This window comes from Mesobacillus selenatarsenatis SF-1, assembly GCF_000813125.1.
GTDB classification, from domain to species: Bacteria; Bacillota; Bacilli; order Bacillales; family Cytobacillaceae; genus Mesobacillus; species Mesobacillus selenatarsenatis.
In genome coordinates, this window is sequence record NZ_BASE01000029.1 from 1 (window position 1) to 57,312 (window position 57,312).

A 57,312-nucleotide genomic window follows, 5' to 3' on the forward strand; every position below is an offset into this window, starting at 1 on the left:
CCGTATGTCACTGGAAGAAATCCTTGCTAAAATGGGTTCTGGTCCTGATGCGTCCGAGCTGACTGACAAAGATCCATACGATGTTCTTGTTGTCGGCGGCGGCCCTGCAGGTTCAAGTGCAGCCATCTACGCGGCACGTAAAGGCATCCGTACAGGGATTGTTGCTGATCGTTTCGGCGGGCAGGTAATGGATACTTTGGGCATTGAGAACTTCATCAGTGTGAAGCACACAGAAGGTCCAAAGCTTGTTGCCAGTCTTGAAGAGCATGTTAAAGAGTATGGTGTTGATATCATGAACCTTCAGCGTGCAAAGCGTTTGGAAAAGAAGGACATGATTGAGCTTGAATTGGAAAATGGTGCAGTTCTTAAAAGTAAGACTGTCATCATCTCAACTGGTGCTCGCTGGCGCAATGTCAACGTACCAGGAGAAGCCGAGTTCAAGAACAAAGGCGTTGCCTATTGCCCTCACTGTGACGGACCATTGTTTGAAGGAAAAGACGTTGCTGTTATCGGCGGAGGAAACTCAGGTGTTGAAGCAGCAATCGACCTTGCAGGTATCGTAAAGCATGTAACAGTGATTGAGTTCAACCCAGAGCTCAAAGCTGACCAAGTTTTACAAGACCGTCTGCACAGCCTTCCGAACGTCACAGTTGTGACTAACGCTCAAACAAGTGAAATTACCGGAACTGACAAAGTGAACGGTATCACCTACATTGACCGTGCAACAGGAGAAGAACACCATGTTGAATTACAAGGTGTATTCGTCCAGATCGGCCTTGTACCGAACACAGAATGGCTTGGCGACACGCTTGAACGCACTCGCTTCGGTGAGATCGTCGTAGACAAGCACGGCGCTACAGACCTTCCAGGTGTCTTCGCTGCAGGCGACTGCACAGACAGTGCATACAAACAAATCATCATTTCAATGGGATCAGGTGCAACAGCAGCATTAGGTGCGTTTGATTATTTGATCCGAAATTAATTAAAAAGAAAAGTCACTGCGCTCCTAACGGTAGCAAAGTGACTTTTCTTTTTAATTTATACAGACACTAGAACGTCAAAACAACTCTTCTAACCCATCTTGCCACACCATTCCCTAAAGTCCTGTCCATAGGTTCTTCTTCTGAATCTACAACTTAATTATTTTTCCGATATACTTTTTATAACGAATCCAATCATTTGGATTAATAGAGGAATATGAGAGATAAACTAAGTGGTAGCTATGCGGAAAGGGATGTGACTTTAGTGGATTTTTTTGAAGGACAGGAAACGTTAACTAGCATCCAGTGGGCTCTTAGAGCTATTGTTGGTTTTTCATTCCTGCTAATAGTCACCAGAGCGTTAGGTCAACGTGCCATCTCCCAATTAAGGCCACTGGATTTTGCTATTGCTTTGGTAATTGGGAACATTATAGCCCATCCCCTATCAGATGAAAACCTTGGGCTAAAGGGATCGATAATTACGACTACGGTATTATTAGCCTTGTATCTCACCGGAATTTTTTTGATTCTCAAGTTCCCATGGTTTAGAAGGCTGCTTAATCACGCACCGATTACCATTGTACAAAATGGTGAGATACTTAATAAAGGTTTGAAGAAAGCTAAAATATCCATTGATGTTTTATTGGAAGAGCTGCGTGAAAAAAAAGTAGAAGATGTGAAAAAAGTAGCCTTAGCGATTTGGGAGGCAGACGGAAAATTGTCCGTTTTTTTAGAACCAAAATATGATCCGCTAACACCCTCCTCCATCCAAATAGCATCAGAACCATTCGATTTCCCCAGGACAATCATTAAAGAAGGTAAGATAAATTTTGAGGTATTAAATCAAGTACAGAAGGATGAAACCTGGGTTGCTTCAACTTTAGAAACATTGTATCAGACAGACGTAAAAAACGTTCTGCTTGCCACCTTGGATAAGAAAGAGAACTTTAAAGTATTTCTGTATAAATGATTTACCTGCTCCATTTGGATCAAAGCTTCCGAAAATTTAAAATAACCTTCAATCCATTTTGGGATTGAAGGTATTTTTAGTTAAGGTCATACAGAATTAACTATAGACCCTTTCTTTTTCGCTAAGACCAAGCATCTTCGCTGTAGAAGTATGGATTTCATGGAACAGTTCCGGGTTATCCACTAGTGATACACCATAAGAAGGAACCATTTCTTTTATTTTATCCTTCCAATTGAACATTTGCTCAGGGAAGCATTTTTCTAACACTTCCAGCATGACGTTAACGGCAGTGGACGCACCAGGGGATGCACCTAGCAATGCCGCTACTGAGCCATCAGAGGCGCTTACAACCTCTGTACCGAACTGTAGTGTCCCTTTGCCAGTGTCGGTATCCTTGATGACCTGGACACGCTGTCCTGCCACCACGATTCCCCAGTCCTCGCTCTTGGCATTAGGAATAAACTCACGGAGTTCTTCCATCCGTTTTTCATGAGAGAGCATCACTTGCTCGATCAGGTACTTAGTCAATGCCATTTCTTTCATGCCTGCTGCCAACATAGTAATCACATTATTCGGTTTTACTGATCCAATCAAATCCATATTCGATCCTGTTTTCAGGAACTTTGGCGAGAAACCGGCGTACGGTCCAAACAGCAAGCTCTTCTTATTATCGATAAATCTTGTATCAAGATGCGGAACTGACATCGGAGGAGCGCCTACCTTGGCTTTTCCGTACACCTTTGCATGGTGCTTTTCTACTACTTCTGGATTGTTGCAAACCATGAACAGTCCACTAACAGGGAATCCGCCAATACGTTTTGATTCAGGAATACCTGTCTTTTGCAGTAATGGCAGACTTCCACCCCCGCCCCCGATAAAAATGAATTTCGCAGTATGATATTCAGTATTACCGCTTTCAAGGTTTTGCACTTTCAGTTCCCACAATCCATCACTTGTACGATTGATATCTTTTACACTATGGTTATAGTTAATCTCGACATTTTTACTCTCCAAATGATCAAACAACATACGAGTTAACGCACCAAAATTCACATCCGTTCCTGAATCAATTTTGGTTGCTGCAATTGAATCATTCGATGTACGTCCTTCCATGACTAATGGAATCCATTCTTTAAGTTTCTCAGGGTCTTCTGAGTATTCCATTCCCTGAAACATAGGGATATCTGAAAGCGCTTTAAATCGTTTTTTCAAAAACTCAACATTTTTTTCGCCTTCTACTAAACTCATATGAGGCAGCGCCCTGATAAAGTCCTGAGGATTACGGATCAAGTTGCTTTTAACAAGATAAGACCAAAATTGTCTTGAAATTTGAAACTGCTCATTTACGTTAATTGCCTTGCTAATATCTATCGATCCGTCGGGTTTTTCAGGTGTATAATTCAACTCACACAGAGCAGCGTGCCCAGTACCCGCATTATTCCACTCATTGGAGCTCTCTTCACCTGCAGAAGCTAGTTTTTCAAACACTTTAATGTCCCATTCTGGTGCTAACTCTTTCAGTAAGGATCCCAACGTCGCACTCATGACTCCGGCACCAATTAAGATAACGTCTGTTGCTTTCTGTACGTTGCTCATTATACCCTTCCTTATCCCTTATATTTGAGTAGGTGCGCCTGCTTCGATCTCACCTAGGAGCACACCTTTTCCGTCCATGTTCAAACCATAACATAATCTATTATAATGACTTACATATTAAAATATCTACTATTTACTGATAATTATAAACTATTTTTCCATAGTAAAAAAGTGAGAAGTCTCTCCATATGGTTTAGGAGCAAACAAAAGTAAAAACAGTAACCTAAAACAATTAACTATGATATTGGTTTTTGCCCCCTATGCAGCCAAAATTGAAAACCCTAATCTTGCACTCGCCAGAAGTACTGAAGTGAACGCTTTCCCGAAAAAAAGATACCGTTATTAAACAGTATCTCTTCTAAAACTATTCCATGAATTGTCTGCTGCTCAAAGATACGTGAAGTCGCAGCCTTAATTCGACTGCGTAAATAACAAGAACCTTGATGTTTCTAAAAGCAAGCGTCAGACCCAAACTGAAATTCACTTTAATCTCATTTCTCTATGAAAAACATTGAAATGGCTCCCGGACCTACATGGGTTCCAACGGAAACTCCCATCTGCATGATATGGATAGCACCTGAAAATCCTGCTTCTTCCCGGATTTTTTCTTTTAGCGTTTCAGCAACGGTCTTATCCGATGTATAGCCAATGAGAATAAACTCTGTCATCTCCTTGTCGTTTCGTTTAATAAACTCTTGAACATAATGCTTCAGTACTTTATTACGGCCTCTTTCCTTTGCAATGATTGCTCCTTTTCCTTGCTTCATCGTCATGATTGGTTTAAGCATCAGAATCTTGCCTATAAATGCACTTGCATTCGTGAGTCTGCCACTCTTGATTAAATGATTTAAATCATCAACAGAAAGGAAGTGTTTTACTTTTGTTTTGTAAGTTTCATTAAAATCAACGATTTCTTCAAATGATGCCCCCTGCTCTCGCATCATCGCACTCTTCATGATTAACCAGCCGCTGCCATGACTCATGGATTTAGAATCGACTATATGAATTTTAACAGCCGAATCAGGCGATTCCTCATAGAAATAATCTTTTGCTATCACAGCTGATTGATAGGCACCGCTTGTTCCGCTTGACATGCATTCACATAGTATTTCATTGCATCCATCATTCACAGCTTTCTTTATGATCTTAAGGTATTCTTCAGGACTTGGCATCCCTGTTGTTGGATGCTCAGATAACCCTTCCAACATTCCATAAAAATCATTCGGTTCTATATCCACTCTATCTTTATAAAGTTTACCCTCTATATTTATTGTCAACGGAGCTAAGCTAATATCATATAACTCAAGTACTTCCTTCGATAAATCACAAGTTGAATCAGCCATAATTTTTATCATTTATATCCTCCAATTAAATAACTACCCTTATCTTAACCCAACCTTTACTTGTGTTAATACATATTTTATTAGGTCTTTCAGTAAACTGTTGCTTTACCTTTAAAATCGGCAATAAAAAGAGGATTTTGTTAGTAAAGATTTATAAAAATGAACTTAATTTGGTAGCACCGTAACTAAAACATGCTTTTTTTAGCATGATTTTTTATTAATACTTTCCCCCTTTTTCATACCCTTTGATTATTGCATTAGGTATTTTTACTTATCTACCCTATTCTTCCTTTTTTTGTACATATATTTTTTAACAATGAAAATAATAGTTAGGTATAAATTCTTTGAAGGGACAAAAACATCATGGACAATGTTCTTATTGCACGCTCGTTATTTGGCACTACTATGGCCTTCCATATCATATTTGCAACGATTGGTGTCGGCTTGCCTTTAATGATTCTTACAGCAGAATTAATCTACCAGAAAACTAAGAACTATGAGTATGTTGTAATGGCCAAACGTTGGACGAAAGCATTTGCTGTTCTGCTTGGTGTAGGTATACCGACAGGTACTATAGCTGGTGTTCAGCTGTCGCTATTGTGGCCAGGTTTCATGGAAGTCATTGGGCGAGTAATGCCACTGCCTTTTCAAATAGAAATATATGCTTTCTTCATTGAAGCACTTTTTATGTCTATTTATGTTTATGCAGCTGAAAGGATTTCTCCTTGGTTGAGGGTTTTAAGCCTTATCTTAGTTGCTTTAGGAGCATTGGCTTCTGCCGTATTAATCACGAATGTGCATGCCTTTCAAGGAACCCCAGCTGGTTTCCGTTATGAAAACGGGCAAATTGTAGACATTGATCCCTGGGCAGCCTTTTTCAACCCAGGCTTTGCGGTTACAGCCTTGCATGTGGCAGTTTCTGCTTATGTTGTAGGAGCATTTATCGTTGCATCTGTTTCAGCTTTTAAAATGTTACGAAACGAATATGGATCACGACTCTATCGTTTCCACCAAAAAGCGCTGATGATCAGCCTTGTAATGGGAGGAATCTTTTCTTTCCTGACTGCAATTAATGGGCATGCAGCCGCTCAATATTTACATGAATACCAGCCGGAAAAACTAGCAGCTGCAGAAGGATTATTCGAGACTCAATCGCACGCTCCCTTAGCTATAGGCGGATTCACCGATAGAGAAACGCAAGAGGTGAAGTGGGGGATAGAGATTCCCTGGGCATTAAGCTTCTTGGCAGGAAACAGCTTTGATACAGTCGTTGTGGGCTTAAATGACTTTCCTGAAGAGCTTTGGCCACCTTTATTCATTCATACCCTTTTCAATGTAATGGTGTTCATTGGCACATTTCTCATCTTAATAGCTTTACTTGGAATCGCATGGAAATGGATTTTAAAGAAGGAACAATGGCCAAAATTTTTCCTTTGGATACTGGTTCTTTCAGGTCCTTTAGCAATCGTTGCCATTGAATGTGGCTGGATATTTGCGTGTACAGGCCGTCAGCCCTGGGTTATTTATCGCATTTTAAAAACAGCTGATGCTGCTACTTCCGCAACAAATTTAGGAGCCATTTCCATCTTGTTTTTTAGTGTCTATATTATTTTAGGAATTGCCGTTGTTTCCGTGCTTCTGTACTACTTTAGAAAAAATACGGTATTAGATGACTTTGAAAGAGCGGAGAATAAGGGGATCCCTCTATACGGTTCGAATTCTTAGGAGGAAACAAAATGACAGATGCACTTTTAGCGATCACGGTACTTTGGGGATTTGTATTTATTTATGCAGTAATGGCAACGATGGATTTTGGTGCCGGTTTTTGGTCAATGGTCTACATTAATAGAGACAAAACAACAGCTACCAATGTAGCGAATCGTTATTTATCACCAACATGGGAAGTGACGAATACCTTTATCGTTGCTTTAGTAGTTGCTTTGTATAGCCTTTTCCCTAAAGCAACCTATACTTTAGGGACAATCCTCATCATTCCGGGGAGTGCAATTTTACTGCTATTGGCTCTACGAAGTGCTTTCTTGGTTTTTTCCAATATTGCAACTGAATATAGAAAGCCTCTTACGTATATATCAGGCATTACCGGCATTATCATTCCGGGAATTTTAATAAGCGTATTACCAATTACACATGGTCAAGCTATTGACCATGTAGATGGAGTTGCCAATCTAGACCTTGCCAGCCTTTTCACAAGTCCCAATACCTATGCATTCATCGGGTTTGCCATTAGCAGTACACTCTTTTTATCTTCCTTACTATTAGCTGACTACTCCAAGGTATCTAGAGAGATGCATGCATACAAAGTTTATCTTAAGGATGGACAGATTTTTGGCCCTCTTTCCTTAGCTATGGCATTTTTGATTATGCTCACATTAAGAAATGAGGCTCCCTGGCTATATGATCGAATGATAGCAGATTTACCTCTGCTTTGGTTATCTATCGGATTCTTTTTGATTGCTGGATTGGGTTTGTTTCTGCCATCTTTCGCTGATAAGGGCGTTCGTGGAATGCCTCGGCTTGCTGTTGTAGCTACTATCCTTCAGTATTTAGTTGCTAGTTATGTGTATGGGAAAGCACACTTGCCATATATCATTTACCCTGAAATAACCATTCAGGAAGCTTTTACCGATCCAAATTCGTTTAGGGCCGTCTTTACTACTTACATTGTAGGATTTTTGATTCTGTTTCCTGGCTTCTTCTACTTTTGGCGATTATTTATGAACGATAAACAATATTTACGGCAAGTGGGAGAGGAAAAAGAATAATACATTTAAGGATAGTTTCTTACGAATGCAGGTGAAATTTATATGACGATGATCGATATAGATGTAACGAATCTATATTTTACAACTAAGGGCGAGGGTTTTCCCAAATTGTTTATCCACCCTCTCCCCTAACTTCTGTTAATGTTAGAGTACCAGTTTGAGGACTTGTCTCAATATTTAAAGTCATTACTTTTGATATGAGAGGTCACAGAAAAAGCTTGTATTTCAGTAACTCCATAACATTTCAACTTATAGGTGAAGACATCGATCCTTTACTTAATCATCCTGGAATTAATGAGCATTTATTTGCGCTCTTACCAGCTACTTTACTCTCCTAGCTGCTTGCTGAACAGGATCCCATACACCATTATACGGGGGAGCATACGCCAAATCTAAATCAAGCAGCTCATCGGTCGTCATGGAATGAAAAATTGCCGTCGCTAGTACATCAATCCGTTTATCGACCCCATTTCCCCCAATGATTTGCCCGCCAAGAACCTTAAGTGTCTCTTTATGATAGACAAGCTTTAATTTCATTTTTTCATCATCCGGATAATAACCAGCGATATCAGTTGCTGTAATGGTTACAGAGCCACAGGGGATGTTCAGCATATTTGCCTCTTTTTCTGATAGCCCTGTTCTCCCCAGGGTTAAATCGAAAAACTTAATAATTGAAGTGCCGACAATTCCTTTAAACGTTTTATGTACATCAACCATGTTCAATCCTGCAATTTGTCCTTGCTTATTGGCATGTGTCCCCAATGGGACATGATCATCTTTTTCTTTTACTCGGTGATATTGTGTGGCACAATCTCCTGCCGCGTAGATATCCTCAATACTGGTTTGCATATAGGCATTTATTTGGATCGCTCCATTTACACTGGTTTTAATACCTGTTCGTTCTAAAAAGGAAGTATTGGGTTTCACACCTACAGCGACTAACACCAAATCTGTTTCATACTCTCCTTTATCGGTTTTCACAGATTCCACATGGTCACTTCCACCGAATGCTTCGACGGATTCACCCATTTTTAGCACAATGTTTTGCTTTACTGCTTCTTCATGAATCAGTTCTGCCATGTCTGTATCGAATATTTTAGCTAATTGCTCATTTCTTTCAATGATGGTTACCTTCTTGCCGAGCTCCGCAAAACTTTCAGCCATTTCAAGTCCAATGTATCCGCCGCCAATCACGGTCACATTATTTATATCTTTTTCCAAATAATCCATGATTGCTTTTGCATCAGGGATGGTCTTTAATGAAAAAATACCTGGAAGTGTCACACCCTCCCACTCTGGAATGACCGAGCTTACACCAGTTGCAATCAGAAGGCGGTCATATGGAAGGCTGAACGTGTCACCATTGCTATGGTTTATTCCGCTTACCATTTTATTTTCTATGTCTACGTTTTGAGCTTCATGAAATACACGTGCATCAATGCCATATTTCTTTTTAAAAGTAGACGGAGTGCGAGCTATTAACCGATCTGTGGACTCAATCTTCCCGCTGATAACATAAGGCAGGCCACATTGTCCATACGAATACACGCCTCCCTTTTCTAATACAGTGATTTCATGCCCAGAGCTGTTTCGTACAATTTGCATCGCAGCACTCATACCTGCTGCATCTCCACCAATAATAAGTATTTTCATCTTCATCCCTCCATTCCTTGTGTTTCCATTTATTACTGATTTATAAACATTGTTTAAATCCCTATGTATAAACTACTTCAGAACTTCTAGCATTACTTATGATAAGGTTCGCCGCGATTTATCCTGTAAGCACGGTAAATTTGCTCAACGAGGATTAATCGCATTAATTGATGAGGGAATGTCATTTTGGAGAAGGATAATTGTTCATCGGACCTTCTCAGTACTTCTTCACTCAAACCGAGTGATCCACCGATGACAAAAGCGATTTTACTTTTTCCGTACGTCGCTAGTTTATCGAGAGTGTCTGCAAGCTCTTCTGATGATTTGAGTTTCCCATTAATGGCTAAAGCGATGACATATGTATCTGGGCCGATTTTTGCGAGGATTCGTTCTCCTTCTTTTTGCTTGACCTGGATCATTTCAGTTTCGCTCAATTCCTCCGGTGCTTTTTCATCTGGTACTTCGATTACTTCCACTTTTGCATAGCTTCCGAGTCGTTTTAGGTACTCCTCAATCCCCTGTTTCAGGTATTTTTCTTTTAATTTTCCAACCGTCACAATCGAGATATTCACAGTCATCCCCACTTTACAAACAGATTACAAACAGTTTACAAACAAGATATACACAATAGTTATCCACATATTCACATCGATATCCACATTTAGTAGGCGATCATTCGTTCGCCACAATATATACAGCAGGTTGTCCACAGTATCCACAGACAAACTCCGACTTATCAACAGACTCTAACTTAGTTAATTGAGGTGCTACCTCAAACTCATCAACCGCTTCATCCAGCGCTAATTCAACATGTTCACCGCAGCAATACTTCATAACATTCATCCCTTCAGCTTCTTTTTTATATGGTTATCATTTGCTTAAATTCACTATAAAATTTATCCACAATGACCATTTTAACACAAAAAAACAGGAAGCATTCCGCCTCCTGTTATTATCCACAGCCACTATAATGTTTCTCCGCCTAGCTTCATTGTTGTTTCTTCCAGCTGGCCATTTCGATAATACTTGACCTGCATGTCATCGCCAACCTTCTTTTTATTGTAAAGGTGCTTGCGCAGATCAACAACATCCCGGATTTCCTCGCCATCCATTTCGACAATGACGTCATACTCCTTCAATCCTGCCTCGGCTGCAGGGGAACTTGGCTGTACGCCTCTAACTGCGACACCATAGTTGATTTCCTTTGGCAGCTTCAACGTGTTTTCCTGGTGGTAGGCTGAAATTTCATTTACGGAAGCCAATTCTACACCCATGAATGGCCGCTGCACTTCACCTGTCTTCTCCAGGTCCTCAATAATTGGCGCTGCGTAATTAATTGGGATGGATAATCCGATTCCTTCGACAGCACTCTGTGCTATTTTCATTGAGTTAATGCCTATCACCTGGCCTTCGATATTGATTAAGGCCCCTCCGCTGTTGCCGGGGTTAATCGCTGCATCTGTCTGTAAAACTTCTGCCTGCCAATCGGGAGTTCCGTCCTGATTGATATCGACTGGAATCGCCCGTTCTAAACCTGAGATAATCCCCTGTGTAACAGACCCTGAAAAAGTTAGCCCTAGAGGATTGCCAATTGCGATGACTGGCTCACCAGGCTTCAGTTTATCAGAGTTGCCAAATTCAGCTACAACTTTAATTTCATCAGCTGGTACTTCCAACACTGCTAGATCAGTCCAGATATCACTACCTAAAAGCTTGGCAGGAATTTTCGTGCCATCACTCAGGCTGACTTCAAGTTCGGAGGCTTCCGCCACGACATGATGGTTTGTGACAATATAGGCTTTGTCACCTTCCTTCTTATAAACTACGCCAGATCCTGTTCCGCCTGATTCCTGGGATTGTCCCCAGAAGCTCGTACTTTCCTGGATATTTGTAATGCCGACTACTGCATCTCCAGCCTTGTCGACTGCATCGGTAATTTGCGAGTAAACATCAATCGATACATTTTTTTTAGTGGTATTGCCTTCTTCATTTTCTTCAGAAGGTTCTTCGTCAGTTGCCGCTGTTTGATTATGAGGTTCAATTTTGTATGGCAGCACATCCAAGTTAGCTAATAAGGGAATCGAGAAGATCACCAATAATGCACCTATGATTGCGCCTGCCAGGCTGGCCCAGAAAAAGCCGCCTTTACTTCTGTTCTGTGGTTTATACCGGCTTTGATAATCCTGATCATAGTAACCCAATGTCCACCAATCCTTTCATTGACCAATAGATACGTTAGTTATTCTTATACAGATTATTATACTATCAGTGGCGGTAATTTCTAAATCATAAGCCCCTTGAAAAAATAAAAAGGAGCAAAAGCATCAAGACCTGATGCCTTTACTCCTTTACCTATTCATTCATTGCCATAAACAAATTAAATTGCTGTCAAGCGGGTTGGAGTCTTCGGATCTGTATCTATCAAATCGAATTGTTCTCCAACTAAGATGCCCCTTCCTTCGAGGGTCTGGCTAACTGACATCCTGGCAAGGTCCTTCATATTGTTATCCGTGCTTAAATGAGCTAGATAAATCCGTTTCGTATTATCCCCTGCGACTTCGCTCATTGCAACTGCGGCATCCTCATTCGAGACATGGCCGTAATCGCTAAGAATGCGACGCTTAACACTCCATGGATATCTTCCCATTCTCAGCATCTGGACATCATGATTGCTTTCGAACACATAAGCGTCAGCATTAGAAATGATCCCTTTCATCCGGTCGCTGACATAGCCTGTGTCTGTGATAAGCACCAATTTTTTTCCGTCTTTATGGAACACGTAGAACATCGGCTCCGCTGCGTCATGTGAGACCCCGAAGGATTCGATATCCAGGCCGCCGAAGGTTTTCACAGTTTCCATGTCAAAAGAGAACTTCTGATCAAGCGGTACTTCCCCAATCAAGCCGTCCATCGCTTTCCATGTTTTTTCATTCGCATAGATTGGCAGCTTATACTTACGGGCAACGATTCCTATGCCTTTTATATGATCGCTATGTTCATGCGTCACTAATATACCAGAGAGGTCTTTCATATTACGGCCAATTTGCTTGAATAAAGCCTCCATCTGTTTGCCGCTTAATCCAGCATCCACTAAAAAGGATTGGCCCTCCGTCTCCACATAGATCGCATTTCCCGTACTCCCGCTAGCGAGAACACTAAAATGCAAACTCATATCTCTTCACTCCGTAATTGTATTTTCTTTGTCCGACAAGGAGAGCACTCGACCTTCGAATGCATGTACAAAAAGGTTTTCCTTGCCATCGACTTCAATCCTCCACGTTGGTGTCACCACATGGGACGATGTGAGGTTAACAAGTGTCGAATACCCTAACTCGAAATCGGTAATTTTACTCTTTGGTTTGAGCAAACCTTTTTTATATAGAGTTTCCAGCGCCCTTAATGGCGGCAGCAACTCTTCTGCATCCGAGAGTTCATCGATGATCTCCAAATACGTTTGCTTATACGAAGTCACTTCATTATTTTCATTGAAAAAGAAAGTTAGTTTCGCATTGCTGTTATAGTAGAACGTTTTACTATCATGCTCTTGATAATACGTAATGGTCCCTGCCTCATCATTTTTGCTCCAGAACTTATATTGTTCACCGGCAAAAATATTCGCTTTTATGAAGTCAGACAGTTCGGCCGGCTGGAACTTGCTCGTCAGTTTGAACGGCTTTTCAAGCTTGGCTTCAATCGACGTGCCGTCTCCCAGACTGAAGGACTGTCCCTTGACCTTTTCCGTTTCCTCGGAGGTGAATACCTTGGCTCTTACACTAAGATACTGTTCTTTCTTTTTTGTGTCAGGGAGTTCACCATAGGTGATATCGTCATTTCTCAGCTTTTCCTCAAGGGTCGCTTCCTTTAGAATTTCATATTGGGTCGCATCCCTGGTGTTCATGAACTGGTACACGAGATATATATCCAGGACGAGGAAGGTGAGAATAAAGATTGTCTTGATTTTACTCCAATCCATTATTCAATTCCTCCTCCCACATCAGCTGACGCCACTCCTGGTCGTATAAATAAAACCAGCCTGGCTCCAACAGGATTAACGAATTTTCTGGTCCCTGGGTCATATAATAGCCCGGCATAAGATTTTGCAGCAGCTCAGGCTTAAAGTCCTTCTTGCTTTGCAGGTATTCCAGCGCTTCATATCCAGACGGCAATGTCTTGGTGACAACATCCGGATTCAATGGCAGCTCGAGATGGAACCCCGGGCGTACATATCTGCTGATTTCGGATTGTTTCCAATGCTGATAGATCTCTGACATCCCTATCTGATTGAAAACAGGATAGCCTTCCTTGCTGTAAAGACGGAAAAGAACATTCTGGTTAAAATCATCTTTATAAACATAACGATAAGGTTCCGTCCAGCCACCATGGTTATTAACAAACTCGATACTCTTCTGGAGAACATTGTTGGTGCCGATGACTGAATCGCCACTCCTGACAGGATTCACGTAGTTAATCATATTTGTATCGGTGTCGACGATCATCTTACTGGCATCATCCGTATATTCCTCAATTCCATCGACTATACTGCGCTGTACAAAGCTCGGGTCTGCGAACAGGGCATCCTTGAACTGTTCGGAATCAAGTGGATTTTGATAGTATGTGTGCAGCACCATTTTCACTTTTTCAGTTGGCAGGTAAATCTTCTTGATATCGGAAACAGTATGAAGGAAATACGGCGTCAGCCTTTTTGCAGAATCATAAAATTGATTCGTAAAATCATTTATATAGGAAGGACTGACATTGCTGACATAGGCTTCCTGATTTTTCTGCGAAAAGAAATAGACAATCCCTTCCTGCTTTTGCTGAGTCTCTGAATTAATGATGATCCTGTCGAAATCAAATTTCGGCATATCCTTTTCATCAATATTCAGGACCCTTTTATATAGTTCAATCGGCACTTCATCTGGGAAAATAACTTCGGTATTCTCCCCCTGAGCAATCTTCTCATTAAATTCACTGATCCGCCCAGGGTACTTTTCGATATCAAAATACTTCCATCTTGAAATAACTCCGATTACATCATCAATATAGCCATTGTCTACCGAACCAAACTGTTTACCATTCACATGGTAGATCACCTGATGGGGCTTGACTATTTTTTTGATTTCCTTCTGTGTTGCTATGCTTATATCTTCAAAAGTCTTTTGATTGTTAACAACCTCATAATCTGGTTGATACGTCCAAATATTCCACGTTAAAAAGCCACTTAGAATAACAAGAAATGTTAAAATACCTGTTTTAATATTTTCATATGTCATGACCAATCATCCTCTGCACTGCGGTCATAAGGAAGTGTAAATTGAACAGTTGTTCCTTTGCCTTCCACACTTTCTGCCCATATCTTTCCCCCGTGGGCATTGACCATTTCCCTGGCAATAGCCAGCCCTAACCCTGTACCGCCTAGTTTGCGGGTCCTGGCTTTATCGACACGGTAGAAACGATCGAAAATTTTATCAAGGTTATCTTTCGGGATGCCAACGCCTTCATCAGAAATGCTTGCAACAATCTGATCATCCAGTTCTTTCACTTTGAATGTAATTTTTCCGCCCTCTGGTGAATATTTCATGGCATTAGAAATGATATTATCGAGCACTTGCGTTATTTTGTCTTCATCTATTTCTACAAAAATCGCATTCTCCGTGATTTCTCTTTTAAAAGTGACATTTTGTTCCTTCGTCAATTCGAATCGGTCAATGATCCTGTTAAAAAAGACAGGGAAGTTAACCCATTCCTTTGAAAGGCGATAATCCACACTGTCAAGTTTTGATAGCTGCAGCAAATCGTTGACAAGCCGGATCATCCGCTCTGTTTCTCCTCTGGTTGTCTCAAGGAAGTTTGGAGCGATTTCCTCATCCCTCCACGCTCCTTCAGCCAGCGCCTCCAGATAGCTGCGCATCGTTGTCAGCGGAGTCCGCAATTCATGGGAAACATTCGCAACGAATTCCCGTCTCTCCATATCAATTTTTTCTTGTTCTGTAATATCATACAGGACTGCAATCAATCCATTTACAAAGCCGCTTTCCTTCTGGATCACTGAAAAATTTGCCCGTAGGATAAATGGCTTGCTTTTCGTACTGTAATCCAGGACGATCGAATCTTTCTCCTGTAGTAAATCATCGAAAGTATAATTTTCATCCAGGCCAAGTACAGAAACCAATGGCTGCGACAGCACTGTTTCACGTGGAACACCAAGCATCTGTAAAGCAGGGTCATTGATCAGGATGATGCGCCCTTTCCGGTCAGTCGATATAACACCGTCGGTCATATAGGAAATGACTGAGGAAAGCTTCCTTTTCTCTCCTTCTGTTGTGGCCTGTGCTTCCTGCAGTTTTTTCGTCAGATTGTTAAAGGTGATCGCCAGTTGACCGATTTCATCGTAACCATAGACCTTAACCTTCCTGGAAAAATTGCCGCGCGTCATCGCCAGTGCCTGTTTACGCATATCTGAAATCGGCCTCGTAATCGTCTGTGCAAGCAAGACTCCCAAAATGGCTGTAAAAATCAGGGCAATGGCTGTTCCGGTAGCCAGGATTGTATTGATATCATTCATCTGATCAAAGATATCATTAATATTGGCAACCAGATAGACAGCGGCTATCGCTTCACCGTTATGCATGATAGGTGTTGAAAGAACCCAAACTCTTTCGTTCGCTTTCAACTGGATGACGTCTTCATCTTCTCCAGTGATGATCGAACGCTTAATCTTGACGTCAGGAGTCCTCTGTCCCACCATCCCCTGATTGCTAAGGCTTGATGTACCCAGTATTTTAAAACTGCTCCCGTCAACTACCCGAATTTCAGAAATATCATTAGGCTTATAGTCCATTAAAATCTGCCTAATTGCTTCCTCTTTCGTGGGATCTTCCTTCCCGCGCTCCTTCACCAGCTCTTCCTGTATATCATAAACCAGCAGGTCCACTCGGGATTTTACAGATTCCTGGTAATTTGTCATCAGGGTCGTCTCAAGTTTGCGGACAAAGTAAACTCCGATGATTTGCATGGCAACGAGAATAAGCAGGACGTATATAATCACAAATTTAAGATGAATGGATCGAAAGAAACCTACCTTTTTCATCCCTGTTCTTACTCCTGCTCAGAGTTTCTTAAATAATAGCCTACTCCTCGTCTTGTCACGATCCATGTCGGGTGGCTTGGGTTGTCTTCGATCTTTTCACGCAAACGCCTTACAGTTACGTCAACTGTACGGACATCTCCATAATAGTCATAGCCCCAGACTGTCTGAAGCAAATGCTCCCTTGTCATGACTTGTCCAATATGCTTGGCAAGGTAGTGAAGAAGCTCGAATTCACGGTGCGTCAATTCAATCGTCTCTCCTCTTTTGGAGACAACGTAAGCATCAGGATGGATAGTCAATGAGCCAACCGTAATTTCATTCGACTCCTCTTGTTCATCTTCTCTAATCGCATTCTGCTGATGGCGACGCAGGTTTGCTTTTACCCTTGCAATCAACTCTCTTGTGCTGAATGGCTTCGTGACATAGTCATCTGCCCCAAGCTCAAGTCCAAGCACCTTATCAATTTCAGAGTCTTTCGCAGTAAGCATGATAATCGGCATCTCGTATTTTTTGCGAACTTCACGGCAGACCTCCATGCCATCACGCATCGGCAGCATAATATCCAGCAAGATCAAATCAGGCTGAATCTCCTCCACCATTTCAACTGCCTGGTTTCCATCATATGCACAGTAAACATCGTAACCCTCTTTTTTCAAGTTGAACTGTAGAATATCTGCAATTGGTTTTTCATCGTCTACTACCAGTATCTTTTTCTCCATACCAATTCTCCTTTAAAGTACGTATTTATCTATCGTCTAGTAATAATCTTCTCTTTATAAAAATGCTATCTTATCTATTTTACTGTAAATCAGAGAAAAACTGAATTTTTCTGTTATACAACTTCTATTCTTCTCTTCCCAATTGTACCAATCCTGCCCATAACAATAAAATAAAACATTTATAGTGCAAGGACTATAAAAAAAGGATATGGAATCTAAATGGTGATAAGTGTTGTAAACCTTAATAAAAAAAGTCTCTAGTTTGGCTAGAGACTTTCATTCTAATTAACTTAATTACCTAATACAGTTGATGGGTTCACAAGTGCACCATTCAGGTAAACTTCAAAATGAAGATGGATACCAGTGGAATTTCCTGTTCTCCCCATGATGCCGATACTCGAACCACGAGAAACTGACTGGCCTACGCTTACTGAGATAGATGCAAGGTGGGCATACATTGTGCGGTAGCCGTTTTGATGGTCGATAATGATTTTGTTTCCATATCCATCGCCTTTGTTACCAGCGTATATTACTTTCCCATTATCAGCAGCCTTGATTGTGTAGTTGCTTGGCCTTGCGATATCAATTCCTTTATGCATCCTGCTCCAGCGGTAGCCTTGGCGGCTGGATACATATCCGCCATTTGTCGGCCATACGAAAGTACCATCTCCGCGTGAAGGAACAACTTTTGTTCCTTTGACGATGATTTCCTTAACAGGTTCTTTAAGTACGGTTTCTTTGATGACTTCCTTTTTTATCATCCTGCCATTTTGTTCAGTCAGCGAGGAGGTGACACCCTTCATACCAACCTGGCCTTCCTGCATTGTCTTTGTATCACCCTTGAACATCGAAGAATCTTCTTTGACTTCTCTTTCGAAAGGCACTTCTTTTTGCTCATAAACCTGGCGGTCGACCACAACTTCTACAAATGGCTTCAAGACAGTTACATTTAATTCCTGTCCTGGTTTTAGTACAACGTCTTCAGTAAGGCCTTCATTTAGAGAAAGTAATTCAGCAAGCTTCAGGTTATGTGAATTCGCAATGTTTCCTAACACATCCCCTTCTTTAACTTGGTACTTCTGTTCCTCTAAAGTACCCTTTTTAAGGAGCTGGACAGCTTCCTCGACGGTAAGTACTTTAACAGGATCAACTTTTTCTTCTGCTTGTGAAACTTCCTGAGTGAAACGGACGTCTAATATACGAGTTTCATTTTCTTTTACTTCGGGTACTGGTAGATTAGGAGTTTCTTTTCTACTCTCCACTTCAGCTAACTCTTCTTCAGTAACGTATTCGAGCATTAATGCCCTAAGGACTTCTTTTGCTGCTTCTTGATCCTTTACATAAGCTACAGGCTTACCATCGATGACAAGGGCCGAGCCTTCAGCTTGGACAGTCAACTCGTCTTTAAGTACATCTAATACTTCACTTGTATTTACATTGGCAGCTGAGCTGAACACCTGCTCAGGAATAAAAGATACGTCTAAACCAAGCTCAACATCGAGACCTGCGTATTCCTCCTTGACGGATGTCAACTTATCTTCAACCAGCTGTTCTACTTGTGCTTTATCGGTTACAGTTCCTACAAATTTATTGTTTACATAAACATGGTACATAGTTGTTAAGTCAGAATCCGCCGCAAGTGCAGCATTTCCTGCACCAAAAGACAACGCAGCTACAGTTACTGTTGCCATGATTGACTTTTTTATTGCTGGCATCATCTCTCTAGATGTTTTGCCGGCAAGATTGGACAGCCTATGTTTTAAATTATTCATCCTGATCCTCCTACAACGGTCAAACACTATTAGTCTAGTTCTAAATAACTATTATCTGATAATTGTACCTTTATACTTTACCATATAATGTATCGTTAGGAAGACTAGTCTTCATTATGTAACAAAAATGTATAATAGCTGACATTTTATTACGATATTTGTCAGTTAAATGGAATTCAGTATCAGTATATTTTCCTATCTCTTTTATTAAAAATGAGCAGAAAACCTAGTAATATCAGGGCATTCTCCGACTTTCGGAGCATAATTAGTGAACAATGTTGTTAATAGCAACACAAACATGTTAAAAACAGGAATTTTATCGTTATGTTACATAAATGTTACAAAAAAAAGAGAGCATGTCATATGACACGCTCCCTTTTTTAATGGCTCAGGACGGAATCGAACCGCCGACACAAGGATTTTCAGTCCTTTGCTCTACCGACTGAGCTACTGAGCCATGATAAAAATTGTACCCTAATCTTTATTTAGTTTAGGTCCTTTGCTCGAATGACCTTGCGGTCTTTCTCGCAGGTTGCCGCAGATGCTTAATCGATGATGTGAGCAACCTGCTCTACCGACTGAGCTACTGAGCCATGATAATATATCCTGAAAGAAGTATTACTTCTAAGATTATGCTCAAAAAACCTTTCGGTTTTTTTCGCAAGTTGCCAGAGATGCTTATTCGGTGAAGTAAGCAACTGACTGAGCTACTGAGCCATGATAATACTCTTAAATATGTAATAAGTGACCCCTACGGGATTCGAACCCGTGTTACCGCCGTGAAAGGGCGGTGTCTTAACCGCTTGACCAAGGGGCCAGATATAAATCACAACATAAAGTTTTTCATTATTAATTAAAACAATGGTGAGCCATGAAGGACTCGAACCTTCGACCCTCTGATTAAAAGTCAGATGCTCTACCGACTGAGCTAATGGCTCGTAATATGTTTCAACCCTAAACGAAGTTTTGTTTGATACAGTGTTCAAAAGACCTTCGGCCTTTCTCGCAAGTTGCCGCTGAAGCGAACTCCTGGATGCAAGCAACTGACTGAGCTAATGGCTCGTATCAAACTTTATCACTTTTTGTCGAATCAGTGACAACGTTGTTTATATTACCATAGCATTTTATTGTTTGTATATATCTTTTTAAAATATTTTTTGCTTTTTCATGTTTTTCTTCGTAGTTCGCTCTGCTTTCCTTGAATTTATTCAATTTTATAAAATGAAAATTACTACAAACAGGGTAATTCAGCGATGTTAAGGAGTTTTTCCGCGAAATAGACTGGCATTCCCGCGAATTCAAGCCGGAATTCCGCGAACTGGATAAAGCTAGGATTCCCTCTATAAAAAATCAAGCCCCCGATTCAATGAGCGGGGGCTTGATCAATAATTATTATGATCTCCACGGGCTGCGGACGACGTTTGTCTGGGTGCGGTCCGGGCCGACTGAGAAGATGGATAATGGGATGCCTGTCAGTTGTGAGATGCGCTCAAGATAGTGTCTTGCGTTTTCTGGCAGTTGGTCTAGTGATTTCACACCTGTGATGTCTTCTGTCCAGCCTGGCAGCTCCTCGTAGACTGGCTCACATTCAGCGAGTGTCTTAAGGCTTGCAGGGAATTCTTCGATTAACTCACCCTTGTAGCGGTATGCTACACAGATTTTGAGCGATTCAATTCCCGTTAAAACATCGATAGAGTTCAACGATAAATCAGTGATGCCGCTGACACGGCGGGCATGGCGGACAACGACGCTGTCGAACCAGCCGACACGGCGCGGGCGGCCTGTTGTCGTACCGTATTCTCGTCCTACTTCGCGAATCTGGTGGCCGATTTCGTTATCTAACTCTGTAGGGAATGGTCCGTCACCGACACGAGTCGTATAAGCTTTTGAAACTCCTACGATATGGGTGATTTTCGTTGGTCCCACACCTGAACCAATGGTGACTCCGCCAGCTACTGGATTGGATGATGTAACAAATGGATATGTTCCCTGGTCGATATCGAGCATGACGCCCTGTGCACCTTCAAATAGTACACGTCGTCCTTCATCCAAAGCATCATTCAAAACGACAGATGTGTCGACCACATAATCTTTGACTTGCTGACCATACTCGTAATACTCGTCTAAAATATCCTCAAGCTTAAATCCTTCAGTTTCATAGATACGCTCGAGCAGACGGTTCTTTTCCTCGAGATTGCGTGTTAGCTTCTCCTCGAAAACTTCCCTGTCAAGAAGGTCGGCAATCCTGATACCCGTTCTCGCAGCTTTGTCCATGTATGCAGGACCTATCCCCTTCTTGGTCGTTCCTATTTTATTGGCGCCCTTGCTCGCCTCTTCCACTTCATCAAGTTTCAAGTGATACGGAAGAATGACATGCGCGCGATTGCTGATTCGCAGGTTGTCTGTCGTAACGTTTTTATCGTGAAGATAGGCTAGTTCCTTCACAAGCGCTTTTGGATCCACAACCATGCCGTTTCCGATAACACTGATTTTATCTTTATAGAAAATCCCTGATGGAATCAAATGTAATTTATATGTTTCACCATTGAACTTTATTGTATGTCCTGCGTTGTTCCCTCCCTGATAACGGGCAATCACTTCAGCATTTTCTGAAAGGAAGTCAGTAATCTTCCCTTTTCCTTCGTCTCCCCATTGTGTACCAACTACTACTACGGATGACATATAAAAAGCACCTCCAAAGGTATACGGTTAATTTTTTTCCGCTTCAAACATATAAAGTTTACCAGTAATAATAGTATAAAGTCAATGAAACACGAACATTAATTTTATAATATAATTATTTCGTTCGTAAAACTCTGCATCCTATATTTACTAAATAAAATATCAGCAAAAAAAAGAGAATCAATCCATAAGGATCAATTCTCATTATGCCCCAGGTGGAGCGTACGATTCGTCATACCTGTTTTCAATGTTGACGAATTTATTGTATTCTTTTACGAATGCCAGCTTTACGGTTCCTACCGGGCCGTTACGCTGCTTGGCAATGATGATCTCAATGATGTTCTTGTCTTCTGATTCCTTATCATAATAGTCATCACGGTAAAGGAAGGCTACGATATCGGCATCCTGCTCAATTGAACCGGATTCACGAATATCAGACATCATCGGACGCTTGTCCTGTCGCTGTTCCACTCCACGGGAAAGCTGGGACAGTGCGATGACAGGGACCTGCAATTCACGCGCTAACTGCTTAAGGGAACGGGATATCTCAGATACTTCCTGCTGACGGTTTTCGCCGGCACGTCCGCTCCCGAGGATCAGCTGCAAGTAATCGATCATGATCATGCCAAGTCCCTGCTCCTGCTTCAAACGTCGGCATTTTGACCTGATATCGGTAATTTTGACACCTGGAGTATCGTCAATGAAGATTCCTGTATTTGACAGGCTTCCCATTGCCATCGTCAACTTGCCCCAGTCCTCATCAGTCAGGGAACCTGTACGAAGCCTCTGGGCATCGATATTTCCTTCCGCACAAAGGACACGCATGACAAGCTGTTCTGCACCCATCTCCAAACTAAAGATCGCGACATTCTCTCCTGTCTTTTTCGCAACGTTCTGTGCTATATTCAAAGCGAATGCTGTTTTACCAACAGAAGGACGGGCGCCAACGATGATCAAATCGTTTCGCTGAAAGCCAGCTGTTATTCGGTCAAGCTCAGTAAAGCCAGTCTCAAGGCCGGTGATATCTCCTTGACGGTTATGCATTTCCTCAATATTATCGTATGTCCTGACAAGGACATCTTTTATATTATGGAAGGCTCCTCCGCCTTTGCGCTGGGCAACCTCCATGATGTTCTTTTCTGCTTCGGCAAGTAATGCTTCGACTTCATCCTCACGCATATAGCCATCTTCGGCGATGCCTGATGCTGTCCGGATCAGCCTTCTCAGCAATGACTTTTCTTCTACGATTCTAGCATAATACTCTATATTAGCAGCCGTCGGGACGGATGCAGCCAATTCACTTAAATAACTGACCCCGCCAACGTCTTCAATCAGCTTGGATGAAGCAAGCTCTTCTGTGACGGTTACAAGGTCGATTGCTTTACCTTTATCATTCAAATCCAGCATGACGCTGAAGATTTTCTGGTGTGCTACGCGGTAAAAGTCTTCTGGTATAAGTAATTCTGAAGCAAGAGTTAAAGCTGATGGCTCTAAAAATATTGCACCAATTACGGCTTGTTCCGCTTCCATGTTTTGCGGCGGAAGTCGATCCGCGAATAATTCACTCATCTGCCTGCCCCCTTACATAATTGAAAAAAGTGATCAGCAGGACCGATCACCTATTTCTGTAACTATATTATTTTATCATGTTTGCGGCTATATGGAACTGTAAATTATTTTCCTTCTTTCACATGGACATTCAAAGTTGCCAGAACATCCTTATGAAGCTTTACAGGAACCTTTGTGTATCCAAGTGTGCGAATTGCATCCTGAAGCTCGATTTTTCGCTTATCCAGCTTGATGCCACTAGCTTTTTGCAGTTCATCAGCAATCTGCTTGCTTGTGATTGAGCCGAACAGACGTCCATCTTCTCCAGATTTAGCGGATAATTCGACTGTAACTTTTTCCAGCTTTTCCTTCAAAGTTTTCGCATCTTCAAGCTCCTGCTGAGCCACTTTCTCTTCTTTCTTCTGCTGTGCGTTCAGGGAACTCATAGCGGATTGATTTGCTTCGACCGCAAGGCCCTGTTTAATCAGGAAGTTGTGTGCGTAGCCATCTGCCACATTTTTGATTTCGCCTTTTTTGCCTTTTCCTTTAACGTCCTTCAAAAAGATTACTTTCATTCTTTTTGTCCCCCTTCTAAATAATCCTCTATCGCATTTTGTAAAAGTGTTTCTGCCTCATCAGTAGAGATATCATACATTTGCGTCGCAGCATTGGTTAAATGCCCGCCACCTTCAAGATTTTCCATGACCACCTGGACATTGATTTCCCCAAGCGATCTTGCGCTGATTCCAACCGTGTCTTCTGATCTTTTGGAGATCACGAATGATGCTGACACGCCGTCCATCGTCAGGAGTGTATCAGCTGCCTGTGCAATCAGCACCTGGTCACAGTATACATCGTTTTCACCCTTTGAAATGACAATGCCATCACGGTAAAAATAAACATTCTCTATGATTTTTGCTCTTTTGATATAAGTATTAATATCTTCTTTTAAAAACTTCTGGACAAGAACGGTATCGGCACCATGGCTTCGAAGGTATGATGCTGCGTCGAAAGTACGGGCTCCTGTCCTTAAGGTGAAGCTTTTTGTGTCGACGATGATTCCTGCCAATAAAGCAGTAGCCTCCAGCATTTGGATTTTTCCATTTTTCGGCTGGTATTCGAGCAACTCCGTTACAAGCTCAGCCGTCGATGAAGCATAAGGCTCCATATAGACGAGCAGTGGATTCTTGATGAATTCCTCGCCTCTGCGATGGTGGTCAATCACGATGACGTTCTCAATCCGGTTCAATAGTCTCTCATCGATGACAAGTGAAGGTTTATGAGTATCGACAACAACAAGCAATGTGTCATCCGAAGCAATTTCATAAGCCTGTTCTGGTGTAATGAATCTTGAATAAAGAGATTCGTTTTCCTTTATCTCATCCATCAAGCGCTGTACACCTGTATCAATCTCATTTTTATTATACACAATAAAGCCTTCACGCTTGTTCATTTGTGCCACTTTAAGGATACCGATTGACGACCCAATTGCGTCCATATCCGGATTCTTGTGTCCCATGATCAAGACCTTGTCACTTTCGACAACCAATTCCTTCAATGCATGAGAAATGACTCGCGCCCTTACCCGTGTGCGTTTTTCAACAGGATTCGTCTTGCCGCCATAAAACTTAACCTTGCCGTTAGGCTGTTTGATCGCTACCTGATCACCGCCGCGTCCCAAAGCTAAGTCCAGACTGGATTGCGCCTGACTTCCTAGCTCAGGGAGTGAGGAATAACCTGTACCGACACCAATGCTCAAAGTTAATGGGACATTCTGCTTCGATGTTGTTTCCCTTACTTCATCAAGAATCGTGAATTTACCTTTTTCGAGCAGCTGGAGAATATGTTCACTGAAAACAGCGATGAATCGTTCTGAAGAAACCCTCTTGAGGAATACTCCATTATTCGTAGCCCATTTATTCAAGATGGAAGTCACAAGACTATTCAAGCTGCTTTTCGTCTGGTCATCCATTCCCTGGGTCAGTTCCTCATAGTTATCAAGATAAATGATCGAAATAACCGTGCGCTCATCTTTGTACATTTTTTCGATTTCAGCCTGTTCGGTCACATCGAAAAAGTAGAGCAGCCGCTCCTCAGGTTTATGGATGACCCTGAATTTCCGTTCATGAAGGGTAATGATCTCTGTTTCCACTTCTTGCTTGATCAATGGAATGACCGCATCGGCTACATCATACAAGGATTTGCCCACAAGCGAGTCTTCATTGAAACTAGCAGCAATGAAAGGATTCGTCCACTCAATATAATAGTCGTCATTGATAAGCATGATCCCAATGGGCATTTCCATCAATGCTTCCTCGCCGACTTTTTTCACCCGATAAGACAGCGTGGAAATGTATTCTTCTGTCTCCTGCCTAATTATATGGTTCACTTGAAAAATGAGATATATCAACAGGCCAGTGAGAATGAACCCTGCCGCTCCTATAATCCAGTTATAGTAAGACAGAAATCCAATTAGCACCAGTGTTACGGCCATCAATCCATACAATGGATAACGTATTTGCCGCCTCTCTAAATAAGAAGGCATGTGCTCAGCTCCTAAAGCGTTAGTTTCTGATTACTTCTTCTCCCCAAGACGTTTTCTTAAGTCAAACCCTAAATCAATTATACCTAATATCCTGACAATATAAAGAACAAATGGCAGGAGGAAGGTCAGGATAATGACGATGATTGGAACAGCTTTAGGATACCGTTTTATATGTGTTACATAAAAAACTAATGATAAACCTTGGAGAACCATCAGCATCTGCAGTATGAATGTAAGATTGGAAATCGCCCAGTACCAGTAAGTCCCTTTTTCCGGCTGCATGATTAATGCTGCTATCATCGCGATGAGATAGTACCATAAGATACTTTTTGGTAGATTCAATTCCCTGAATGGAGGCCAGGATGGCACCTTGATCCCAAAACGCTTCAAGAATGGGAACGAGACAAGCTGAAGCAGGAAAACAATCAAAAATGAAGCCATGACGAACATGCTTGGCATAAGCACTTCCATCATATCGATCATTGTTTCAAATTGCTTGATGAGTTTCTCATCAGGGGTCTGCCCCATTTGTTCCAGCATTTTGATCGCCTGGTCGGTAGAAACACGAAAAGCCTCCATCAGTTCTTCAATAATATTAATTTTAAATAAGATGACCGACAATGCATATTGTGCCACTAAATTCAAAAGAAACACGAGGGAACCTGCTATGTATGCTGTAAACCTACTTTTCCCTTTCCTGACCATGTATCCCATCACAGCACCAGTCATCCCATATGCCAATGCAAGCGGGATTGCCAGAAGTGACCCTAGAATCATCGATAATAATACAGCTGCAATCGTAAACACAGCCGTACTTTTGCCGTCATACTTAGCACCGAAAAACAAGAATGGCAAAGAAAGAAAGAGGTTCACAACTAACCCCAGGCCAGGTATATAAAAAGTGATTAACAATAAAACCGCAAAAATTGCTAACAGAATGGCTCCTTCCGTCAGCTTGTATGTATTCTTCATAATCCACCTCACAGAAATGCGTATGCGCCTTGGTCAGCCCCGACAAGCGTTGGAGGACCGACCGGTGAAGTCGTTCTTTGACTTCATTGTGCGGTCCGAAACGTCTCGAGGGGCTAGGCGCTGAAGCTAGACACCGAAATGCGTATGCGCCTTGGCATAAGCTCCTTGGTCGGCCTTAAGGTTCATGCAAGATATTATAAATGAACCAAAGTAGCAACCATTTTTAAAATAACCGATAAGAACTATTTTAGCTTCTAAAACGCTGACAAGCAAACGAAGTATCATATATAGCTAATATAAAAGGCAGCGGGATGCCCCGCTGCCTTTTAATATCCGATCATTATTCGCCTGAAACGTATGGCAGTAATGCCATTTGACGACTACGCTTGATCGCAACTGTCAATTTACGCTGATACTTAGCGCTTGTTCCAGTTACACGGCGTGGTAAAATCTTACCGCGCTCAGAGATGAATTTTTTCAAAAGATCTGTGTCTTTGTAATCAATCTTAGTAATTCCGTTTGCTGTGAAGTAGCAAACCTTACGGCGTTTTGCACGTCCGCCTCTGCGTCCACCCATTGCCATGGTCATTTCCCTCCTTGTGTATTCTATTTCATGTCCGAGTTATATTAGAATGGAAGATCATCATCTGAAATGTCGATCTGGCCGCCACCTGCAAATGGATCTTCATCTACTTTTGTATAACCTTGGTTCTGGCGTTGATTCTGATTCTGATTCCCGAATGGGGAACCTTGATCATTTTGGCGGGAATAGTTGTTATCCCCTCTGTCAGAAGTTTGACCTTGACCTTTTGGCTCAAGGAACTGAACACTCTCAGCAAGAACTTCTGTAACGTATACACGCTTACCATCTTGTCCATCGTAGCTGCGAGTTTGAACGCGTCCATCAACACCTGCAAGGCTGCCCTTCTTCAAGAAGTTAGCAACGTTTTCAGCTGGACGGCGCCATACCACACAGTTGATGAAGTCAGCTTCTCTTTCCCCCTGCTGGTTGGTAAATGAACGATTTACCGCAAGTGTGAAAGTAGCCACCGCAACTCCATTCGGTGTGAAACGTAATTCAGGATCCTTGGTCAAACGGCCAACAAGAATGACACGATTCATCATCAGAATCAACTCCTTCCCCCCAGCATGAATGTTCCATGTGAAACATTTTCCGCTGAAAGTTTATATTTATATCATTAACTATTCTTCTTCTCTAATTACGATGTGGCGAATGATATCTTCGTTGATCTTAGCAAGACGAGAGAATTCCTCAACTGCTGCCGGAGTAGCGTTTACCTTAACAAGCTGGTAGTAGCCATCACGGAAATCATTGATTTCATAAGCTAGGCGGCGTTTGCCCCATTCCTTAGCTTCTGCAACTTCCGCACCGTTTTCTGTAAGGATTGTGCTGAAACGCTCGGTAAGAGCCTTTTTAGCTTCCTCTTCAATGTTTGGGCGGATGATGTACATAATTTCGTACTTTCTCATCACTGTCACCTCCTTTTGGTCTAAACGGCCCCATTACAGGGCAAGGAGTAATTGTTAATTACTCACAAGATGAAATTATATCACAGAATATATTCAAAGGCAACGCTATGTATAGCAATTCTACTTTTCACATTCTGTGCTATAAATTCCTTTAATGAAACACTAACATACGTTCGTATTTTTGTCCATTTTAACTTTGGTAAATTCAAACTTTTAAAAAAAAATAAAACCCTGCGAATTACGCAGGGTTCAGCTCATTAGACATTGAAACGGAAGTGAATGATGTCTCCGTCTTTTACTTCATATTCTTTTCCTTCAAGGCGAACTTTTCCAGCTTCCTTTGCTGCTGCCATAGATCCAGCTGCAAGTAGGTCATCGTAATGTACTGTTTCTGCACGGATGAATCCACGCTCGAAATCAGAGTGAATGACACCTGCACACTGAGGTGCTTTCATGCCATGGCGGAATGTCCATGCACGGACTTCCTGGACGCCAGCTGTGAAATATGTTGCCAGACCAAGCAGACTGTAAGCCGCACGGATCAACTGGTCCAAACCTGATTCTTCAATGCCTAGTTCCTCTAAGAACATTTGCTTTTCTTCGCCTTCAAGCTCAGCGATTTCTTCTTCGATTTTGGCACTGATGACGATTACTTCTGCATTATCCTTTTGTGCAAACTCGCGGACTTTCTGTACATATTCATTTCCGCTTGGATCTGCGACATCCTCTTCACCTACGTTAGCAACATAAAGCATCGGCTTGATTGTAAGCAAATGAAGTTGTTTAACAATTTTCAATTCATCTTCCGTAAATTCGACCGCGCGCGCTGGTTGTTCAGCTTCAAATGCATCGCGCAGGCGAGCCAGGATTGGAAACTCAATAGAAGCTTCCTTATCTTTTTGCTTAGCCAACTTCTCAACACGGCTAATTCTTTTTTCAACTGACTCCATGTCAGCAAGAATCAATTCCAGGTTAATAACCTCGATATCAGAAATTGGATCTACTTTACCGGCAACGTGAGTGATATTGTCATCTGCAAAACAGCGGACTACCTGGCAGATCGCATCTACCTGGCGAATATGGGAAAGGAATTTGTTTCCGAGTCCTTCACCTTTGCTCGCCCCTTTTACGATTCCGGCGATGTCAGTGAATTCGAAAGCTGTTGGTACAGTCTTTTTCGGCTGTACTAGCTCAGTCAATTTAGTTAAACGATGATCAGGAACCTCAACGATTCCGACATTCGGGTCAATCGTACAGAACGGATAGTTAGCTGATTCAGCACCAGCCTGTGTGATCGCATTAAACAATGTAGATTTCCCAACGTTAGGAAGTCCAACAATACCTGCTGTTAAGGCCATCCATGTCACTCCTCTATTTAAAAATGTATCTATTCAAGCAAGAATCACCTAAACGATTTTTTCCTCTCACAATTATAGAGATTACGAAAGGAAAAGACAAGCTTGTAAGAAAAGCGCAAACGCCTTATTCAGCCATAAGGTATTTTTCCGCTTGAATGATACCCTTATAGAGGTGGGATTGCTTGCATAAGGATATCTTTCCGCTTGAACGGTACCCTTATGGAGATGGGATTTGGATGGCAATCATTCACATTATTGATGTCCAGATTTCACTGCTTTTCGGGCACCAATCTTCTCTTAATTTCATAAAAAGCCGCACTCTCCCAATGAAAGTGCGGCAAAACAATCATCATGCTTTTTCAATTTTTTCGATATTTACAAGGCAATCGTAAAGGGTGCTTCCGAGTCCGTTGTCTGATTCCTTGCTTGAGGTCAGCTGGTTGACTGAGCCGCCGAATCGGGCGCTCAATCCCTCATCAATATTAACAGTTCCTGGATGGGCAGCCTTGAGGATCGAAACTGTTCCATGAATTTCGCCTCTGTCATTCCACACACGGACATGGTCCTGCTCCTTCAGCCCCTTTTCATCAGCCACGCTGCTGGCGATTTCTACTTTTACATACGGCTCTGGCTGGAACAGGTGGAAGTGCTGCGAGTGGTTGGAACGCAGTGGATGGATCGTCAGCAATGTATATGGATATTTTTCCGCCAGTTCGGGATTGGTCCATTTTGTCTCTGTAGGCAGTGACAGCTTGATCTGGCCGTCAGTGACTGCAGATGATGTGAATTCATATTTGCCGCTTGGCGTTTTGAATTTTCGATTAGACCATGGAACCTCATCCACTGGCAGTTCGGCAAATTTATCATCACGAATTTTTTCGAGTGAGATGCCCTTCTTCAACAATGAAACGAGCCCCATTTCCAAGAATTCTTCTCTTGTAAAATCGAATTTCTCGCCAAAGCCTAATCTTTTTGCGAGTTCCGTCCAAATCCAGGCGTCCGGCTTTGCTTCTCCCGGTGGTTCAACCAGCTTCGGACCGTGATTCACATAATGGTGGTACATCGATGAATAGTAAACATCTTCTACCTCAAAGGCCGTGGCAGCTGGCAAAACATAATCAGCCAGTTCAGCTGTATCCGTCATGAACTGGTCAATCACCACGAGGGTTTCTAGCGATTCAAAAGCCTCTCGTACTCTGTTCGTATCCGGAACTTGAGTCAGCGGATTCCCGCACGTGACGATTCCCATTTTTATCTGAGGATCAATAGCTGACAGGATCCCCTCTGCCTGCCTCATCATTGTAAAAGTGCGTGAAGAACTTTTCCGCTCAGCCATGACCATGTTCTGATAGTCAAAACTCTGCCCTACCTGCTTGTTCGCATAGTTGGCTCCGCCGCCAGGAATACCGATATTGCCGCTGACAGCAACCAGAGCGTCCAGCAGCCTGATCGTATTGCCTCCATTTTCATAACGCTGCATTCCAAGCCCCATGATCGTTGATACCGGTCGGTCAGCATATACTTCTGCAAGATGAGTGATGATCTCAATCGGAACTTCAGTCACTTCACTGACGTAGTCCAAAGTAACACTATCCACCAAGGACCTTAATTCCTGGAAGCCAACTGAATGATTTGCTAAAAAATCCTCATCATGCAAGTTCATCCTTAGCAGTTCCTTCATTATGCCTGCTGCCAAGAGTCCGTCAAAGCCTGGCTTGATGGATATATATTCGTTCGCCAGCTTGGCTGTTGCATTATAAATTGGATCGATCACATAAACCTTTGTGCCTTTCTTTTTTACAGCCTGAAGGTTTTGGAAAAGATGCATATTCGTCCGTGCAACATTTCTGCCCCAAATGATGACATGCTTACTGTTCGCCAAATCCCCAGGTGCATGGCTGTAGGCATCGCCAAAATCCCAATTCTGCGCTTCTATCCCGGCTCCCCAGCAAATTGAACCGGTCAATTCAGTCACACCGCCATATAGGTTGAAAAAGCGGCTGTCAAGATTGGAGAGCAATCCACTGTTTGCGTAATCATGGCTATGCAAAACGGAAGTGGTTCCAAAGCTTTTTTTATAATGAGTCAGTTTTTCTGCAATCTCATCGAGTGCCTGCTCCCAGGAAATCTGCTCGAAATTGCCCTCGACTTTTTTTAGCGGATAAAGCAAGCGATCTTCTGAGTTCGCCTTGTGCTCAAGCATCCTGCCGCGGCCGCAAATTTTCCCCTGTGTGATCGGGTGCTCCGGATTGCCTTCGACCTTCGTTACCTTCCCATCCTCAACGGTAACAAGGAATCCGCAGCTGTCCCAGCAATTCAGCGGACATGCTGAATGATGTACTGTTGCCACTTCCTCATCTCCCCCCACTAATTCTCTATATCGTTCAGTAATTTTAATAATAAGGATAATACAATAATGAACAAAAAAGAAGCAGGATTATTCTCCCTGCTTCGATAAAACTTTCTTTACTTTTCTTGTGAATTCTTTTCTTGGAATCAAGACACTGTGCTCGCAGCCTTCACACTTGATTCGGATATCCATGCCAAGACGGATGATTTTCCACTTGTTGGTGCCGCAAGGATGTGGTTTTTTCATTTCAACAACATCATTTAGTTGAAACTCGTGGTCCAATTTTAAAACCTCCTTGTTTATTTACCGAATTCTTTCTGCTCTCCGCCTTCCTGGCGAGAGTACATTACCATTCTTGGGAATGGAATTTCAATTCCGTGCTGATCGAGGAGAAGCTTGATGTCCTTGCGAAGTTGCCTGCCCATATACCAGTGTTTCATTGGCAAGGTTTCAGCAACGATTCGCAACACGACCTCTGAAGCGCCAAATTGCTGAACACCTAAAAGTTCGGGTGTCTTAACCAGTTCTGGGTACTTTTCAGTTGTTGTTTCCATGTACTCCTGCAGTACTTTTTCCGCGTATTCAATATCCCCTTCATAAGCAATCCCAATATCAAGGACCGCCACACTGTTGTAAAGAGAGAAATTGGTTACTTCTACAATGCTGCCGTTAGGGAGAATATTGATTTCTCCCGTAAAGCTTTTAATTTTCGTCGTCCGCAGCCCGATTTCCTCCACAGTTCCCTCAAATTGTCCAATTCGTACATAATCGCCTACAGAAAACTGATCTTCAAAAATAATGAAGAAACCGGTAATGATGTCCTTCACAAGACTTTGTGCACCAAATCCGACTGCCAAACCGACAATCCCAGCGCCGGCAAGCATTGCTTTGACATCGATTGCCATTGCCGCAAGAATGGACATGATTGCAATAAAATAGACAACGTACGTTAGCACATTTTCAAGCAATTTCATCAATGTTGCTTCACGCCGCTCCGTAATCCTTAGCGGCCCTCTCGTCCTGACCTTGAAGAAATTGCGGATCGCAATCTTTCCAACTCGAATGAACAAGCCTGTGATAATCAGGATCGCAATGATTTTCAAAACACTTTCCCCAATCGCAAACCAGAGGTTCTCATCCATCAGCTTTTGACTCATTTTATTTAAAAATGCTTGTGTCTTGGTTAGACTTTCTTCTGTTTTACTCATATTCTCACCCGCCTGCAAAATTTGCACAATAGTGGCTCTGTAAGCTAACTGTTGATTAAAAAAACCCTTGTTTAACACATTATTAAACGTTATGTAACAAACTAGTAAGTTTCATACAAACACAATCATTTTATCAAGTTTTATAATGTAGTTAAAGAAGGCTGTTTCTGTAAGGTGATGCCATAACGAAATACATACATTCAAAAGCATGTTGTCATTCTAATATAATATTATCCTAATATAATATTATTATTTTCCGATAGAGTCCAAACCATTATAAAGCTTTTTTTAAAAATAAGTCATTATTCCTCTATAAATGATTCACCACTCCAAAAGACCCTGTTTAAATCTTTCTGTTTACAGGTATGTATAGATTACAAAAAAAGTCCGTATACTGATAGTACGAATTTTTAAGGAGTTGATCCAATGAATCTCAAAAACCATTTTTTCGAGCGGAAAAACAATGTGGCAAAAATTAACCATGAAGATGATCTGGCTGCCGAAAAGCTGGCTTCTGAAATCCTGGACCATTTGCCTAATTTCAGCACACGCCCAATTGTTTTTGTCTGTATTGGAACCGACCGCTCTACCGGTGATTCATTGGGTCCGCTAATCGGAACGCTGCTGCAGGAAAAAGAAATCGCGCCATACCATGTATATGGAACACTCGATGATCCGATCCATGCTGTAAATATGGATGCAAAACTGGCCGAAATCAAACAAAAACACTTTAATCCTTTTATTATCGGCATAGACGCTTGCCTTGGCCGCTTAAAAAGCGTAGGCTCCATTCAAGTAGGCGATGGACCAGTCAAACCAGGTGCGGGAGTGAATAAGGAGCTGCCTGAAGTCGGAAACATGCACATTACCGGCATCGTCAATGTCAGCGGGTTCATGGAATTTTTTGTATTGCAAAATACAAGATTGAACCTCGTTTTAAAAATGGCAAAAACGATTGCAAACGGTATTTTCGAGAGCAGTCAGCAACTACCGAAGAAACAGGATTGGCCTAAGATCAATTGGGACCTTGAAACCGAGCAGCCAACAGTTGCTGAATAATTTTAAAAATGCCTGGAGGCTATCCAGGCATTTTTCATTTAAATCCCAATCATATAATGTGAGATCGTGACAAGAACACCGGTTACAAGAATACCTGGCAGCAAGTTCGCAACCCTGATCTTTGTCAATCCAATCAGGTTCAAGCCGATGGCAAAAATCATGACACCGCCGGTTGCAGTCAGCTCAAGGATAAAACTGTCCATCAATGCCTGCGGTATAAACTTATCTATTTGTGTCGCAAACAAAGCGATTATTCCCTGGTACAGCATGACGGGAATCGCCGAAAAAAGAACGCCAATACCAAGTGTCGTAGTCAGAATTAATGCCGTAAAGCCGTCAATAATAGCTTTTGTATAGAGGACGTCATGGTCTCCGCGAATCCCGCTGTCGAGTGCGCCGATAATGGCCATCGCTCCAATGACAAAGATCAGCGTCGCCGTCACAAACCCTTGTGAAATACTGCCTTCCCCTTTTGACCCAAGCTTCCGTTCAAGCCAATCCCCAGCAGAATTCAGCTTATCCTCCAGCTTCCATGCTTCACCAAGGACTGCACCAATCACAAGACTCAAAATAACAATCAGGAAATTGGCACTTTTAAAGCCCATCTGCAGTCCCAGCACCATTACCGCAAGCCCAATGCCATGCATGACTGTGGCTTTCATATTTTCAGGGATTCTCGTCAGAAGCCTTCCCAGCAAGGTCCCTATGATAATCAATAGCCCATTAACAATGGTGCCAAGTAAAAACATATTGTTCACCTATCTTCAGATTTTGTATGAAAACTTGTATGTAAAAGGCTGCTTTCGTAAAAATTGTTGTTAAATCCTAAAGCCGATTTTAACGTGATAACTGGCAATTTTTGTAGGTCGGTATATAGGTCATTCAATCCTATTTTGTAGTCAATTCAACAAAGTTTGAGAAAAGAGCCATGTAAAAAAAGAAGCCATCAATTTGATAGCTTAAGAGTTTTGCTGATCTAATAGTTCCAGAATCCGTTCTAAATCATCCTTCGAGAAAAACTCTATTTCAATTTTCCCCTTATTTTTGGATTGTTTGATGTTAACAGTAGTTCCGAAACGTTCCCGAAGTGTAGTTTCACGGTCTCGAATGAAAACATCTTTTGTTGTTTTCTCTTTTTTTGTTTCACGTGGAACAACTTCGTTTATCTGCTGAATTAGCTGTTCAAGCTGGCGGACATTCATTCCATCTTTAAGGATTTTATCCACAAGAATCGGCAGCTTGTCTTTCTTCCTTAATCCTAGAAGCGCACGCCCATGCCCCATTGAAATCTTGCCATCTGAAATTAGTTGCTGGATTTTAGGAGGCAGCGATAGTAAACGGATATGGTTGGCCAGATGCGGTCTGCTTTTTCCCAGCCTTTTCGCTAACTCTTCCTGTGTAAGTTTCAGCTTCTCAATCAAAGTTTGATAGGCAATTCCCTCTTCAATCGGATTCAAGTCCTCCCGCTGAAGATTTTCCAATACGGCAAGCTCCATCATTTGCTGCTCATTCAGCTCACGGACGACTGCCGGCACTGTTTCCAACTTTGCTTCTTTTGCTGCCCGGAAACGCCTTTCCCCAACAACGATTTCAAAGCCTTTTATCGTTTTCCTGACGATTATTGGCTGAAGGATTCCATGTTCCTGGATCGATAACTTCAATTCTTCTATCGCTTCTGGCTGGAATACTTTTCGTGGCTGATAAGGATTTGGCCTTATTTCTTTGACGCTTATTTCCTGGACCTTCTCTTCTCTCTCAGCTTCCATGTTAAAGAAAGCATTCAATCCTTTACCTAAGCCTTTAGCCATTTGCAACCACTTCCTTTGCAAGATCTAAATAAACCTCTGCCCCGCGGGACTTTGGATCATATATGATAATTGGCTCTCCATGGCTTGGAGCTTCACTCAGCCGAACATTTCGTGGAATGACTGTCTTGTACACCTTGTCCTGAAAGTACTTCTTCACTTCTTCGATGACTTGAAGACCAAGGTTCGTACGTGCATCAAGCATTGTTAGAAGAACCCCTTCTATCTTCAAATCCTGGTTCAAATGCTTCTGTACAAGGCGAACAGTATTCAAGAGCTGACTTAGCCCTTCAAGTGCATAATACTCACATTGGACAGGGATTATGACAGCATCTGAAGCCGTCAAGGCATTCAGTGTCAATAAACCAAGAGATGGCGGACAGTCGATGATAATATAATCAAATTGATCCTTCACTTCCTCGAGAGCCCGCTTCAGGCGGACCTCCCTTGAAATCGTGGGCACAAGCTCGATTTCCGCTCCAGCAAGCTGGATGGTCGCAGGAATTGTATATAAATTTTCTACCGCTGTTGGATGAATGACATTTTTGGCTTCAACATCGTCAACAAGAACATCATATATGCATTGCTCTACATCTGCTTTTTCAATTCCAACACCACTCGTTGCGTTTCCTTGAGGATCCGTATCGACAAGCAGCACTTTTTTTCCTATGTATGCCAGGCACGCACCGAGGTTCACTGATGTAGTCGTCTTGCCGACTCCACCTTTTTGATTCGCAATCGCGATGATTTTTCCCACATTGTCACCTTCTTTCAAACCCGTAAAATAATTAGAAAAGCGCAAGCGCCTTGTCCAGCTCCGACAAGCGCTGGAGGGCCTGACCGTGAAGTCGTTCTTTGACTTCATTGGCAGGACCGAAGCGACTCGAGGGGCTAGGCGCTGGAGCTAGACACTCATCGAAGTATAAACATAAAAATTCTAAATGGAGATTAATGAATCCCCACTGAATCAAGGAAAACAATCCTAAAAAAGCAATCATGTATTCTATTTTATCATGAATCAAGACAGTTGATAGAATTTTTATTCAAAAGAAATAATACGGTAATATGAAGGTGTTTAACTATATAAGTTGAACTAAAAAGTATACCTTTTCATTTCGCTCCAGGTGCTTCATTTAATGGGTAATTCTTAAGTTCAACTCACATACACAGCATTGTTATCTAACTGATGACCGGATTGGATTTTAACAACAAAAAAGCGGGAGACAGCTTGTCCCCCACTAGCAATCTATTATTTCTTCTTTGGTATGCGAATCGTGAATTGATAGAACTCTTCAAACTCTTCTTCTTCCGAATCGAGATTGATGCCGCTGTCGGAAACCATTGTCAGCGACTGGCGGATTGTATTGACAGCAATCCTCATATCTTTGCTGAATGCCTTCCGTTTTGGCTTTGGTTTTTCTTCATTTTGACTCAGAAGCTTGACGACGCGTTCTTCCGTTTGTTTGACATTGAGGGATTTCTCTACGACCTCTGCCAAAACCTGCACCTGCAGCTGAGGATTTTTCAACGGGATTAACGAACGGGCATGCCGCTCTGTGATTTGCTTATTCAAAAGCGCATCTTGCACTTCCTGTGGAAGCTTGAGCAATCGCAGCTTATTCGCCACTGTTGATTGACCTTTTCCCAATCTTTGCGCCAGGGCTTCCTGGGTAAGATTGTGAATTTCCAGCAACTTTCCATATGCCATTGCTTCTTCAATCGGTGACAGTTCCTCACGCTGGAGGTTCTCGATCAAAGCAACAGACGCCGTTTCAGAATCGGATAAGTTTTTAACGATTGCGGGAACCTCTTCCCACTCAAGCTTTTTCATCGCGCGCCAGCGGCGTTCACCTGCAATGATTTCAAATTTATCCTGATCGAATTCACGGACAACGATTGGCTGGATTACTCCATGTATGTGAATGGTACGGGCCAATTCTTCAATTTTCTCATCATCAAATACAGTTCTTGGCTGGTATCTATTTGGAATAATATGGTCAATCGGAATTTTCTTTATTTCTTCATTTTCTATGTTGTCAATATCCTCAACCGTCTGTTCTTCCACTTGGTTCTGTTCTTCCACTTCGTTTCGTTCTTTTTCCTTTTCCCCAAGGCCAAAAAAGCGCGAAAGAGAAGGCTTCATCACCCTACACCACCTTTATGAACTCCCTATTACATATTCTCTATAAAAATGACAAGTTCCTGCCTATAGACTCTATTATAAACTAAATTCATTTTTCAAAATAGGACAAAAAGCGCCAGCGTACATGGCCGGTTTCCTGAATTGTATCAAATTTTGCATCTCAGGTCATTGTCCTAAGGTGCAGCAAATGATAGAAGCCTCTATTCAATCGGCGTTTTATTCGGAGTTCCCGGCTTTCTTGGGTACTTCTTAGGTGTTGGCTTTAGTTTATTGATGATTAAAATATTTCGTTCACTCTCTTCCACCGGCAATGTGAATGCATGGGAGGATTCCAGCTTGCCGCCAAGTACACTGATCGCTTTTTCACCAACCTGCAATTCCTCTCCTGCCTGGTTTCCCTTCATGGCGATAAATGTCCCGCCAACCTTCACTAGCGGAAGGCAAAGCTCACTTAATACTGACATTCTGGCAACAGCCCTGGCCATTACAACTTCATATTTTTCACGATGGGCTGGGTTCTGTCCGAATGTCTCAGCACGATCGTGAATGAATGTTGTTCCTTCCAGTCCCAGTTCTTTTGAAAGCTGCTCCAAAAAAGTGATTCGCTTATTCAAGGAATCGACGATTGTAACCTTGATTTCCGGGAATGCAATTTTAATCGGGATGCTCGGGAAGCCGGCACCGGCACCAACATCGCACAAATTGAGCGGCTTATTAAAATCAAAATAAAATGCGGCAGAAACGGAGTCATAGAAGTGCTTCAAATACACCTCAGGTTTTTCTGTTATCGCAGTCAAATTCATTTTTTCATTCCACTCGACGAGCATTTTATAATACGTTTCATATTGCTCCATTTGCTTCTGGGAAAGCTCAATCCCCTTTTCAGCGAGCAAAGCTTTAAATTGATCTGTATTCATAAGCCAACCCTTTCTGTCCTTGCTGGTGGATTATTCGAAAAGCGCAAGCGCCTTGGTTAGCCCCGACAAGCGCTGGAGGGCCGACCGGTGAAGTCGTTCTTTGACTTCATCGGGCGGACCGAACTCGAAAAGTATAGCCGACTGCCCAGAAACGCAGAAACTGGAGACTCCGACAAAGAAGCGCTTTTTGCTTCTGCCGGCGGAGTTGAAGTTTCGGAGTTTCTAGGAGGCGAAACTAGACAATTCGAAAAGCGAAGGCGACTGCCCAACTCCGACAAGCGTTGGAGGGGCTAGGCGCTGGAGCTGAACAATTCTCAAAGTGAAATTTATACTTTCTTATCTTTATAAAAAAATTTATTGCTTGATCCGTGCAATTCGCCCTTGTTCCAAATAAACGAGCAGGATTGAGATATCTGCAGGATTCACACCTGAGATTCTCGATGCTTGTGCCAATGTCAACGGACGTACTTCTTTCAATTTTTGGCGAGCCTCTGTCGCCAGTCCAGAAATGGCATCGTAATCAATATTTTCCGGGATTTTCTTGTCTTCCATCTTCTTCAGCCTTTCAACCTGCTGAAGTGATTTCTCAATATATCCCTCATATTTGATTTGAATTTCTGTCTGTTCCTCTGTTTCGAAATCAAGTTCGCCAGCTGCAGGAACGAGCTGCTTGATATGCTCATAAGAAACCTCAGGACGCTTCAATAGGTCTGAAGCACGGATGCCATCCTTCAACTCACTACCGCCAAGCGAACGAATTAACTCCTGAACCTCCGCTGTCGGTTTGATGATGATCGATTGAAGGCGATGTTTCTCACCTTCAATTGCTTCTTTTTTCGCTAAAAACTTCTGGTAGCGTTCTTCGGTAATCAAGCCAATTTCATGGCCTTTTTCAGTCAAACGAAGGTCCGCATTATCATGACGGAGAAGCAGGCGGTATTCCGCTCTTGATGTCAACAAACGGTACGGTTCATTCGTTCCTTTAGTCACGAGGTCATCGATCAATACTCCGATGTAGGCATCAGCGCGGCTAAGGATGACTTCTTCTTTGTCCATTGCCCTTCTGCCCGCATTGATTCCAGCCATGATTCCCTGGCCGGCAGCCTCTTCATAGCCTGAAGTACCATTGATTTGTCCTGCAGTATAAAGATTTTTAACTAGTTTCGTTTCCAATGTTGGCCAAAGCTGCGTCGGCACGACGGCATCATATTCAATCGCATATCCGGCACGCATCATTTGAACCTTTTCCAGACCAGGTATTGTCTGAAGGATTTTATGCTGGACCTCTTCCGGTAAGCTCGTTGACAGTCCCTGCACATAAACCTCCTGAGTATTCCTTCCTTCCGGCTCCAAGAAGATCTGGTGGCGCGGCTTGTCATTGAACCGGACGACCTTATCCTCAATGGATGGGCAGTAACGCGGGCCAGTACCCTTGATCATTCCGGAGTACATCGGTGAACGGTGCAGATTTTCATCAATCAGCTGGTGTGTGCTTTCGTTCGTATACGTCAGCCAGCAAGGAAGCTGGTCGGTGATGTATTTCGTCGTTTCATAGGAAAATGCACGGTGGACATCATCACCAGGCTGGATTTCTGTTTTAGAATAATCAATACTATCGCTGTGTACACGAGGTGGTGTTCCCGTTTTAAAACGAACCAGGTCAAAGCCAAGCTCCTCAAGATGTTCCGAAAGCTTGATTGACGGCTGCTGGTTGTTCGGACCGCTTGAGTATTTCAATTCGCCAAGGATGATTTCCCCGCGCATATACGTACCAGTCGTAATCACGACCGTTTTAGCGCGATAAATGGCTCCAGTCTGGGTAATGACCCCTTTACATTCGCCGTCCTCAACAACTAGACGCTCAACCATGCCCTGTACCAATGTAAGGTTCTTTTCGTTTTCCAGCGTCTTCTTCATTTCATTCTGATAATCGAATTTATCAGCCTGGGCCCTCAACGCACGTACTGCAGGACCCTTTCCAGTATTCAGCATCCTCATCTGGATGTATGTTTTATCAATATTGCGGCCCATTTCGCCGCCCAAAGCGTCAATTTCCCGTACAACAATTCCCTTTGCAGGTCCGCCGATTGACGGGTTGCACGGCATGAACGCAATCATATCAAGATTAATGGTAATCATCGCGGTTTTCGCACCCATACGTGCCGGTGCCAGGGCCGCCTCAACACCCGCATGGCCGGCCCCAACTACAACCACATCAAAATTTCCGGCTTCATAACTCATCCTGCTGCCTCCTTTTTATGCTGCAATCAAGCTCTATAAGTAAAAAGAATCTATATAGTCCAAAAGTGCTACATCTCTATTTTCCGTATCTTGATAGAAAGTTTTTCGAAAATAGTTTTTATATTTTTTTATTTCCCTAAACAGAACTGCGAGAATAACTGGTCAATCAAGCTTTCATGCACACTTTCACCTATTACTTCGCCAAGCAGTTCCCAGGAACGAGTCAAATCTATTTGGACGATATCGATTGGCGTTCCCATTTCGACACCGCTGATCGCTTCTTCAATCGAATGTACAGCCTGGTTAAGTAGTGCGATATGACGGCTGTTCGAAACATATGTCAGGTCGCCTGATTCAATACCACCTGAGAAGAACAAGCTCGAAATTGCTTCTTCCAGCTCATCCACTCCCTTGTCCTCAAGCAAGGATGTCGTAACAAGCGAATAACCCTTCGCAAGCTCCTTTACTTCATCCAAATCGATTTTTTGAGGCAGATCTGTTTTATTGATGATGACAATGACATCCATGCCTTCCACCGCTTTGAAAATGTTACGATCCTCTTCCGAAAGCTCATCTGAATAGTTCAGAACCAGTAAGATCAAATCCGCTTCCTTCAAAACCTGGCGAGACCGTTCAACGCCAATTCGTTCGACGATATCTTCAGTTTCCCGAATTCCCGCTGTATCAAGCAATCTTAAAGGAACGCCGCGGACGTTCACATATTCTTCGATTACATCGCGGGTGGTTCCTGGTATATCGGTAACAATCGCTTTATTTTCATGTACAAGGCTGTTCAGCAACGAAGACTTTCCTACATTCGGGCGGCCAACAATGACGGTTGACAGTCCTTCACGAAGGATTTTTCCTTGCTGTGAGGTTTGCAGAAGCTTTTCCAGCTCCCCTTTTACATATTTCGCCTTTTCCAAAAGCATGTTATGCGTCATTTCCTCGACATCGTCATACTCTGGATAATCAATGTTCACTTCTACATGGGCAAGTATTTCAAGAATTTCCTGGCGCAGCTTCTGGATAAGCCTTGATAGGCGTCCTTCCATTTGACCAAGCGCCAGATTCATCGCACGGTCCGTTTTCGCCCTAATCAAGTCGATAACTGCCTCCGCCTGTGAAAGGTCGATCCGCCCATTTAAAAAAGCCCGTTTTGTAAATTCCCCCGGCTCTGCAAGTCTCACTCCCTGATTCAGAACAAGCTGGAGCACACGGTTTACAGAAACAAGACCCCCATGGCAGTTGATTTCGACTACATCCTCTTTCGTGAATGTTTTAGGCCCTCTCATAACAGAGACCATTACCTCTTCGGCAACTTGTCCAGTTTTCGGATCAATCAGATGTCCATAATGGATTGTATGCGAAGCCACTTCACTTAGCTTCTTGCTGCCAACCCCTTTGAACAGACGCTCTGCTATTTCAAAAGCTTGATCCCCACTTAAACGGACAATCGCAATCGCACCTTCACCCATCGGCGTAGAAATCGCCGCAATCGTATCAAATTCCATTTGCTCACCCCACTTTTTCTGCAAAAAGTATATATATCAAAAGATTAAAGTTTGTTTTCTACAAATTACTAGAATACCACATCACTTTAGTGAAAAAAAGAAAGGAATCCTCGTAACTCAGAATTTATCCACAACTCATAAAATAAACTTATTTAATTTTAACTTATCCACATGTGAATAACAATAAAACCAAGGGAGGAAATAAATGATTTTTAATTAGGTTGTGGAAAACATAATTGGGATTTGAAAGAACTACTAGAGGAAGTGGAGTACGAGTTGTAATTTGAGTAAACTGGAGAAATGTGATTTGAATGAACTGGTGGCCGGATGCTGGATGCTGAACTGGAAAAAATGCATGATAATTTCCAAGTCGCCAATAAAAATTGATTTTCGCCAATATACTGCTCATTATCGCCAATAAAACTAATTTTTCGCCAATAAATTTGTTTTTTCGCCAATATAATTGTGAAAACCGCCAATATATTATTTATTGGGTAAAATTTCTTCATTCCTCATTTAGAAAACACTATAATTCTACTCTTCAGAAGCAATTAATAAGCTCGGCACTTCAAAAAATCTCCAAATTACTTTAAAACAGGTGATAAAATCGAACAAAAACCCCGAACCAGCTCCTGGTTCGGGGTTTTTTCACTCTAATTATTACTTCGAAGGCGCAATCACTATATGTCTATGTGGTTCTGTGCCATCGGAATATGTTTTGATTCTCTTGTTTGACATCAATGCAGTATGAATCACTTTGCGTTCATACGAAGGCATAGGTTCAAGCGCGACGGTTTGGCCGGTTCTGACTGCTTTTTGCGCAAGGCGTTCAGCCAATTGCACGAGTGTATCATTCCTGCGCTGGCGATAGTCCTCAGCATCAAGCAAGACAGTAGCATACTGTTCAGAATAACGGTTCATCACGAGCTGGGTCAAAAATTGCAAGGAATTCAGTGTTTGGCCTCTTTTTCCGATCAGCAAAGCGATTTTCTCACCAGACATCGTAAAGAGTACTGTTTTCCCTTCCTTTTTCACATCAACTTCAATTGGAGCTCCCATTTGCAAGCCAACCGACTTCAAATAATTTACGGCTTCTTCAACAGCATCGATTTTCACTGTCACTTTGACGACAGCCGGGCGTGTGCCGAAAAGTCCGAAAATCCCCTTTTTGCCTTCATCAATTACATCAATTTCTGTGCGGTCTTTGGTTGTCTTTAATTGAGCTAAAGCGGATTCTACTGCTTCGTCGACATTTTGTCCTGTAGCAGTTACCTGTTTCACTTTTTTGCTCCTCCCGCATTGCCGGCAGCAGTTGCTTTAAGGTCCGGCCCTTTAATAAAGTAAGTTTGAACAATCATGAATAAGTTACCGACTACCCAGTACAATGAAAGTGCTGCTGGGAAGTTGATCGCGAATACAATGATCATGATTGGCATCAGCCAAAGCATCATTGCCATTTGCGGGTTTGCTTCCTGGCCAGCCATCATCATTTTTTGCTGGATGAAAGTTGTCACACCTGCAACTAACGGCAGGATAAAATACGGATCCGGTGAACCAAGGTCGAACCACAGGAAGTTATGCTCGGCAATCTCCCTCGTTCTTGAAATCGCATGGTAGAAACCAATCAAGATCGGCATCTGAACGATCAGCGGGAAACAGCCTGCAAGCGGATTGACACCATGCTTCTGGAAAAGTGCCATTGTTTCCTGCTGGAGCTTCTGCTGGGTTTTCTGATCCTTGGAGCTGTATTTTTCTTTTAACTTTGCCATTTCCGGCTGCAATGCCTGCATAGCCTTCGAGCTCTTTGTTTGTTTGATCATAAGCGGCAGAATAACCAGGCGGATCAGCAACGTAACAGCGATAATCGATAATCCGTAGTTGTCCCCGAGCCATTCAGCCATCTTGACGATTAACAAGGATAATGGATAAACAATGTATTCATTCCAAAAACCCTTGCTTTCCTCAGTGATTGGCTGGTCATACTCCATACAGCCTGTCAGCACGGTCATCACTAAAAGCAAGCCCATTATCAATAATATTCTTTTTTTCAAGCTTCATTTCCTCCTAACTTCCCGGTACGTTCATTTATTTTCAAAAGTTTGTCCCAAAATTTATGTACATTTAGCCTTGTTAGGGCAATGCAATCAAGAGTATTTTAACATCTTTTATAGGGAAGCGCTTTTAAAAATTGCAAATCAGCAAATATTTTTGCCTCAATCATTATCTCCACGTTTTGGCTTCTTCAAAACCTTACCGACCTTCAAGACATGCTCCAGGCTTTTCTTCACTTCATGCATGTCCATTTCAGCAGTTGGCTTTCTGGCAATGATGATGTAGTCGTTCCCGTTATGGACCCGGTCCTGCAGTTCATGAAATGACTGCCGGATATATCTTTTGATTTGGTTGCGCATGACGGCATTGCCAATTTTTTTGCTGACCGACAGCCCGATGCGGAAATTCTCCTGATCAGGTTTTTTTAAAATATAGACAACAAATTGCCGGTTGGCAACCGATCTTCCTTTTTTAAAAGCCTCTTGGAATTCTTTATTTTTTTTCACTTTGAAGTCTTTTTTCATCTATAGCACCTTCAATTCTCTATGGATCTGAATTTTTCTTTGGGGTTCTTTTAAAAAGGCGGGCAAAGGAATTTATTCTTTCAGTATTGCCAAAAATAAATCCCCTAAAAGCCACTTTGCCAGCATACAGAGCTCCCAAAATAGTATTGCCCAAAGAGAAAAAAGACCACTGACATTTCAGTGGCCTAAGCTGATAATACTTTTCTTCCTTTGCGACGACGACGAGCAAGAACCTTACGGCCATTTGCACTGCTCATGCGGGCACGGAATCCGTGAACTTTGCTGTGTTTACGTTTATTTGGTTGATAAGTGCGTTTCATATATGTTACACCTCCCTGAGGAATAGCTGTTACAGACAGTCTTTGTAATTATAAAGAGGGTCAGTATAAATTGTCAAGTGCCTATTCAGAAATCGAATGCACTGGCAAAATTTTAAATTTAACTTTCCTGGTATTTCTTCAATCCTTAGATGATTGCTTTTCCAACCTCGGATCCAGACCATTCTTCTACATTTCGGAACCCTTTCGGAAATCTTTCGGAACTTTATGTTCTATTAAGATCCGCAAATATATAGAAGTCTTAAAATTTTTTAAGTTGACCCATTCTTAAATTTAACAAGAATATTTTCCGCTGCAAAAATAAATGTTAAAGATAAATTCTATAGCTGATTTTTACTAATTCCAGCGCCCTGTGGACAAAAATCGACATAGTTTTTATTATCCACAAGGCTTCCTGACAGCTTTTACACAATTCAAGTGCCTGTGGACAATTACTCTCCACAGTGATAGTGTATTGTGGATAATGTATTAAAAAGCGTTGCGCCATGCTAGATTATCTGATATTATATTTGTGTTTTCACTCTTAATAATTCGATAACGAAAATATACTTATCCACAAATTGTGGATAAGCTGTGGATAGGTTATTCAGTCCTGTTGTAAAACTTTGTCCACAGAAAGTGGATATTGTCGAAAAGCTTCCTTTCTTCCTTATTATATATTTTTCCACATTAATAGTTTCGTATATTTATTAATTCAGGGGTTGTACAGTATGTATAACCTTTGATTTTATGCTTTTCGAGCAGACTATTTTCCTGAAGGCCAGAAGATTTGTGTGAAATTGTGAGTGCAAATGCAGCCAGATATAGAGAAAAAAGCGTAAAAACGACAAGAAAAGGAGGGATAATTGTTGGAGAACATTGCAGATCTCTGGAACAACGCTCTCGCTAAAATCGAGAAAAAGATCAGCAAGCCTAGTTTCGATACATGGCTTAAATCAACAAAGGCACATTCCTTGCAAGGTGATGTCCTTACGATTACAGCCCCGAATGAGTTTGCCCGTGACTGGCTGGAGGAACGTTATTCCCAGTTAATCAGCGGAATATTGTATGAAATCACTGGTGAAGAGCTTTCTGTAAAATTCATTATTCCCCAGAACCAGAAGGAAGAAGATCTCGACATGCCATTGCCGCCCAGACGAGTGAAGAAGGAAGACGATATTCCTGATTTGCCTGTCAGCATGCTGAACCCAAAGTATACATTTGATACTTTTGTCATTGGTTCAGGCAACCGTTTCGCCCACGCGGCGTCGCTTGCAGTAGCTGAAGCGCCGGCAAAAGCCTATAACCCCTTATTCATTTATGGGGGCGTAGGACTTGGTAAAACCCACTTAATGCATGCAATCGGACACTACGTCCAGGACCATAATCCGAATGCCAAAGTGGTTTATTTGTCTTCTGAAAAATTCACGAATGAATTCATCAACTCGATCAGGGACAATAAAGCGGGAGATTTCCGCAATAAATACCGCAATGTCGATGTCTTGCTCATTGATGATATTCAATTCCTGGCGGGAAAAGAACAGACGCAAGAGGAATTTTTCCATACATTCAATACATTGCATGAGGAAAGCAAGCAGATTGTCATCTCAAGTGACCGTCCGCCAAAAGAAATTCCAACACTTGAAGACAGGCTGAGATCCCGCTTCGAATGGGGTTTGATTACTGATATCACTCCGCCAGACCTAGAAACGCGGATTGCGATCCTTCGTAAGAAGGCTAAAGCAGAAGGCCTGGATATTCCGAATGAGGTTATGCTTTATATCGCAAACCAAATCGACTCCAACATCCGTGAGCTTGAAGGTGCTTTGATCCGTGTCGTCGCTTATTCTTCACTGATCAATAAGGATATCAATGCGGACCTGGATGCTGAAGCTCTTAAGGATATTATCCCGAGCTCTAAGCCGAAGGTCATCACGATTCTTGACATCCAGAGGGTTGTCGGACAGCAGTTCAATGTGAAGTTAGAGGATTTTAAAGCGAAGAAAAGGACAAAATCCGTAGCATACCCTAGACAAATCGCTATGTACTTATCAAGAGAGCTAACTGATTTCTCGCTTCCTAAAATTGGCGAAGAGTTCGGGGGCCGTGACCATACGACGGTCATCCATGCCCATGAAAAAATATCTAAGATGATTTCAGTTGATGCGAACCTGCAAAGGCAGCTGAAAGATATAAATGAACAATTAAGGGTTTAGGAAAGTGTGAATAACTCTCCATTGGTTACGCACAGTCTGTCCACATGTGGATAGGCTGTGTTTCCTTTGAACAAACCCACTTATCCACAAATCCACAGGCCCTACTAGTACTTCTACTCTTTTTTAAAACATATTAATATATGCATTTAAGAGAAAAATATACCTAACTGGAGGCAAAAAAATGAGATTTATTATCCAGCGCGATTCATTGCTTCAAAGCGTTCAAGACGTAATGAAGGCAGTGACAAGCAGAACAACAATCCCCATTTTGACAGGTATTAAGATTGTTGCTAACGAAGAGGGTGTAACTCTTACAGGCAGCGATTCTGATATTTCCATCGAATCTTTCATTCCTAAAGAAGAAGCTGGGGATGAAATCGTCGAAATCAAACAGCCAGGATCCATTGTTTTGCAGGCGCGTTTCTTTAGTGAAATCGTTAAAAAGCTGCCTACAGATACAGTAGAAATCGAAGTCCATAACAATCTGCAGACCATTATCCGTTCTGGTAAATCAGAATTTAACTTAAATGGCCTGGATGCAGAAGAATATCCACATCTTCCGCAAATCTCGGAAGAACATGTATTCAAGATTCCGACAGACCTATTAAAAGGCTTGGTCCGCCAAACTGTCTTTTCAGTGTCCACCTCAGAAACACGCCCCATCTTGACAGGTGTAAACTGGAAGGTCGAAAACAATGAATTAATCTGTATTGCAACAGATAGCCATAGACTTGCATTGAGAAAAGCTAAACTCGATGCAGAAAGCACTGGCAGCTATAATGTGGTCATTCCAGGGAAAAGTTTGACAGAATTGAGCAGAATTCTTGATGACAGTTCAGATTCAGTGGATATCGTCATTACTGAAAACCAGGTATTGTTTAAAGCAAAACATTTACTATTCTATTCAAGACTGCTTGAAGGAAACTATCCTGATACAGGAAGATTGATCCCAACTGAGAGCAAAACAGATGTAGTCGTTAATACAAAGGAATTCCTTCATGCGATCGACCGTGCATCACTGCTTGCAAGAGAGGGAAGAAACAATGTCGTCAAGTTCTCCACAATCGAAGGCGGCGCAATTGAAGTTTCGTCAAACACACCTGAAATCGGTACTGTTGTCGAAGAAATCCAAAGCCAATCAATCGATGGCGAGGAACTGAAAATTTCATTTAGCGCGAAGTATATGATGGATGCCCTAAAAGCATTGGAAGGAACAGAAATCCAGATCAGCTTCACAGGCGCGATGAGACCATTCGTCATCCGTCCGCTTCACGACGACTCCATCCTGCAGTTAATCCTGCCGGTAAGAACTTACTAAGAAGATCTTTTGCCACCAGTTCTATGCTGGTGGTTTTTTACTTATAGGTTGCAAAATGCAGACTAATTGGGTTGTAGCGGAAGGCACGATCTAGGAAGCTAATTCAAAGTCCTGCGGGATCAGCTGGACAGGTGAGACCCCACAGGAGCTTGCTCCGAGGAGGCTCACCGCCAGCCCAAAAGAAGAATTCGCTCTTTAAAAAATCCAGCAATTGAGATTTTTCATAATTCTTCCAGTGGAAGGCTGAGTGCCTGGAGCGAAAAACCAACAGAATATAAGAAAATTTGTTTCTATGGAAAAAATTTAGTAAAATAAAGTATTAAGTCCTTTTGGAAGAAAAGGGTGAGAAACGTGAATGAGGAAATAAAAATTGATACGGAATATATCACGCTTGGCCAATTCCTGAAACTTGCCGATGTAATTCAATCAGGCGGAATGGCAAAGTGGTTTTTAAGTGAACATGATGTTTTTATCAATGGTGAACAAGATCAGCGAAGAGGAAGGAAGCTTCGTTCCGGAGACCAGATATCGATTCCTGGGCTTGGCGAGTTCAGCATAACGCAATAATCCAGAGGATGAACTGTTCATGTATATAGAGGAACTGCAGTTAAGGAATTACCGCAATTACCAGGGATTAGAGGCGACATTTGAAAATAAAGTCAATGTCATCCTTGGGGAGAATGCCCAGGGGAAAACGAATGTCATGGAGTCTATCTATGTATTGGCAATGGCAAAGTCGCACCGGACCTCCAATGATAAAGATTTGATTCGCTGGGACGAAGAATATGCTAAAATAGAGGGACGGATTAAAAAAACAACGGATCTTTGCCTATGCAGCTTGTCATTTCGAAAAAAGGCAAGAAGGCTAAAGTCAATCATCTCGAACAGCGGAAGCTAAGCCAATATGTCGGCAATATGAATGTCGTCATGTTTGCACCCGAGGACCTTAACCTGGTAAAAGGAAGCCCTCAAGTCAGAAGACGATTTGTCGATATGGAAATTGGACAGGTTTCGGCGATATATTTGCATGATATGGGACAGTACAACAAAATTCTCCAGCAGCGTAACCATTATTTGAAACAGCTGCAAATCAAAAAAACAAGTGACCATTCCATGCTCGATATCCTGACGGAACAATTTATCCAGGCAGCTGCGAGGATCATTGTGAAGCGTTTTGAATTCCTTTATTTGCTTGAGCAATGGGCATTGCCGATCCACAATGGGATATCCAGAGGGTTCGAGGATTTGAAAATCGTCTATAAACCTTCCGCAGACGTATCAGAAGATGATGATTTGTCGAAAATGATAGCAGTGTATGAAGAAAAATTTGCTAAAATAAAGACAAGGGAAATTGACCGCGGCACCACAATGTTCGGACCGCATAGGGATGACCTGCAATTTTTCGTGAATGGCCGTGATGTCCAGACATTCGGTTCGCAGGGACAGCAGCGGACGACGGCACTTTCGGTCAAATTGGCTGAGATTGAATTGATCAATTCAGAGATTGGTGAATATCCTATCCTGCTGCTTGATGATGTCCTTTCTGAGTTAGATGATTACCGCCAATCCCATTTATTGAATACCATCCAGGGGAAAGTTCAAACCTTCGTCACGACCACTAGTGTGGATGGGATCGACCATCAGACATTAAGGGAAGCAGCCACTTATAAAGTGAAAACCGGCGAAATGTCAAGAATCCAATGAGGTGGACTACATGTATTTGCATGTTGGTGAGGAAGTCCTTGTAAGGACAAAAGATATTATTGCTATATTAGATATTGAAAGCGCCAGCTCTTCTCCGTTCATGGAAGAGTTCATAACGCGCCAGGACCAGCAGATTGTCCATTTGGCCAAAGGAACGGTCAAGTCAATCGTGGTAACAGGAAATCATATATATTATTCCCCACTCGCATCAGGAACATTAAAGAAACGCTCCCAAAAATTATCCGTCCAGGAATTTTAATAGATCGGCTTATTCGCAAAAAATGTCGAAAAACAACGATATATGCGAAATTAGCCAATAGATAAGTTTTTTAAAAAAGTTGATTGAAAATGAAAGTGTAGGTGATCGATATGGCAATGGAGGAACAATCCATGCAAGGACAAGCGTATGATGAAAGCCAGATACAAGTGCTTGAAGGCCTGGAAGCTGTACGCAAACGTCCAGGGATGTATATCGGATCAACGAGTGGAAAAGGTTTGCACCATCTTGTATGGGAAATCGTTGATAATAGTATAGATGAAGCACTTGCCGGCTACTGTGACGAGATTAATGTCATTATCGAAGAGGATAACAGTATCACAGTTCAGGATAATGGCCGTGGAATCCCAGTTGGTATCCACGAAAAGATGGGAAGGCCAGCGGTTGAGGTCATCATGACGGTACTCCACGCCGGTGGTAAATTCGGCGGCGGAGGCTATAAGGTTTCCGGAGGTCTGCACGGTGTAGGTGCATCCGTTGTTAATGCCTTATCCACTTATCTTGAAGTATTTGTCCATCGCGATGGCAAAGTCCATTATCAGAAGTTTGAACGAGGCGCTGTTGGTGACCCGTTGAAGATCATTGATGAAACGGACCGAACAGGAACTACTGTACACTTTAAGCCTGACCCGGAAATTTTCACCGAGACATTAGAATACGACTATGATACACTCGCAAACCGTTTGCGTGAGCTTGCTTTCCTGAACAGAGCGATCAAGATTACGATTGAGGATAAGCGCGGTGAAGGCAAAAAGAATGAGTATTATTACGAGGGCGGAATTAAATCTTATGTTGAGCATTTAAACCGTACTCGAGAAGTCCTTCATGAAGAACCGATTTATATTGAGGGTGAAAAAGAAGGCATTACTGTAGAGGTAGCTCTCCAATACAACGACAGCTACACAGGAAACATATACTCTTTCGCGAACAATATCCACACTTATGAAGGTGGTACTCATGAGTTTGGCTTCAAAACAGCTTTGACTCGTGTGATTAATGATTATGCCCGTAAACACGGAATCTTCAAAGAAAGTGATTCAAATCTCTCGGGTGATGACGTTCGAGAAGGTTTGACGTCAATCGTGTCGATCAAACACCCTGATCCACAGTTCGAAGGCCAAACGAAGACAAAGCTCGGGAATTCAGAGGTCCGTACGGTAACTGACACACTCTTTTCCGACCACTTTGAAAAATTCATGCTTGAGAACCCGAATGTTGCCAGAAAGATTGTCGACAAAGGACTCATGGCAGCAAGAGCAAGACTTGCGGCGAAAAAGGCACGTGAGCTGACCAGGAGAAAGAGCGCGCTTGAGATTTCAAGCTTGCCGGGCAAACTGGCTGACTGCTCTTCAAAGGACCCGGCCATCAGTGAAATATATGTCGTTGAGGGTGACTCGGCGGGCGGATCAGCCAAGCAGGGCCGTGACCGCCACTTCCAGGCGATCCTGCCACTGCGCGGGAAAATCCTGAACGTTGAAAAATCACGTCTTGATAAAATTTTATCCAATAATGAGGTAAGAGCGATCATTACAGCGATCGGCACAGGAATCGGCGAAGACTTCGATCTTTCAAAAGCTCGTTACCAAAAAATCGTCATCATGACTGATGCCGATGTCGATGGTGCCCATATCCGAACTCTATTACTGACGTTCTTCTACCGATACATGAGAAAAATCCTTGAAGCAGGATACATTTATATTGCCCAGCCGCCTTTATACAAAATCCAGCAGGGTAAAAAAATCGAGTATGCTTATAACGACAAGCAGCTTGAACAGATTCTCGCGGAGCTTCCACAGCAGCCGAAGCCAGGCATCCAGCGCTATAAGGGTCTTGGTGAGATGAATCCTGAACAGCTATGGGAGACAACGATGAATCCTGAAACAAGGACACTGCTCCAGGTAAGCCTAGAGGATGCGATCGAATCGGATGAAACGTTTGAAATCCTGATGGGTGATAAGGTAGAGCCTCGACGCAATTTCATCGAGCAGAATGCACTTTACGTAAAGAACCTGGATATTTAATAATATATGCTCAGGATAGTAGGTTTTGCCTCTATCCTGCTTTTTCTGAAATGGCCAGGGGCCGCGCAGAGCGCTTTCCCCTAAATGGCCATGTTGAACAGAGTTCCTAAAGGAGGTCTCTCTTAAATGTCTGAAACACCAAATCCACGTGTAAAAGAGATTAATATTAGCCAAGAAATGCGTTCATCTTTCCTGGATTATGCCATGAGTGTTATCGTGGCACGTGCGCTTCCGGATGTCCGTGACGGCTTGAAGCCGGTACATAGAAGGATCCTGTATGCGATGCATGACCTTGGTATGCATTCGGATAAGGCCTACAAAAAATCAGCGAGGATCGTCGGTGAAGTAATCGGTAAGTATCACCCGCACGGTGACTCTGCTGTATACGACACAATGGTCCGTATGGCACAAAATTTCAACTACCGTTATATGCTTGTCGATGGACATGGAAACTTCGGTTCTGTCGATGGCGACGCTGCAGCAGCGATGCGTTATACAGAAGCACGCATGTCAAAAATTTCGATGGAACTTTTGCGTGACATCAATAAAGATACGATTGACTATCAGGATAACTATGACGGTTCTGAAAGAGAACCGATTGTTATGCCTTCAAGGTTTCCGAACCTGCTCGTCAACGGTACTTCGGGTATCGCGGTCGGTATGGCTACAAACATCCCACCTCACCAGCTTGGCGAGGTTATAGATGGGGTATTGGCAATAAGTAAGGATCCTGACATGACAATCATGGAATTGATGGAAATCATCACAGGACCTGACTTCCCGACAGCAGGAATGATATTAGGGCGCAGTGGCATCCGTAAAGCTTATGAGACTGGCCGAGGTTCGATTACCTTGCGTGCAAAGGTTGAAATCGAACAGAAATCAAATGGCAAGGAAGTCATCATCGTCAGGGAACTTCCTTACCAGGTCAATAAAGCCAAGTTGATTGAAAAAATCGCGGAATTAGTCCGTGACAAGAGACTTGACGGCATTACAGACCTGCGGGATGAATCTGACCGCAAGGGTATGAGGATTGTTATTGAAGTTCGCAAGGATGCGAATGCCAATGTCCTTTTAAACAACCTTTATAAACAAACTGCATTGCAGACAAGCTTTGGTATCAACCTTCTTGCTTTAGTAGATGGACAGCCGAAGGTTCTGAACCTTAAGCAATGTCTTGAATATTATCTTGACCATCAGGTAGTCGTAATTCGACGCCGCACAGAGTTTGAACTTAGGAAGGCAGAAGCACGTGCCCATATTCTTGAAGGGCTGCGAATCGCGCTTGATAACCTTGATGCGGTCATCAGCCTGATCAGAAGCTCCCGCACGACGGATATCGCTAGAGAAGGATTAATGACACAGTTCAAGTTATCCGAAAAGCAAGCTCAAGCGATCCTTGATATGCGTCTACAGAGGCTTACAGGCTTGGAGCGCGAAAAGATCGAAGAAGAATTCCAAAATCTTATGCAGCTGATCTCAGAATTAAAAGCGATCCTTGCTGATAATGAAAAAGTGCTTGAAATCATCCGTGAAGAGCTTACTGAAATCAAAGAGCGCTTCAACGATGAGCGCCGCACAGAGATTGTGTCCGGTGGTCTTGAAATGATCGAGGATGAAGACTTGATTCCTCGTGAAAATATCGTCATCACCCTTACACATAACGGCTACGTTAAGCGCCTGCCTGTATCGACATATAGAGCACAGCGCCGCGGCGGCCGCGGAATCCAGGGTATGGGAACGAATGAAGATGACTTCGTAGAACATCTGATTACCACATCAACGCATGATACCATCCTGTTCTTTACAAACAAGGGTAAGGTGTACCGTTCGAAGGGTTACGAAATCCCAGAATTCAGCAGGACAGCAAAGGGTATCCCAATCATCAACCTATTGGAAATCGAGAAGGGAGAATGGGTCAACGCCATTATTCCTGTTTCAGAATTCGTGGATGACTGGTTCCTGTTCTTCACAACGAAAGAAGGAATCTCAAAACGTTCACCACTTTCATCGTTTGCGAATATCCGCAACAATGGCTTAATTGCCCTAAACCTTCGTGAGGGTGATGAATTGATCTCTGTCCGCATGACAGACGGCAGCAAAGAAATGATCATCGGCACGAAGAACGGCTTATTGATCCGTTTCCCTGAAACAGATGTCCGCTCTATGGGCCGTACTGCCACCGGAGTAAAGGGTATTACCCTATCTGATGACGATGAAGTTGTCGGTATGGAAGTACTTGATGAAAGTGCCGAGATCCTTGTCGTAACGAAGAATGGATTCGGCAAAAGAACACCTTCTGAAGAATACAGAAGGCAAGGGCGCGGCGGTAAAGGAATCAAGACATGTAACATCACCGATAAGAACGGCGACCTTGTAACGATGAAAGTCGTGACTGGTGAGGAAGACCTCATGCTGATCACAACAGGTGGTGTCCTGATCCGGATCCCTGTAAGCTCTATCTCAATGACAGGACGTAATACGCAAGGGGTAAAATTAATCAGCCTTAATAAAGCGGAAAATGAATATGTTGCGACAGTGGCTAAAGTCGATAAGGAAGAAGAGAAACCTGAAGACCTCGAACTAGATGAAAATGAAAATGCTGAAGCAACAGTTGATCCTGAAGAAGTTGGCAGTGAAGAAGCAGAAGTGACTGAAACACCAGCTGAAGAGGGAGAAGAATAAACTTTTTGAGAGGAACACAAAAATGTGTTCCTCTTTTTTGGTAAAATAAAGTAAAATAATTGTAAGAAAATTAAAATACCGGGGTGGAAAGCCTTGCGCGTACTCGTAGACAACCTTAAAGAGGGCTGTATCCTTACTGATGATGTTCTAAGTAAAACCAATCGACCTATCATGAACAAAAAAACAGTATTGTCTGAGCATTTAATCGATATACTGAAAGTTTTTTTGGTTAAAGAAGTGGATGTTGAAAAAACGTTAGTGAATGGGATGCCTTTCCTAACACCTTCAACAGGCACTGATAAGAAATCTGGCTTGAAGACTAATGAAGGTGGAGAAACTTTTATCGACTTGTTTTTACAGGCGAGACAGAACTTCAAAAAAGAGTTTATCTCCTGGCAATCAGGAATGCAGATAGATGTTGCGAAACTGAGGACCATTATTGTCCCATTGATTGAACAGGTTGAAATGACTTCTTCGGATATATTCAATCTTCACCATTATTCAACAAAGGCAGAGTATATTTACGATCATCCATTGGCTGTAGGAATTATCAGTGCCTTTATCGCCAAAAAGCTGAATTACAGCAAAGGGGATATAACCCAGATTGCACTGGCTGGATGTTTATCGGATTGCGGCATGGCGAAGATCAGTCCAACACTACTTAATAAAAACACGACTTTGACGGTAGATGAATTTGAGGAAATCAAAAAGCACCCTACTTACAGCTATCAGATGGTAAAGAATAGGCCATTGCTGAAGGAGGCCACAAAAATCGCGATTCTTCATCATCATGAAAGAATGGATGGCAGCGGCTATCCATTTGGTGAAAAAGCGAACAGAATTCATCCTTTTGCAAAAATCCTTGCAGTAGCTGATTCTTTCCATGCGATGACATCGGAAAGAATATATAAGCCAAAACACTCTCCATTTAAAGTGATCGAGATGATCAATGAGGAGCTATTTGGAGAATTCGACATTACTGCTCTGAAAGCATTGAGTTCTGCAATAATGAATTATTCAGTTGGTACAAAAATCCGCCTTTCAGATGGACAGGCAGCTGAAATCATTTTTGTAGAAGAAAAGAATCCGGCAAGGCCGTTGGTTAAACTGCTAGAAACAGACCAGATTCTTGCTTTGGAAAAGAACAGGTACTTGCATATCGAGGAAATCATCCAATAAGCCGGCTATCCAAGCTGGCTTTTATTTCTTCTTATGTTTTGCATTGCATGCAAAATTGTGACTGGCTTCTTGTGTTCAAAGATGGAATATGATTAAAAAACTAGATAGATTATAGAAATTGATTAAAAGGTATTGCATTAAAATAATTGGCCTGATATAATCTTCAAAGTCAGTAACGAGAAAACAACTTCTAATTAAGAGTTTTTGAAAATAGTTATTGACTTATACAGCTAGTAAATGTTATATTATTAAAGTCGCTTCTGGGCGACGATGTAAGAAA

General features: G+C 42.3%; 50 protein-coding genes and 3 tRNA genes. 15 read left to right on the top strand and 38 right to left on the bottom strand.

The annotated features are described in order from the left end of the window. Together ahpF and TY49_RS06620 are read left to right on the top strand one after the other, a co-directional pair. Positions 1-982, top strand: a 982-nt coding sequence (gene ahpF, locus TY49_RS06615) for an alkyl hydroperoxide reductase subunit F (protein WP_041965124.1), incomplete at its 5' end; no start/stop codon positions are given. A gap of 263 nt (positions 983-1,245) precedes the next feature. Beyond that, complete coding sequence (locus TY49_RS06620) at positions 1,246-1,950, top strand: DUF421 domain-containing protein (protein ID WP_041965168.1); 705 nt, start codon at positions 1,246-1,248, stop codon at positions 1,948-1,950. A 96-nt stretch (positions 1,951-2,046) separates the two neighbouring features. On the opposite strand, the gene TY49_RS06625 is transcribed toward TY49_RS06620, so the two are convergent. Continuing rightward, positions 2,047-3,546: a malate:quinone oxidoreductase gene (locus TY49_RS06625; RefSeq protein ID WP_041965125.1), complete on the bottom strand. Its 1,500-nt coding sequence runs from the start codon at positions 3,544-3,546 to the stop codon at positions 2,047-2,049. 491 nt (positions 3,547-4,037) lie between these two features. Next, positions 4,038-4,901, bottom strand: a complete 864-nt coding sequence (locus tag TY49_RS06630) for a DegV family protein (protein ID WP_041965126.1) — start codon at positions 4,899-4,901, stop codon at positions 4,038-4,040. Positions 4,902-5,252: 351 nt separating this feature from the next. On the opposite strand from TY49_RS06630, the gene TY49_RS06635 reads away from it, so the two are divergent. Together TY49_RS06635 and TY49_RS06640 are read left to right on the top strand one after the other, a co-directional pair. Further along, complete coding sequence (locus TY49_RS06635) at positions 5,253-6,614, top strand: cytochrome ubiquinol oxidase subunit I (protein WP_041965127.1); 1,362 nt, start codon at positions 5,253-5,255, stop codon at positions 6,612-6,614. An 11-nt stretch (positions 6,615-6,625) separates the two neighbouring features. After that, a complete protein-coding gene (locus TY49_RS06640; RefSeq protein WP_041965128.1) occupies positions 6,626-7,672 on the top strand; it encodes a cytochrome d ubiquinol oxidase subunit II in 1,047 nt (348 codons plus the stop codon). Between the two features lie 321 nt (positions 7,673-7,993). Here TY49_RS06640 and TY49_RS06645 read toward each other — a convergent pair whose 3' ends face one another. From TY49_RS06645 to TY49_RS06765, 25 genes are all read right to left on the bottom strand, one after another. After that, positions 7,994-9,325, bottom strand: coding sequence for a CoA-disulfide reductase (locus TY49_RS06645; protein WP_041965129.1), 1,332 nt, complete (start codon positions 9,323-9,325; stop codon positions 7,994-7,996). A 92-nt stretch (positions 9,326-9,417) separates the two neighbouring features. Beyond that, on the bottom strand, positions 9,418-9,897 hold the full coding sequence (rlmH, locus tag TY49_RS06650; protein WP_041965130.1) for a 23S rRNA (pseudouridine(1915)-N(3))-methyltransferase RlmH: 480 nt from the start codon (positions 9,895-9,897) through the stop codon (positions 9,418-9,420). 100 nt (positions 9,898-9,997) lie between these two features. Beyond that, positions 9,998-10,159, bottom strand: coding sequence for a CxxH/CxxC protein (locus TY49_RS24180; protein WP_084135407.1), 162 nt, complete (start codon positions 10,157-10,159; stop codon positions 9,998-10,000). A gap of 131 nt (positions 10,160-10,290) precedes the next feature. Continuing rightward, complete coding sequence (locus TY49_RS06655; RefSeq protein ID WP_041965131.1) at positions 10,291-11,526, bottom strand: S1C family serine protease; 1,236 nt, start codon at positions 11,524-11,526, stop codon at positions 10,291-10,293. A 176-nt stretch (positions 11,527-11,702) separates the two neighbouring features. Next, complete coding sequence (gene yycJ, locus TY49_RS06660) at positions 11,703-12,497, bottom strand: exodeoxyribonuclease YycJ (protein ID WP_041965132.1); 795 nt, start codon at positions 12,495-12,497, stop codon at positions 11,703-11,705. Positions 12,498-12,503: 6 nt separating this feature from the next. After that, on the bottom strand, positions 12,504-13,298 hold the full coding sequence (locus tag TY49_RS06665) for a two-component system regulatory protein YycI (RefSeq protein WP_041965133.1): 795 nt from the start codon (positions 13,296-13,298) through the stop codon (positions 12,504-12,506). Beyond that, the gene (locus tag TY49_RS06670; protein ID WP_041965134.1) at positions 13,285-14,598 is read right to left on the bottom strand and encodes a YycH family regulatory protein; all 1,314 of its coding nucleotides are present in this window, start codon (positions 14,596-14,598) and stop codon (positions 13,285-13,287) included. Before TY49_RS06670 ends, TY49_RS06665 begins: the two co-directional genes overlap by 14 nt. Next, positions 14,595-16,415 (bottom strand): cell wall metabolism sensor histidine kinase WalK, encoded by a 1,821-nt coding sequence (gene walK / locus TY49_RS06675; RefSeq protein WP_041965135.1) that lies wholly within the window; start codon positions 16,413-16,415, stop codon positions 14,595-14,597. Before walK ends, TY49_RS06670 begins: the two co-directional genes overlap by 4 nt. An 8-nt stretch (positions 16,416-16,423) precedes the next feature. Next, positions 16,424-17,134: a response regulator YycF gene (gene yycF, locus TY49_RS06680; protein ID WP_041965136.1), complete on the bottom strand. Its 711-nt coding sequence runs from the start codon at positions 17,132-17,134 to the stop codon at positions 16,424-16,426. A 290-nt stretch (positions 17,135-17,424) separates the two neighbouring features. After that, a complete protein-coding gene (locus TY49_RS06685; protein ID WP_041965137.1) occupies positions 17,425-18,906 on the bottom strand; it encodes a M23 family metallopeptidase in 1,482 nt (493 codons plus the stop codon). Positions 18,907-19,290: 384 nt separating this feature from the next. Then, positions 19,291-19,363 (bottom strand) — tRNA-Phe (locus TY49_RS06690). 288 nt (positions 19,364-19,651) lie between these two features. After that, positions 19,652-19,723: transfer RNA gene (locus TY49_RS06695), tRNA-Glu, on the bottom strand. A 45-nt stretch (positions 19,724-19,768) separates the two neighbouring features. Further along, positions 19,769-19,844: transfer RNA gene (locus TY49_RS06700), tRNA-Lys, on the bottom strand. 454 nt (positions 19,845-20,298) lie between these two features. Continuing rightward, a complete protein-coding gene (locus tag TY49_RS06705) occupies positions 20,299-21,588 on the bottom strand; it encodes an adenylosuccinate synthase (RefSeq protein ID WP_041965138.1) in 1,290 nt (429 codons plus the stop codon). A 204-nt stretch (positions 21,589-21,792) separates the two neighbouring features. Then, positions 21,793-23,157, bottom strand: a complete 1,365-nt coding sequence (gene dnaB / locus TY49_RS06710) for a replicative DNA helicase (RefSeq protein ID WP_041965139.1) — start codon at positions 23,155-23,157, stop codon at positions 21,793-21,795. Between the two features lie 104 nt (positions 23,158-23,261). Next, positions 23,262-23,711 carry a 50S ribosomal protein L9 gene (gene rplI / locus TY49_RS06715; protein WP_041965140.1) on the bottom strand — a complete coding sequence of 150 codons (450 nt, stop codon included), beginning with the start codon at positions 23,709-23,711 and terminating at the stop codon, positions 23,262-23,264. Next, positions 23,708-25,681, bottom strand: a complete 1,974-nt coding sequence (locus tag TY49_RS06720; protein WP_041965141.1) for a DHH family phosphoesterase — start codon at positions 25,679-25,681, stop codon at positions 23,708-23,710. The genes rplI and TY49_RS06720 overlap by 4 nt, the downstream gene beginning before the upstream one ends. Positions 25,682-25,711: 30 nt before the next feature. Beyond that, positions 25,712-26,653, bottom strand: a complete 942-nt coding sequence (locus TY49_RS06725) for a YybS family protein (RefSeq protein ID WP_041965142.1) — start codon at positions 26,651-26,653, stop codon at positions 25,712-25,714. 340 nt (positions 26,654-26,993) lie between these two features. Further along, positions 26,994-27,230, bottom strand: coding sequence for a 30S ribosomal protein S18 (gene rpsR / locus TY49_RS06730; RefSeq protein ID WP_031307629.1), 237 nt, complete (start codon positions 27,228-27,230; stop codon positions 26,994-26,996). A gap of 50 nt (positions 27,231-27,280) precedes the next feature. Beyond that, positions 27,281-27,778 carry a single-stranded DNA-binding protein gene (gene ssb, locus TY49_RS06735; RefSeq protein WP_041965143.1) on the bottom strand — a complete coding sequence of 166 codons (498 nt, stop codon included), beginning with the start codon at positions 27,776-27,778 and terminating at the stop codon, positions 27,281-27,283. Between the two features lie 78 nt (positions 27,779-27,856). Then, complete coding sequence (gene rpsF / locus TY49_RS06740; protein WP_041965144.1) at positions 27,857-28,144, bottom strand: 30S ribosomal protein S6; 288 nt, start codon at positions 28,142-28,144, stop codon at positions 27,857-27,859. 257 nt (positions 28,145-28,401) lie between these two features. Continuing rightward, complete coding sequence (gene ychF / locus TY49_RS06745; protein ID WP_041965145.1) at positions 28,402-29,502, bottom strand: redox-regulated ATPase YchF; 1,101 nt, start codon at positions 29,500-29,502, stop codon at positions 28,402-28,404. A gap of 349 nt (positions 29,503-29,851) precedes the next feature. Continuing rightward, positions 29,852-31,852, bottom strand: coding sequence for a molybdopterin-dependent oxidoreductase (locus TY49_RS06755; RefSeq protein ID WP_041965147.1), 2,001 nt, complete (start codon positions 31,850-31,852; stop codon positions 29,852-29,854). An 87-nt stretch (positions 31,853-31,939) separates the two neighbouring features. Then, the gene (locus tag TY49_RS06760; RefSeq protein ID WP_023613382.1) at positions 31,940-32,134 is read right to left on the bottom strand and encodes a DUF951 domain-containing protein; all 195 of its coding nucleotides are present in this window, start codon (positions 32,132-32,134) and stop codon (positions 31,940-31,942) included. A gap of 17 nt (positions 32,135-32,151) precedes the next feature. Then, a complete protein-coding gene (locus TY49_RS06765; RefSeq protein WP_041965148.1) occupies positions 32,152-33,060 on the bottom strand; it encodes a mechanosensitive ion channel family protein in 909 nt (302 codons plus the stop codon). Positions 33,061-33,486: 426 nt separating this feature from the next. Here TY49_RS06765 and yyaC point away from each other — a divergent pair, with 426 nt between their 5' ends. Beyond that, the gene (gene yyaC, locus TY49_RS06770) at positions 33,487-34,119 is read left to right on the top strand and encodes a spore protease YyaC (RefSeq protein ID WP_041965149.1); all 633 of its coding nucleotides are present in this window, start codon (positions 33,487-33,489) and stop codon (positions 34,117-34,119) included. Between the two features lie 38 nt (positions 34,120-34,157). Here the strand turns inward: yyaC and TY49_RS06775 are convergent, their stop codons facing one another. The 5 genes from TY49_RS06775 to rsmG all read right to left on the bottom strand — a co-directional run bounded on the left by TY49_RS06775 (position 34,158) and on the right by rsmG (position 38,984). Continuing rightward, entirely contained in the window at positions 34,158-34,868 is a 711-nt protein-coding gene (locus tag TY49_RS06775) for a DUF554 domain-containing protein (RefSeq protein ID WP_041965150.1), read from the bottom strand. A gap of 210 nt (positions 34,869-35,078) precedes the next feature. Beyond that, on the bottom strand, positions 35,079-35,927 hold the full coding sequence (locus TY49_RS06780) for a ParB/RepB/Spo0J family partition protein (RefSeq protein WP_041965151.1): 849 nt from the start codon (positions 35,925-35,927) through the stop codon (positions 35,079-35,081). Then, positions 35,920-36,681: a ParA family protein gene (locus TY49_RS06785; protein ID WP_041965152.1), complete on the bottom strand. Its 762-nt coding sequence runs from the start codon at positions 36,679-36,681 to the stop codon at positions 35,920-35,922. The genes TY49_RS06780 and TY49_RS06785 overlap by 8 nt, the downstream gene beginning before the upstream one ends. A gap of 492 nt (positions 36,682-37,173) precedes the next feature. Beyond that, positions 37,174-38,067, bottom strand: coding sequence for a nucleoid occlusion protein (gene noc / locus TY49_RS06790; RefSeq protein ID WP_041965153.1), 894 nt, complete (start codon positions 38,065-38,067; stop codon positions 37,174-37,176). Between the two features lie 200 nt (positions 38,068-38,267). After that, a complete protein-coding gene (gene rsmG, locus TY49_RS06795; RefSeq protein WP_041965154.1) occupies positions 38,268-38,984 on the bottom strand; it encodes a 16S rRNA (guanine(527)-N(7))-methyltransferase RsmG in 717 nt (238 codons plus the stop codon). An 87-nt stretch (positions 38,985-39,071) separates the two neighbouring features. Between rsmG and TY49_RS06800 the strand changes: the two genes are divergently transcribed. Beyond that, positions 39,072-39,278 carry a hypothetical protein gene (locus TY49_RS06800; protein WP_041965155.1) on the top strand — a complete coding sequence of 69 codons (207 nt, stop codon included), beginning with the start codon at positions 39,072-39,074 and terminating at the stop codon, positions 39,276-39,278. 60 nt (positions 39,279-39,338) lie between these two features. On the opposite strand, the gene mnmG is transcribed toward TY49_RS06800, so the two are convergent. The 6 genes from mnmG to rpmH form a co-directional block, all read right to left on the bottom strand. Next, complete coding sequence (mnmG, locus tag TY49_RS06805; RefSeq protein ID WP_041965156.1) at positions 39,339-41,225, bottom strand: tRNA uridine-5-carboxymethylaminomethyl(34) synthesis enzyme MnmG; 1,887 nt, start codon at positions 41,223-41,225, stop codon at positions 39,339-39,341. A gap of 128 nt (positions 41,226-41,353) precedes the next feature. Next, positions 41,354-42,739 (bottom strand): tRNA uridine-5-carboxymethylaminomethyl(34) synthesis GTPase MnmE, encoded by a 1,386-nt coding sequence (mnmE, locus tag TY49_RS06810; RefSeq protein ID WP_041965157.1) that lies wholly within the window; start codon positions 42,737-42,739, stop codon positions 41,354-41,356. Positions 42,740-43,399: 660 nt separating this feature from the next. Then, positions 43,400-44,020 carry an RNA-binding cell elongation regulator Jag/EloR gene (gene jag, locus TY49_RS06815; RefSeq protein WP_041965158.1) on the bottom strand — a complete coding sequence of 207 codons (621 nt, stop codon included), beginning with the start codon at positions 44,018-44,020 and terminating at the stop codon, positions 43,400-43,402. Next, positions 44,017-44,790 (bottom strand): YidC family membrane integrase SpoIIIJ, encoded by a 774-nt coding sequence (spoIIIJ, locus tag TY49_RS06820; RefSeq protein WP_041965159.1) that lies wholly within the window; start codon positions 44,788-44,790, stop codon positions 44,017-44,019. The genes jag and spoIIIJ overlap by 4 nt, the downstream gene beginning before the upstream one ends. Before the next feature lie 162 nt (positions 44,791-44,952). Continuing rightward, complete coding sequence (gene rnpA, locus TY49_RS06825; RefSeq protein ID WP_041965160.1) at positions 44,953-45,315, bottom strand: ribonuclease P protein component; 363 nt, start codon at positions 45,313-45,315, stop codon at positions 44,953-44,955. A gap of 185 nt (positions 45,316-45,500) precedes the next feature. Beyond that, on the bottom strand, positions 45,501-45,635 hold the full coding sequence (gene rpmH, locus TY49_RS24185; protein WP_013059930.1) for a 50S ribosomal protein L34: 135 nt from the start codon (positions 45,633-45,635) through the stop codon (positions 45,501-45,503). A gap of 866 nt (positions 45,636-46,501) precedes the next feature. Between rpmH and dnaA the strand changes: the two genes are divergently transcribed. The 9 genes from dnaA (at position 46,502) to TY49_RS06870 (ending at position 57,032) form a co-directional block, all read left to right on the top strand. Next, the gene (gene dnaA / locus TY49_RS06835) at positions 46,502-47,848 is read left to right on the top strand and encodes a chromosomal replication initiator protein DnaA (RefSeq protein WP_041965162.1); all 1,347 of its coding nucleotides are present in this window, start codon (positions 46,502-46,504) and stop codon (positions 47,846-47,848) included. A gap of 181 nt (positions 47,849-48,029) precedes the next feature. Further along, positions 48,030-49,166 carry a DNA polymerase III subunit beta gene (gene dnaN / locus TY49_RS06840; protein WP_041965163.1) on the top strand — a complete coding sequence of 379 codons (1,137 nt, stop codon included), beginning with the start codon at positions 48,030-48,032 and terminating at the stop codon, positions 49,164-49,166. 351 nt (positions 49,167-49,517) lie between these two features. Next, complete coding sequence (gene yaaA / locus TY49_RS06845) at positions 49,518-49,733, top strand: S4 domain-containing protein YaaA (protein WP_041965164.1); 216 nt, start codon at positions 49,518-49,520, stop codon at positions 49,731-49,733. A gap of 19 nt (positions 49,734-49,752) precedes the next feature. Then, a complete protein-coding gene (locus TY49_RS25210; protein WP_232310398.1) occupies positions 49,753-50,064 on the top strand; it encodes an AAA family ATPase in 312 nt (103 codons plus the stop codon). Next, positions 49,998-50,870: a DNA replication/repair protein RecF gene (recF, locus tag TY49_RS06850; RefSeq protein ID WP_232310399.1), complete on the top strand. Its 873-nt coding sequence runs from the start codon at positions 49,998-50,000 to the stop codon at positions 50,868-50,870. Before TY49_RS25210 ends, recF begins: the two co-directional genes overlap by 67 nt. A 10-nt stretch (positions 50,871-50,880) precedes the next feature. Further along, positions 50,881-51,129: an extracellular matrix regulator RemB gene (remB, locus tag TY49_RS06855; RefSeq protein ID WP_041965165.1), complete on the top strand. Its 249-nt coding sequence runs from the start codon at positions 50,881-50,883 to the stop codon at positions 51,127-51,129. 131 nt (positions 51,130-51,260) lie between these two features. Then, a complete protein-coding gene (gene gyrB, locus TY49_RS06860) occupies positions 51,261-53,168 on the top strand; it encodes a DNA topoisomerase (ATP-hydrolyzing) subunit B (protein ID WP_439646155.1) in 1,908 nt (635 codons plus the stop codon). 126 nt (positions 53,169-53,294) lie between these two features. Beyond that, on the top strand, positions 53,295-55,853 hold the full coding sequence (gyrA, locus tag TY49_RS06865) for a DNA gyrase subunit A (RefSeq protein ID WP_041965166.1): 2,559 nt from the start codon (positions 53,295-53,297) through the stop codon (positions 55,851-55,853). Between the two features lie 93 nt (positions 55,854-55,946). Next, a complete protein-coding gene (locus tag TY49_RS06870; RefSeq protein ID WP_041965167.1) occupies positions 55,947-57,032 on the top strand; it encodes an HD-GYP domain-containing protein in 1,086 nt (361 codons plus the stop codon). Positions 57,033-57,312: the final 280 nt, after the last annotated feature.

Coding starts and splice junctions, on each gene's coding strand:
- TY49_RS06725 (WP_041965142.1), bottom strand. CDS start 26,653: ATGAAGAATACATACAAGCTGACGGAAGGAGCCATTCTGTTAGCAATT.
- rnpA (WP_041965160.1), bottom strand. CDS start 45,315: ATGAAAAAAGACTTCAAAGTGAAAAAAAATAAAGAATTCCAAGAGGCT.
- remB (WP_041965165.1), top strand. CDS start 50,881: ATGTATTTGCATGTTGGTGAGGAAGTCCTTGTAAGGACAAAAGATATT.
- ssb (WP_041965143.1), bottom strand. CDS start 27,778: ATGATGAATCGTGTCATTCTTGTTGGCCGTTTGACCAAGGATCCTGAA.
- TY49_RS06685 (WP_041965137.1), bottom strand. CDS start 18,906: ATGAATAATTTAAAACATAGGCTGTCCAATCTTGCCGGCAAAACATCT.
- gyrA (WP_041965166.1), top strand. CDS start 53,295: ATGTCTGAAACACCAAATCCACGTGTAAAAGAGATTAATATTAGCCAA.
- TY49_RS06645 (WP_041965129.1), bottom strand. CDS start 9,325: ATGAAAATACTTATTATTGGTGGAGATGCAGCAGGTATGAGTGCTGCG.
- TY49_RS06705 (WP_041965138.1), bottom strand. CDS start 21,588: ATGTCATCCGTAGTAGTAGTTGGTACACAATGGGGAGACGAAGGAAAA.
- TY49_RS24180 (WP_084135407.1), bottom strand. CDS start 10,159: ATGAAGTATTGCTGCGGTGAACATGTTGAATTAGCGCTGGATGAAGCG.
- noc (WP_041965153.1), bottom strand. CDS start 38,067: ATGAAGCCTTCTCTTTCGCGCTTTTTTGGCCTTGGGGAAAAGGAAAAA.
- mnmG (WP_041965156.1), bottom strand. CDS start 41,225: ATGAGTTATGAAGCCGGAAATTTTGATGTGGTTGTAGTTGGGGCCGGC.
- dnaN (WP_041965163.1), top strand. CDS start 48,030: ATGAGATTTATTATCCAGCGCGATTCATTGCTTCAAAGCGTTCAAGAC.
- mnmE (WP_041965157.1), bottom strand. CDS start 42,739: ATGGAATTTGATACGATTGCGGCGATTTCTACGCCGATGGGTGAAGGT.
- TY49_RS06635 (WP_041965127.1), top strand. CDS start 5,253: ATGGACAATGTTCTTATTGCACGCTCGTTATTTGGCACTACTATGGCC.
- TY49_RS06665 (WP_041965133.1), bottom strand. CDS start 13,298: ATGGATTGGAGTAAAATCAAGACAATCTTTATTCTCACCTTCCTCGTC.
- TY49_RS06775 (WP_041965150.1), bottom strand. CDS start 34,868: ATGTTTTTACTTGGCACCATTGTTAATGGGCTATTGATTATCATAGGG.
- rpsF (WP_041965144.1), bottom strand. CDS start 28,144: ATGAGAAAGTACGAAATTATGTACATCATCCGCCCAAACATTGAAGAG.
- rplI (WP_041965140.1), bottom strand. CDS start 23,711: ATGAAAGTAATCTTTTTGAAGGACGTTAAAGGAAAAGGCAAAAAAGGC.
- yycF (WP_041965136.1), bottom strand. CDS start 17,134: ATGGAGAAAAAGATACTGGTAGTAGACGATGAAAAACCAATTGCAGAT.
- TY49_RS06630 (WP_041965126.1), bottom strand. CDS start 4,901: ATGATAAAAATTATGGCTGATTCAACTTGTGATTTATCGAAGGAAGTA.
- yyaC (WP_041965149.1), top strand. CDS start 33,487: ATGAATCTCAAAAACCATTTTTTCGAGCGGAAAAACAATGTGGCAAAA.
- recF (WP_232310399.1), top strand. CDS start 49,998: ATGCAGCTTGTCATTTCGAAAAAAGGCAAGAAGGCTAAAGTCAATCAT.
- TY49_RS06640 (WP_041965128.1), top strand. CDS start 6,626: ATGACAGATGCACTTTTAGCGATCACGGTACTTTGGGGATTTGTATTT.
- TY49_RS06670 (WP_041965134.1), bottom strand. CDS start 14,598: ATGACATATGAAAATATTAAAACAGGTATTTTAACATTTCTTGTTATT.
- dnaB (WP_041965139.1), bottom strand. CDS start 23,157: ATGAGTGAATTATTCGCGGATCGACTTCCGCCGCAAAACATGGAAGCG.
- yycJ (WP_041965132.1), bottom strand. CDS start 12,497: ATGAGTTTGCATTTTAGTGTTCTCGCTAGCGGGAGTACGGGAAATGCG.
- TY49_RS06765 (WP_041965148.1), bottom strand. CDS start 33,060: ATGAGTAAAACAGAAGAAAGTCTAACCAAGACACAAGCATTTTTAAAT.
- gyrB (WP_439646155.1), top strand. CDS start 51,261: ATGCAAGGACAAGCGTATGATGAAAGCCAGATACAAGTGCTTGAAGGC.
- TY49_RS25210 (WP_232310398.1), top strand. CDS start 49,753: ATGTATATAGAGGAACTGCAGTTAAGGAATTACCGCAATTACCAGGGA.
- ychF (WP_041965145.1), bottom strand. CDS start 29,502: ATGGCCTTAACAGCAGGTATTGTTGGACTTCCTAACGTTGGGAAATCT.
- TY49_RS06720 (WP_041965141.1), bottom strand. CDS start 25,681: ATGCCTTCTTATTTAGAGAGGCGGCAAATACGTTATCCATTGTATGGA.
- TY49_RS06780 (WP_041965151.1), bottom strand. CDS start 35,927: ATGGCTAAAGGCTTAGGTAAAGGATTGAATGCTTTCTTTAACATGGAA.
- rpmH (WP_013059930.1), bottom strand. CDS start 45,635: ATGAAACGCACTTATCAACCAAATAAACGTAAACACAGCAAAGTTCAC.
- rpsR (WP_031307629.1), bottom strand. CDS start 27,230: ATGGGTGGACGCAGAGGCGGACGTGCAAAACGCCGTAAGGTTTGCTAC.
- walK (WP_041965135.1), bottom strand. CDS start 16,415: ATGAAAAAGGTAGGTTTCTTTCGATCCATTCATCTTAAATTTGTGATT.
- rsmG (WP_041965154.1), bottom strand. CDS start 38,984: ATGAATACAGATCAATTTAAAGCTTTGCTCGCTGAAAAGGGGATTGAG.
- TY49_RS06625 (WP_041965125.1), bottom strand. CDS start 3,546: ATGAGCAACGTACAGAAAGCAACAGACGTTATCTTAATTGGTGCCGGA.